Annotated in this window: 52 protein-coding genes (2 of these 52 only partly in view); 12 read left to right on the top strand and 40 right to left on the bottom strand. The window is 68.8% G+C overall.

Annotated features, from left to right (window positions below):
- The 3 genes from AABN02_RS13935 to AABN02_RS13925 form a co-directional block, all read right to left on the bottom strand.
- A protein-coding gene (locus AABN02_RS13935; protein ID WP_338415532.1) for a GNAT family protein crosses the window boundary here: on the bottom strand, positions 1-34 show its beginning. It extends 575 nt beyond the left edge of the window; the window shows 34 of its 609 coding nt (coding positions 1-34); its start codon is at positions 32-34; its stop codon lies off the left edge, out of view.
- A gap of 27 nt (positions 35-61) precedes the next feature.
- Complete coding sequence (gene secA, locus AABN02_RS13930) at positions 62-2,815, bottom strand: preprotein translocase subunit SecA (RefSeq protein WP_338415531.1); 2,754 nt, start codon at positions 2,813-2,815, stop codon at positions 62-64.
- Positions 2,816-2,968: 153 nt separating this feature from the next.
- Positions 2,969-4,000 carry a M23 family metallopeptidase gene (locus AABN02_RS13925; RefSeq protein ID WP_338415530.1) on the bottom strand — a complete coding sequence of 344 codons (1,032 nt, stop codon included), beginning with the start codon at positions 3,998-4,000 and terminating at the stop codon, positions 2,969-2,971.
- A 39-nt stretch (positions 4,001-4,039) separates the two neighbouring features.
- Here AABN02_RS13925 and AABN02_RS13920 point away from each other — a divergent pair, with 39 nt between their 5' ends.
- A complete protein-coding gene (locus AABN02_RS13920; RefSeq protein WP_338415529.1) occupies positions 4,040-4,342 on the top strand; it encodes a DciA family protein in 303 nt (100 codons plus the stop codon).
- A gap of 95 nt (positions 4,343-4,437) precedes the next feature.
- On the opposite strand, the gene gpmA is transcribed toward AABN02_RS13920, so the two are convergent.
- Positions 4,438-5,181, bottom strand: a complete 744-nt coding sequence (gene gpmA, locus AABN02_RS13915) for a 2,3-diphosphoglycerate-dependent phosphoglycerate mutase (protein WP_338415528.1) — start codon at positions 5,179-5,181, stop codon at positions 4,438-4,440.
- Between the two features lie 110 nt (positions 5,182-5,291).
- Here gpmA and AABN02_RS13910 point away from each other — a divergent pair, with 110 nt between their 5' ends.
- The 3 genes from AABN02_RS13910 (at position 5,292) to AABN02_RS13900 (ending at position 8,009) form a co-directional block, all read left to right on the top strand.
- Positions 5,292-5,702 carry a rhodanese-like domain-containing protein gene (locus AABN02_RS13910; protein ID WP_338415527.1) on the top strand — a complete coding sequence of 137 codons (411 nt, stop codon included), beginning with the start codon at positions 5,292-5,294 and terminating at the stop codon, positions 5,700-5,702.
- An 11-nt stretch (positions 5,703-5,713) separates the two neighbouring features.
- Complete coding sequence (gene grxC / locus AABN02_RS13905; RefSeq protein ID WP_338415526.1) at positions 5,714-5,971, top strand: glutaredoxin 3; 258 nt, start codon at positions 5,714-5,716, stop codon at positions 5,969-5,971.
- Between the two features lie 151 nt (positions 5,972-6,122).
- Positions 6,123-8,009, top strand: a complete 1,887-nt coding sequence (locus tag AABN02_RS13900) for a potassium transporter Kup (RefSeq protein ID WP_338415525.1) — start codon at positions 6,123-6,125, stop codon at positions 8,007-8,009.
- Here the strand turns inward: AABN02_RS13900 and rrtA are convergent.
- Both rrtA and glnE read right to left on the bottom strand, forming a co-directional pair.
- Positions 7,957-8,574, bottom strand: coding sequence for a rhombosortase (gene rrtA, locus AABN02_RS13895; protein WP_338415524.1), 618 nt, complete (start codon positions 8,572-8,574; stop codon positions 7,957-7,959). The genes AABN02_RS13900 and rrtA overlap by 53 nt on opposite strands.
- Positions 8,574-11,396, bottom strand: a complete 2,823-nt coding sequence (glnE, locus tag AABN02_RS13890) for a bifunctional [glutamate--ammonia ligase]-adenylyl-L-tyrosine phosphorylase/[glutamate--ammonia-ligase] adenylyltransferase (RefSeq protein ID WP_338415523.1) — start codon at positions 11,394-11,396, stop codon at positions 8,574-8,576. The genes rrtA and glnE overlap by 1 nt, the downstream gene beginning before the upstream one ends.
- On the opposite strand from glnE, the gene AABN02_RS13885 reads away from it, so the two are divergent.
- The gene (locus AABN02_RS13885; RefSeq protein WP_338415522.1) at positions 11,395-15,663 is read left to right on the top strand and encodes a YhdP family protein; all 4,269 of its coding nucleotides are present in this window, start codon (positions 11,395-11,397) and stop codon (positions 15,661-15,663) included. The two genes, glnE and AABN02_RS13885, sit on opposite strands and share 2 nt — an antisense overlap.
- Positions 15,660-16,478, top strand: a complete 819-nt coding sequence (locus AABN02_RS13880; protein ID WP_338415521.1) for a carbon-nitrogen hydrolase family protein — start codon at positions 15,660-15,662, stop codon at positions 16,476-16,478. Before AABN02_RS13885 ends, AABN02_RS13880 begins: the two co-directional genes overlap by 4 nt.
- Positions 16,479-16,499: 21 nt before the next feature.
- Here AABN02_RS13880 and AABN02_RS13875 read toward each other — a convergent pair whose 3' ends face one another.
- The 8 genes from AABN02_RS13875 to AABN02_RS13840 all read right to left on the bottom strand — a co-directional run bounded on the left by AABN02_RS13875 (position 16,500) and on the right by AABN02_RS13840 (position 26,163).
- The gene (locus AABN02_RS13875) at positions 16,500-17,759 is read right to left on the bottom strand and encodes a hypothetical protein (RefSeq protein WP_338415520.1); all 1,260 of its coding nucleotides are present in this window, start codon (positions 17,757-17,759) and stop codon (positions 16,500-16,502) included.
- A 162-nt stretch (positions 17,760-17,921) separates the two neighbouring features.
- Positions 17,922-19,190 (bottom strand): FAD-dependent monooxygenase, encoded by a 1,269-nt coding sequence (locus tag AABN02_RS13870; protein ID WP_338415519.1) that lies wholly within the window; start codon positions 19,188-19,190, stop codon positions 17,922-17,924.
- Positions 19,191-19,206: 16 nt separating this feature from the next.
- Entirely contained in the window at positions 19,207-20,439 is a 1,233-nt protein-coding gene (locus tag AABN02_RS13865) for an ATP-grasp domain-containing protein (RefSeq protein WP_338415518.1), read from the bottom strand.
- Positions 20,440-20,513: 74 nt separating this feature from the next.
- Positions 20,514-21,641 carry a GNAT family N-acetyltransferase gene (locus AABN02_RS13860; protein WP_338415517.1) on the bottom strand — a complete coding sequence of 376 codons (1,128 nt, stop codon included), beginning with the start codon at positions 21,639-21,641 and terminating at the stop codon, positions 20,514-20,516.
- 213 nt (positions 21,642-21,854) lie between these two features.
- Complete coding sequence (locus tag AABN02_RS13855) at positions 21,855-23,990, bottom strand: primosomal protein N' (protein ID WP_338415516.1); 2,136 nt, start codon at positions 23,988-23,990, stop codon at positions 21,855-21,857.
- 104 nt (positions 23,991-24,094) lie between these two features.
- The gene (hemE, locus tag AABN02_RS13850; protein ID WP_338415515.1) at positions 24,095-25,180 is read right to left on the bottom strand and encodes a uroporphyrinogen decarboxylase; all 1,086 of its coding nucleotides are present in this window, start codon (positions 25,178-25,180) and stop codon (positions 24,095-24,097) included.
- Between the two features lie 21 nt (positions 25,181-25,201).
- Positions 25,202-25,705, bottom strand: a complete 504-nt coding sequence (locus AABN02_RS13845) for an RES family NAD+ phosphorylase (protein WP_338415514.1) — start codon at positions 25,703-25,705, stop codon at positions 25,202-25,204.
- The gene (locus AABN02_RS13840) at positions 25,702-26,163 is read right to left on the bottom strand and encodes an antitoxin Xre-like helix-turn-helix domain-containing protein (protein ID WP_338415513.1); all 462 of its coding nucleotides are present in this window, start codon (positions 26,161-26,163) and stop codon (positions 25,702-25,704) included. Before AABN02_RS13840 ends, AABN02_RS13845 begins: the two co-directional genes overlap by 4 nt.
- 260 nt (positions 26,164-26,423) lie before the next feature.
- Between AABN02_RS13840 and AABN02_RS13835 the strand changes: the two genes are divergently transcribed.
- Genes AABN02_RS13835 through AABN02_RS13825 form a run of 3 tightly spaced genes read left to right on the top strand, consistent with a single transcriptional unit; the run spans position 26,424 to position 28,530 of the window.
- Positions 26,424-27,017, top strand: coding sequence for a LemA family protein (locus AABN02_RS13835; RefSeq protein ID WP_338415512.1), 594 nt, complete (start codon positions 26,424-26,426; stop codon positions 27,015-27,017).
- A 21-nt stretch (positions 27,018-27,038) separates the two neighbouring features.
- Positions 27,039-27,956: a TPM domain-containing protein gene (locus AABN02_RS13830; protein WP_338415511.1), complete on the top strand. Its 918-nt coding sequence runs from the start codon at positions 27,039-27,041 to the stop codon at positions 27,954-27,956.
- 7 nt (positions 27,957-27,963) lie between these two features.
- The gene (locus AABN02_RS13825; RefSeq protein WP_338415510.1) at positions 27,964-28,530 is read left to right on the top strand and encodes a TPM domain-containing protein; all 567 of its coding nucleotides are present in this window, start codon (positions 27,964-27,966) and stop codon (positions 28,528-28,530) included.
- A 106-nt stretch (positions 28,531-28,636) separates the two neighbouring features.
- On the opposite strand, the gene AABN02_RS13820 is transcribed toward AABN02_RS13825, so the two are convergent.
- From AABN02_RS13820 to AABN02_RS13765, 12 genes are all read right to left on the bottom strand, one after another.
- Complete coding sequence (locus tag AABN02_RS13820) at positions 28,637-29,053, bottom strand: F0F1 ATP synthase subunit epsilon (protein WP_338415509.1); 417 nt, start codon at positions 29,051-29,053, stop codon at positions 28,637-28,639.
- Positions 29,054-29,131: 78 nt separating this feature from the next.
- On the bottom strand, positions 29,132-30,556 hold the full coding sequence (gene atpD, locus AABN02_RS13815; RefSeq protein WP_338415508.1) for a F0F1 ATP synthase subunit beta: 1,425 nt from the start codon (positions 30,554-30,556) through the stop codon (positions 29,132-29,134).
- Between the two features lie 51 nt (positions 30,557-30,607).
- Positions 30,608-31,489: a F0F1 ATP synthase subunit gamma gene (atpG, locus tag AABN02_RS13810; RefSeq protein ID WP_338415507.1), complete on the bottom strand. Its 882-nt coding sequence runs from the start codon at positions 31,487-31,489 to the stop codon at positions 30,608-30,610.
- Between the two features lie 15 nt (positions 31,490-31,504).
- On the bottom strand, positions 31,505-33,043 hold the full coding sequence (atpA, locus tag AABN02_RS13805; RefSeq protein WP_338415506.1) for a F0F1 ATP synthase subunit alpha: 1,539 nt from the start codon (positions 33,041-33,043) through the stop codon (positions 31,505-31,507).
- A gap of 97 nt (positions 33,044-33,140) precedes the next feature.
- Positions 33,141-33,674, bottom strand: a complete 534-nt coding sequence (locus AABN02_RS13800) for a F0F1 ATP synthase subunit delta (protein ID WP_338415505.1) — start codon at positions 33,672-33,674, stop codon at positions 33,141-33,143.
- 2 nt (positions 33,675-33,676) lie between these two features.
- Positions 33,677-34,147, bottom strand: a complete 471-nt coding sequence (locus tag AABN02_RS13795) for a F0F1 ATP synthase subunit B (protein WP_338415504.1) — start codon at positions 34,145-34,147, stop codon at positions 33,677-33,679.
- Between the two features lie 50 nt (positions 34,148-34,197).
- Positions 34,198-34,446, bottom strand: a complete 249-nt coding sequence (gene atpE, locus AABN02_RS13790) for a F0F1 ATP synthase subunit C (protein WP_012348532.1) — start codon at positions 34,444-34,446, stop codon at positions 34,198-34,200.
- A gap of 128 nt (positions 34,447-34,574) precedes the next feature.
- Positions 34,575-35,471, bottom strand: coding sequence for a F0F1 ATP synthase subunit A (atpB, locus tag AABN02_RS13785; RefSeq protein WP_338415503.1), 897 nt, complete (start codon positions 35,469-35,471; stop codon positions 34,575-34,577).
- 27 nt (positions 35,472-35,498) lie between these two features.
- The gene (locus tag AABN02_RS13780; RefSeq protein ID WP_338415502.1) at positions 35,499-35,993 is read right to left on the bottom strand and encodes an ATP synthase subunit I; all 495 of its coding nucleotides are present in this window, start codon (positions 35,991-35,993) and stop codon (positions 35,499-35,501) included.
- A 260-nt stretch (positions 35,994-36,253) separates the two neighbouring features.
- The gene (locus AABN02_RS13775) at positions 36,254-37,153 is read right to left on the bottom strand and encodes an SMP-30/gluconolactonase/LRE family protein (RefSeq protein WP_338415501.1); all 900 of its coding nucleotides are present in this window, start codon (positions 37,151-37,153) and stop codon (positions 36,254-36,256) included.
- Between the two features lie 92 nt (positions 37,154-37,245).
- Complete coding sequence (locus AABN02_RS13770; RefSeq protein WP_338415500.1) at positions 37,246-37,755, bottom strand: GNAT family N-acetyltransferase; 510 nt, start codon at positions 37,753-37,755, stop codon at positions 37,246-37,248.
- A gap of 9 nt (positions 37,756-37,764) precedes the next feature.
- Positions 37,765-38,466 carry a cytochrome b/b6 domain-containing protein gene (locus AABN02_RS13765; protein ID WP_338415499.1) on the bottom strand — a complete coding sequence of 234 codons (702 nt, stop codon included), beginning with the start codon at positions 38,464-38,466 and terminating at the stop codon, positions 37,765-37,767.
- A 93-nt stretch (positions 38,467-38,559) separates the two neighbouring features.
- Here AABN02_RS13765 and AABN02_RS13760 point away from each other — a divergent pair, with 93 nt between their 5' ends.
- Positions 38,560-39,012 (top strand): cytochrome c, encoded by a 453-nt coding sequence (locus tag AABN02_RS13760; protein ID WP_338415498.1) that lies wholly within the window; start codon positions 38,560-38,562, stop codon positions 39,010-39,012.
- Between the two features lies 1 nt (position 39,013).
- Here AABN02_RS13760 and AABN02_RS13755 read toward each other — a convergent pair whose 3' ends face one another.
- The 4 genes from AABN02_RS13755 to AABN02_RS13740 are packed head-to-tail and all read right to left on the bottom strand — an operon-like array spanning position 39,014 to position 42,607.
- Positions 39,014-39,883, bottom strand: a complete 870-nt coding sequence (locus AABN02_RS13755) for a PhzF family phenazine biosynthesis protein (protein ID WP_338415497.1) — start codon at positions 39,881-39,883, stop codon at positions 39,014-39,016.
- The gene (locus AABN02_RS13750; RefSeq protein ID WP_338415496.1) at positions 39,880-41,100 is read right to left on the bottom strand and encodes a PLP-dependent aminotransferase family protein; all 1,221 of its coding nucleotides are present in this window, start codon (positions 41,098-41,100) and stop codon (positions 39,880-39,882) included. The genes AABN02_RS13755 and AABN02_RS13750 overlap by 4 nt, the downstream gene beginning before the upstream one ends.
- Positions 41,097-42,014, bottom strand: coding sequence for a DMT family transporter (locus AABN02_RS13745; protein ID WP_338415495.1), 918 nt, complete (start codon positions 42,012-42,014; stop codon positions 41,097-41,099). The genes AABN02_RS13750 and AABN02_RS13745 overlap by 4 nt, the downstream gene beginning before the upstream one ends.
- Positions 42,011-42,607 (bottom strand): LysE family translocator, encoded by a 597-nt coding sequence (locus AABN02_RS13740; RefSeq protein WP_338415537.1) that lies wholly within the window; start codon positions 42,605-42,607, stop codon positions 42,011-42,013. Before AABN02_RS13740 ends, AABN02_RS13745 begins: the two co-directional genes overlap by 4 nt.
- A 133-nt stretch (positions 42,608-42,740) precedes the next feature.
- On the opposite strand from AABN02_RS13740, the gene AABN02_RS13735 reads away from it, so the two are divergent.
- Positions 42,741-44,168, top strand: a complete 1,428-nt coding sequence (locus AABN02_RS13735) for a PLP-dependent aminotransferase family protein (RefSeq protein WP_338415494.1) — start codon at positions 42,741-42,743, stop codon at positions 44,166-44,168.
- A gap of 2 nt (positions 44,169-44,170) precedes the next feature.
- Here AABN02_RS13735 and rpoH read toward each other — a convergent pair whose 3' ends face one another.
- A complete protein-coding gene (gene rpoH / locus AABN02_RS13730) occupies positions 44,171-45,106 on the bottom strand; it encodes an RNA polymerase sigma factor RpoH (RefSeq protein ID WP_338415493.1) in 936 nt (311 codons plus the stop codon).
- A 141-nt stretch (positions 45,107-45,247) separates the two neighbouring features.
- On the opposite strand from rpoH, the gene AABN02_RS13725 reads away from it, so the two are divergent.
- Positions 45,248-47,248 (top strand): YhgE/Pip domain-containing protein, encoded by a 2,001-nt coding sequence (locus tag AABN02_RS13725; protein WP_338415492.1) that lies wholly within the window; start codon positions 45,248-45,250, stop codon positions 47,246-47,248.
- 15 nt (positions 47,249-47,263) lie between these two features.
- On the opposite strand, the gene AABN02_RS13720 is transcribed toward AABN02_RS13725, so the two are convergent.
- From AABN02_RS13720 to AABN02_RS13680, 9 genes are all read right to left on the bottom strand, one after another.
- Positions 47,264-48,007, bottom strand: a complete 744-nt coding sequence (locus tag AABN02_RS13720; protein WP_338415491.1) for a Crp/Fnr family transcriptional regulator — start codon at positions 48,005-48,007, stop codon at positions 47,264-47,266.
- Positions 48,008-48,118: 111 nt separating this feature from the next.
- Positions 48,119-49,639, bottom strand: coding sequence for a nitrogen regulation protein NR(I) (ntrC, locus tag AABN02_RS13715; RefSeq protein ID WP_338415490.1), 1,521 nt, complete (start codon positions 49,637-49,639; stop codon positions 48,119-48,121).
- Positions 49,640-49,708: 69 nt separating this feature from the next.
- Entirely contained in the window at positions 49,709-50,794 is a 1,086-nt protein-coding gene (glnL, locus tag AABN02_RS13710) for a nitrogen regulation protein NR(II) (RefSeq protein ID WP_338415489.1), read from the bottom strand.
- Positions 50,791-51,369 (bottom strand): hypothetical protein, encoded by a 579-nt coding sequence (locus AABN02_RS13705; RefSeq protein ID WP_338415488.1) that lies wholly within the window; start codon positions 51,367-51,369, stop codon positions 50,791-50,793. The genes glnL and AABN02_RS13705 overlap by 4 nt, the downstream gene beginning before the upstream one ends.
- Positions 51,370-51,456: 87 nt before the next feature.
- Entirely contained in the window at positions 51,457-52,872 is a 1,416-nt protein-coding gene (glnA, locus tag AABN02_RS13700; RefSeq protein ID WP_338415487.1) for a type I glutamate--ammonia ligase, read from the bottom strand.
- 223 nt (positions 52,873-53,095) lie between these two features.
- Entirely contained in the window at positions 53,096-53,893 is a 798-nt protein-coding gene (locus AABN02_RS13695) for a molybdopterin-binding protein (RefSeq protein WP_338415486.1), read from the bottom strand.
- On the bottom strand, positions 53,890-54,798 hold the full coding sequence (locus AABN02_RS13690; RefSeq protein WP_338415485.1) for an EI24 domain-containing protein: 909 nt from the start codon (positions 54,796-54,798) through the stop codon (positions 53,890-53,892). Before AABN02_RS13690 ends, AABN02_RS13695 begins: the two co-directional genes overlap by 4 nt.
- A gap of 68 nt (positions 54,799-54,866) precedes the next feature.
- On the bottom strand, positions 54,867-55,847 hold the full coding sequence (locus AABN02_RS13685) for a sterol desaturase family protein (RefSeq protein ID WP_338415536.1): 981 nt from the start codon (positions 55,845-55,847) through the stop codon (positions 54,867-54,869).
- Positions 55,847-56,519: the 3' portion of a polysaccharide deacetylase family protein gene (locus AABN02_RS13680; protein WP_338415484.1), read on the bottom strand. It continues 122 nt past the right edge of the window; the window shows 673 of its 795 coding nt (coding positions 123-795); its start codon lies off the right edge, out of view; its stop codon occupies positions 55,847-55,849. The genes AABN02_RS13685 and AABN02_RS13680 overlap by 1 nt, the downstream gene beginning before the upstream one ends.

Below are 56,519 nucleotides of genomic sequence, written 5' to 3'. Positions count from 1 at the left end.
TTTCCGGGCTGCGGCGAAAGGTATCAGGTGTCATGGGCATCTCGGCGCGGATGACCGAGGATCAGGTCAGTTTGCCGTGGCAGAGCTTGAACTTCTTGCCGCTGCCGCAGGGGCAGGGATCGTTGCGGCCCGTGCGCTGCATCTGCGTTTCCGACAGTTCCCCCGAAGCGGCCTCGGTGTCCTGCGACACGCTGCCATCCTCGTTCGGGTGGGTGTAGGTGACGTTGGCAAGATGCTCCGCACGCTCCTCGATGGCCACCGCCGCCTGCGCCACTTCTTCCGGATTCTGGATGCGCACCGTCATCAGCAGGCGCGTCACCTCCATCTTCACCACGTCCAGCAGCTGGCTGAACAGCTCGAAGGCCTCGCGCTTGTACTCCTGCTTCGGGTTCTTCTGGGCGTAGCCGCGCAGGTGGATGCCCTGGCGCAGGTAGTCCAGCGCCGACAGGTGGTCGCGCCAGTGCGTGTCGATCGCCTGCAGCAGCACCATGCGGCCGAAGTTGCCGAACTGCGTGGCACCGACCTGCTCCACCTTGGCGTTGTAGGACGCATCCGCCGCCCCGCACACCGCCTCGACGATGTCCTCGTCGGTGGCTTCCTGGCTGGCTTCGACCTGCGCCTTGAGCGGCACGTCGAGCTGCCATTCCTCGCGCAGCGTCTTCTCCAGCCCGTCCAGGTCCCACTGTTCCTCAACGCTCTCGGCGGGCACGAAGGTGCGCGCCACGTCGGTCATCGCGCCGCGGCGCAGGTGCGTGAGCTGTGCCTCGATGTCGGTCTGCTCCAGCAGCTCGTTGCGCTGCTGGTAGATGACCTTGCGCTGGTCGTTGGAGACGTCGTCGTACTCCAGCAGCTGCTTGCGCATGTCGAAGTTGCGCGCCTCGACCTTGCGCTGCGCGCTCTCGATCGAGCGGCTGACGATGCCGGCCTCGATCGCCTCGCCGTCGGGCATCTTGAGCCGGTCCATGATCGCCTTGACGCGGTCGCCCGCGAAAATGCGCATCAGCGGATCGTCCAGCGACAGGTAGAAGCGCGAGGAACCCGGATCGCCCTGGCGACCGGCACGGCCGCGCAGCTGGTTGTCGATGCGGCGGCTCTCGTGGCGCTCGGTGGCGATGATGCGCAGGCCGCCCAGCGACTTGACCTGGTCGTGCAGACCCTGCCACTCGCGCTTGAGCTGCTCGACGCGCACGGCCTTGTCGGCGTCGGACAGGTCCGGCTCGGCCTCGACCAGCTGCACCTGTTTCTCGACGTTGCCGCCCAGCACGATGTCGGTGCCGCGGCCCGCCATGTTGGTGGCGATCGTCACCATCTTCGGGCTGCCGGCCTGGGCGATGATGGTCGCTTCACGGGCGTGCTGCTTGGCGTTGAGCACCTGGTGCGGCAGCCCAGCCTTGTTCAGCATCTCGGAGACGAGTTCGGAGTTCTCGATCGAGGTCGTGCCCACCAGCACCGGCTGGCCGCGGCCGTAGCACTCCTGGATGTCCTTGACCACGGCCTCGTACTTCTCGCGGCTGGTCTTGTAGACGAGGTCCAGTTCGTCCTTGCGCACCATCGGCCGGTTCGGCGGGATCACGACCGTCTCCAGACCGTAGATCTCCTGGAACTCGTAGGCTTCGGTGTCGGCCGTGCCGGTCATGCCGCCGAGCTTGGCGTACATGCGGAAGTAGTTCTGGAAGGTGATCGAGGCGAGCGTCTGGTTCTCGGCCTGGATCTTCACACCTTCCTTGGCCTCCACTGCCTGGTGCAGGCCGTCCGACCAGCGGCGACCGGTCATCAGGCGCCCGGTGAACTCGTCGACGATGGTGATCTCGCCGTTCTGCGAGACGTAGTGCTGGTCGCGGTGGAACAGGTGGTGCGCGCGCAGCGAGGCGTAGAGGTGGTGCACCAGCGTGATGTTGGCCGCGTCGTAGAGCGAAGCGCCCGGCACCAGCAGCCCGGCCTGGGCCAGCAGCGCCTCGGCCTTCTCGTGGCCGTCTTCCGTCAGGAAGACTTGGTGGCTCTTCTCGTCGGCGGTGAAGTCACCCGGCTCGATCACGCCTTCGCCGGTGCGCGGGTCCGCTTCGCCGATCTGCTTCTTGAGGTGCGGCACGACGGCGTTGATGCGCACGTACATGTCGGTGTGGTCGTCGGCCTGGCCCGAGATGATCAGCGGGGTGCGGGCCTCGTCGATCAGGATCGAGTCCACCTCGTCGACGATGGCGAAGTTCAGCGCGCGCTGCACGCGGTCCGCCACCTCGTAGACCATGTTGTCGCGCAGGTAGTCGAAACCGAACTCGTTGTTCGTGCCGTAGGTGATGTCGGCGGCGTAGGCGGCCTGCTTGTCCTCGCGGGACATGTTCGGCAGGTTCACGCCCACCGCCATGCCGAGGTAGTTGTAGAGCCCGCCCATGGTTTCGGCGTCGCGTGCGGCGAGGTAGTCGTTGACCGTCACCACGTGCACGCCCTTGCCGGCGAGTGCATTGAGGTAGACGGGCAGCGTCGCCATCAGCGTCTTGCCTTCGCCGGTGCGCATTTCGGCGATCTTGCCGTTGTGCAGGGCCATGCCACCGATGATCTGCACGTCGAAGTGGCGCATCCGCATGAAGCGCTTGCCGGCCTCGCGGACCACGGCGAAGGCTTCGGGCAGCAGGTCGTCCAGCGAGGTGCCGGCGGCCACGCGCTGGCGGAATTCGGCGGTCTTGCCGCGCAGCTCGTCTTCGGAGAGCTTTTCGAACTGCACCTCCAGCGCGGTCACGCGCTCGACGACACGCCGGTACTGCTTGAGCAGGCGGTCATTGCGGCTGCCGAAAATCTGGGTGAGGAGCTTGGGCAACATGAAGTGGACGCAGGTGCAGCAAACCCGCGGCGGTTCAGCCCATGTCGCGGGTGGGGGATCGGAAGGAGATGAGGTGCGGCCGGGTGAACAGCAGCGTCGGCAGGCCAGGCCGGCACGCGGTTCAGGCGTGCCCTCGGACAGCTTTTGAGTTTATCACCGGGACTTGCGGCGGCTGACCGCTGGGGTCACCGCGGCCGAGGCGCGCTCGGCGGCATCGAGACTTTCACCTCGGGCGAGGAACTTTGCGGGATCCTGGGGCACATCTTCCAGCAACACCTCGAAATGCAGGTGGGGTCCGGTCGAGCGACCCGTGCTGCCGACGAGCGCCACTTCCTGGCCCCGGCGCACCAGATCACCGGGCTTCACCAGAATCTGCGAGGTGTGGCCGTAGCGGGTCACCAGGCCGTTGCCATGGTCGATCTGCAGCGCCAGGCCATAGGCGCCGTCTTGCTCGGCCTCGATCACGCGGCCGCCGGCGGCGGCATGGATCGGCGTGCCGATGGGCGCCGGAAAGTCCAGCCCGGTGTGCAGCGCTGCATGGCGGTTGAACGGATCGATGCGGAACCCGAAGCCGGAGCCCACCGTGCCGTCCACGGGCGCGATGCTGGGCACCATGAGCATCTCGAGGCGTTTGGTCAGCAGCCGGGATTCGACCAGCACGAACACATCGCCAGACCGGTCCGCCTGGCTGTCGAGTTGCGACATCAGCTGGTTGATCTGTTCGCCAGGCTGGCCCTTCGCTGGCACGAACGGGCCACCACGTCCATCCACGGCGGCGGGTGCCGTCGCGGGCGCCGGCGCACTCGAGGTGGGCGCCTTGCCGGCGTCATCGAGCGCCCGCAATTCTTCCGGCTTGATGCCCGCCAGCCCGGCCACCCGGTCACCGACCGCCTCCAGCTTGAGCAGCTTGGCCTGCAACTCGCCGACCTTCTGGGCCATCGCGTCCAGATTCTCGCGGGTAAAACGCTCGCGCTGGACCGCGTCCCGGCCCAGCACCGGCCCGACGATCTGGCTCACCACCGGCCAGCCATCGCGCACGGCCTTGAGAAAGACGAAGTGGTAGACGGTGCCCGACAGCAGCAACATCGCCACCACGAGCGCCGACAGGATCAGCCACAATTGCGTCGGCCGCACATGCATGGAGCGCGTGCGCGCCAAGCCGCCATGGGTGATCAGGATATCCATCGTCGCTTCATTCCTCTGCCGAAACCGGCTGCCACTGCAGTGCCGGACGCTGTGCCACTGGGTCAGGTACTGGACCGCTGCGAACCCCTGCTGCGTCTGCAGCAGCGGCTGGCCGCGGCCAATGCCCACATGGACGCCGTGCGTCCGCTCCTTCCGCCCGCGCTGTCGAAGCACGTGCGGTCAGGTCCGACCGATGCGGAAGGCTGGACCCTGCTGGTGGCCAATCCGGCCGTCGCCGCCAAGCTGAGGCAGCTCCTGCCCCGGCTGGAGGCCGCACTGCGCCAGAAAGGCTGCGCCACCAGCCGGATCCGGATCCGGGTCCAGGCCCCGTCGATCACCTGATTCCGCCACACGAACCGGGGATGCCGAAGCACCCCCGGTTGTGACATTTTGCATGCAATCGTGGGCGAAGCCTTTCAAGGTCCTGAGTAAACAACTCAGGCTTTGCCCTGATTGGCCACCGCTGCAGCCGCCTTGGCCGCAGCTTCGGCGTCGCCAAGGTAGTAGCTGCGAATCGGCTTGAGGTCGGCGTCCAGCTCGTACACGAGCGGAATGCCGTTGGGGATGTTGACGCCGACGATGGCGTCGTCGCCGATGTTGTCGAGGTACTTCACCAGTGCGCGGATCGAGTTGCCGTGGGCGGCAATGACGATGCGCTTGCCGGCCTTGATCGCGGGCGCGACCGCGTCGTTCCAGAACGGCATCACGCGGGCGACCGTGTCCTTCAGGCACTCGGTCAGCGGGATCTGGTCCGGCTGGAGCTTGCTGTAGCGCACGTCCTGGCGCTGGCCGCGCGGATCCTCGGCGTCGAGTGCCGGCGGCGGCGTGTCGTAGCTGCGGCGCCAGACCAGCACCTGCGCGTCGCCGTACTCCTTGGCCATGTCGGCCTTGTTCAGACCTTGCAGGGCACCGTAGTGGCGCTCGTTGAGGCGCCAGCTGTGCACGACCGGCAGCCAGGTGCGGTCCATCTGGTCCAGCGCGTGCCACAGCGTCCAGACAGCGCGCTTGAGGACCGAGGTGTAGGCCACGTCGAAGTCATAGCCGGCCTCCTTGAGCAGGCGGCCGGCCTGCTTGGCCTGATCGACCCCGGTGGGGGTGAGTTCGACATCGGTCCAGCCGGTGAAACGGTTCTCGAGATTCCAGGTCGATTCACCGTGGCGGATCAGCACGAGCTTGTACATGGCAGGCAGCAATTGGGTTGGTTGACAGGACAACAGGTTGAAAACTAGCGCGAATTCTATAATCGAGACCCTGTCCAACCTTGGCCGGCGGCCCGCCGGCGCCCACACCTGTGAACTTCCTCCTCGACAACTGGATCTGGCTGCTGACGGCCGCGGCCTCGGGTGGCGCGCTGCTGTTGCCCATGCTGGGCAAGGGGGCTGGCGCAGATGCCATCTCGCCGGCCGAAGCCGTGCAGATGATCAACCGCGAGAAGGCCGTCGTGATCGACGTCTGCGAAAGCGCCGAATTCAGCGCCGGGCATGTGGTCGGCGCCCGCAGCGTCCCGCTGGCGACGCTGGAAGGCAGCAAGGGTCTGCCCACCAACAAGACCCTGCCGGTGGTGCTGGTCTGTGCGTCCGGTGCCCGTGCGCGCCGCGCCGCCGCTACCGTGCGTGGATTGGGGCACCAGCGCGTGCACGTGCTGCAAGGCGGAATGGCCGGCTGGCGCGCCGCCGGGCTTCCGATCGAAAAGTCTGCCTGACAGGAACCGCCATGAAGCCCGTGAAGATGTACACCACGCAGGTCTGCCCCTACTGCGTGCGCGCCAAGATGCTGCTCAAGCAACGCGGTGTGGCCGAGATCGACGAGATCCGCATCGACCTGCACCCCGACCAGCGCGAACACATGATGAACGTGACCGGCCGGCGCTCGGTGCCGCAGATCTTCATCGGCGACACCCACGTCGGCGGCTGCGACGACCTGATGGCGCTCGACAGCGCCGGTGGCCTCTTGCCACTTTTGCAGGATTGAGGGCCACCCGCTCGGCGCAGGAAACCCGCACTGAGGGCCGTCGGCAACACCCGCCAGCGGCCTTCAGCACGAGATGCGGAGAAAATTGGGTGTCCGGGCGCACAATCTGCGGTTTTGGCTCAAGACGAATCTCACGATTTGTCCCCATCCGGTGACCACCGCACACTCGCAGCGTGCCACGCCACGCGAAATCGCTGCACTGACTCTCGGTGCCTTGGGCGTCGTCTACGGCGACATCGGCACCAGCCCGCTGTACGCGCTCAAGGAAGTCTTCCACGGGGGCCACGTCGCGCCCACCGCCGACAACATCCTCGGCGTCCTCTCCCTGATCTTCTGGACGATGACGGTCATCGTCTCGCTGAAGTACGTGCTGCTCATCCTGCGCGCGGACAACAACGGCGAAGGCGGCCTGATCGCCATGCTCGCGCTGGCGACCCACGCGGTACGTGACCGGCCACAGCTCTACCAGACGCTGATGGCCGTGGGCATGTTCGGCACCGCGATCTTCTACGGCGACGGTGTCATCACCCCGGCCATCTCGGTGCTCTCGGCCGTCGAGGGCCTGGAGATCGCGTCGCCCAGCCTGCACCCCTTCATCCTGCCGCTGACGCTGATCGTGCTGACGGGGCTGTTCGCCGTGCAGCGCTTCGGCACCGGGGGCATCGGCAAGGCCTTCGGGCCGGTCACGCTGGTCTGGTTCGGCGTGCTGGTGGCGCTCGGCCTGCCGCATGTGATCGACAACCCCGGCGTGCTGGTGGCGCTGAATCCGCTCTACGCGTTCAATTTCTTCGCTGCACAGCCCATGGTCGCCTTCATCGGCCTGGGTGCGGTGGTGCTCTGCGTGACCGGCGGCGAGGCGCTCTACGCCGACATGGGCCACTTCGGCAAGCAGCCCATCCGCATCGCCTGGTACGCCTTCGTGATGCCGGCGCTGGTGGTCAACTACTTTGGTCAGGGCGCGATGCTGCTCAAGAACCCGGCGGCCATCGAGAACCCGTTTTTCCTGATGGCGCCGAAGTGGGCCGCGCTGCCGCTGGTGTTCCTGGCGACGGCGGCCACCGTGATCGCCTCGCAGGCGCTGATCACCGCCGCCTTCTCGGTGACCCGCCAGGCGGTGCAGCTCGGCCTGCTGCCGCGCATGCGCATCGTCCACACCTCCGTGCGCGACCTGGGCCAGATCTACGTGCCCTTCGTCAACTGGGGCCTGTACGCCTTCATCGTGCTGGCGGTGGCACTGTTCAAGACCTCGACCAACCTGGCCTCGGCCTACGGCATCGCGGTGACGCTGGACATGACGATCACCACGATCATGACCTTCTACGTCATCCGCCACGGCTGGAAGTACCCGCTGTGGTTGAGCCTGATGTCCACCGGCTTCTTCTTCGTCATCGACATCGCCTTCTTCTCGTCGAACATGCTCAAGCTGTTCGGTGGCGGCTGGTTCCCGCTGGTGATCGGCATCGCGATGTTCACGCTGATGCTGACCTGGAAACAGGGCCGCGCCATGATGAGCCACCGGCTGCGCGACGAGGCCATCGACCTGACCTCCTTCCTCCAGGCCATCTTCGTCAACCCGCCGGTGCGCGTGGCGGGCACGGCGGTGTTCCTGTCGGCCGAGGCGGGCCTGACGCCGAACGCGCTGATGCACAACCTCAAGCACAACAAGGTGCTGCACGAGCACAACCTGTTCGTGACGGTGCGCCACCACGACATCCCGTGGGTCGGCTTCGACCAGCGCATCAGCATGGAGTCGCTCGGACACGACTGCTGGCAGGTGACGCTGAACTTCGGTTTCAAGAACGAGCCGGACGTGCCGCAGGCGCTGCAACTGCTCGCCGGGCGTGGTGTGCCGCTCGACGAGATGGACACCAGCTACTTCCTGTCGCGCGACATCGTGATGCCCACCATCGGCGACGGCATGGCGCTGTGGCGCGAGAAGCTGTTCGCCAACATGCACCGCAACGCGGCGGCGGCGGCGGACTTCCTCAACCTGCCGACGAACCGGGTGGTGGAGCTGGGCTCCAAGGTCGAGATCTGACCAGCAGGAGTGCGGCCAGCGCGCCGCAGACGGTGCCGCTGGCGTGTGCGAGCGGTGCCACCGCAATGTCCCAGCCGGGCGGCGTGACCAGCGTGTGTGCCCAGGCCCGCTCGCCCAGCACCTTCGCGCACAGCCCCGCCAGCAGCAGCGCACCGAGCACCCGGTCGCGGCGCAGCGCAGCTTCCCGCACCAGAGCCACCGCGGCCACCGCCACCCCGGCGTGCAGCACGCCGGACAGCCCGCCATAACGCAGCAGGTCCGGCGCCAGCAGCAAGCCCAGGTGCGTCAGCGGCCAGGCCAGCGCCCAGGCCCAGGCGGCCTCGCGCGGCAGCCGTGCCACCCAGCCCAGCAGCAGCACCAACGCACCACCGGCCAGATTGGCCAGCAGGTGCCGCGTGCTCAGATGCACCCAAGCGGCGCTCCACCAGCGCCACGGCTCGCTCCACACCAGCGCCGGCACCCACGCCAGTGCCAGCCGCGCCAGCCCGGGTTGCGGCGCGATCAGCACACTCGGCACCACCAGCAACAGCCCCACGCCCAGCCAGGCGTGGTGGCGGCGCAGCATCAGCCGAACACCGCGCGCCACAGCGCCAGCACGGCGTCGCGGTGGGCCTTCAGCGGACCGAGTTCGGCCATCTCCACCTGCGTGGGCGCTTCGTCGAGCCGCGCCCGGTGCTGCACGCGGCGCTGCTCCCGGTAGGCATCGGCGGCCGCGAAGCCGACCCCCGCAGGCAGCAGCCCCGCCTGCTCGGCACGCTGCAGCAGCGCGATGTTGCCGGCGTTGTCCTGCAGGGCCGGGTGCGCGGCGCTGTGCGCCAGCACCAGCCACTGCACGGCGAACTCCGCGTCCATCATCCCGCCGCGGCTGTGCTTGACGTCGAAGCGGGTCGGCCGCACCGGGTGGGCTTCGCGCACCCGCTCACGCATGGTGGCGATCTCGCGCTTCAGGGCCTCCAGATCGCGCGGCGCGGTCAGCACGGCGCGGCGTGTGGCCTCGAAGCGCTCAGCCAGCGCGGGTGAGCCGGCGCACCAGCGGGCACGGGTGATCGCCTGGTGCTCCCAAGTCCACGCCGTGTTGCTGCCGCGGCCCTGCTGGTAGCGCTCGAAGGCGGCGATCGAGGTCACCAGCAGCCCGGAATTCCCGTTCGGGCGCAGCGCGGTGTCGATCTCGTAGAGCGCGCCCGCCGCGGTGCGCAGCGACAGCCAGGTGATGAGCTTGCGCGCGAAGGCCGCGTAGACCTCGCCAGCGCGTTCGTCCTCGTCGTCGTAGAGGAAGACGATGTCCAGATCGCTGCCGTAGCCCAGCTCCTTGCCGCCGAGCTTGCCGTAGGCGATCACGGCAAAACTGGGCGCCTCGCGGTGGCGCGTGCGCAGGTGGCGCCAGGCCCAGTGCAGCGCGCGCTCCAGCGTGGCGTCGGCCAGCGCGGAGAGGTCGTCGGCGACCTGCTCGACGGTGATCTCGGCCTCGACGTCGCGCACCAGCGTGCGGAAGGTCTCGGACTGGTGAGCGCGGCGCAGGGTGTCGAGCAGTTCGCCTTCGTCGGCCTCGCCGGAGCGGATCCAGGCCTGGTGGCGGTCCTCCAGATCCCGGGCGTAGGCGACGGCATCGAAGCGCTCGTGCATCAGCCGGGCGTCCGCCAGTTCGTCGATCACGCCTGGGTGCTGCATCAGGTAGCGCATCGGCCAGCGGGCCAGCGCCAGCAGGTGCAGCAGGCGTCCCAGCACCTCGCCGCGCTCGGCGAGCAGCGCCAGGTAGCTGTCGCGGCGCAGCAGCGGCTCCAGCCAGTCCACGAAGCGCAGCAGCGCGGTTTCGCCGATCTCCGGCTCGTCCTGCGTCAGGCGACGGGCGCGCACCAGCAGCCGCGCCAGCCGCGCCCGGCCCTCGTCGCGCAGCAAGGCCACCCGCGGCGAGGCCACCAGCAGCCGCAGCCGCTCGGCCAGCGGCGCGGACAGGCCTTCGCTCTGCGGCAGCTGTTCCAGCGTCGGCGGCGTGCCGTTGCAGCGGCTGCAACTGCCCGGACCGCCGCGCACCGGCGCACTGCGGCCGTCGTGCAGCAGCGCATCGAACTCGGTGGCGACCAGCTCGCGGTGGGTGCACAGCGTGTCCAGCAGCTCGCAGGCATCGACCGTGCACGCCAGGCGCATCGAGCCGGCGATCCAGCGCAGATCAGCGTCCACCGTCGGCAGCAGGTGGGTCTGCTGGTCGTCGAGGTACTGGATGCGGTGCTCGACCCGGCGCAGGAAGATGTAGGCGGCGGCCAGCTTGTCGGCCGTCTCCTGCGGAAGCAGGCCGACGCTGGCCAGCCGCTGCAGGGCCTTCAGCGTCGGGCGGGTGCGGATCTCGGGGAACTGCCCGCCGCGCACCACCTGCAGCAGCTGCACGGTGAACTCGATCTCGCGGATCCCGCCACGCGAGAGCTTGACGTCGTTGGCGCGCTCGGGGCGGCCAGCGGCGCGGCGGTTGGCCTCGTCGCGCACCTTCCGGTGCAGCTGGCGCAGGCCCTCGAACACGCCGTAGTCGAGGTAACGGCGGTACACGAAGGGCGTCACCACGTCACGCAGCGCCTTCGCCCGGCCGGACACGACCGCGTCCCGTGGGGCCACGACCCGGCTCTTCAGCCAGGCGAAACGTTCCCACTCGCGGCCCTGCACCAGGAAATACTCCTCCAGCATCGCCAGGCTCACCACCGGCGGGCCGGAATTGCCGTTCGGACGCAGCGCCAGGTCGACACGGAAGACGAAGCCGTCCTCGGTCACGTCGCCGATCAGCGCCCGCAGCGTGCGCGCCACCAGCGAGAAGTACTCGTGCGCCGAGATGGCGCCCGCGCCGCTGGCATTGCCGGCGGTCTGCCCGTCTTCCTCGTAGACGTAGACGAGGTCGATGTCGGAGGACACGTTCAGCTCGCGCGAACCGAGCTTGCCCATGCCGATGATCCAGAAGTCGATCGGCGCGCCCTCGGCGGTGTGCGGCGCGCCGTGCAGCGCGTCCTGTTCGGAGCGGGCGGCGGCCAGCGCGGCTTCGAGCGTCACCTCGGCCAGCTCGGTCATCGCGCGGGTGACGACCTCGACATCGGCCTGCGCCTCGACGTCGAGCACCACCAGCCGCTCCATCACCAGCTGCCGCGTCAGGCGCAGCGCCGACGCCAGACTGCGGCCCCGCGCCAGCCAGGCGTCCAGCGTGGCCTGCATCGAGGCGCGTGTCGGCTCCCCTCCGGCCAGCAGCGCCAGATCACCGCCACGCACCCGGCGGATCCGCTGCACATACCGGCTGTGGTCGGCCGTGACGTGGGTCACTCCGGTCTCGGACGAGGTCTGCATGGCATTCTTTCGGGTCTGTGCTAGCTTCTCTGTGTTCAATTCACCGGCACCTGATTCGGCTGCATTCATGCCTGTGGTTCCCTGGTCATCCGATCTGCTGCACCTGTGCCGACGCGCTGGCCGCACGGTGCTGCGCGTCGCATTCTGGAGCATTGCTGCTGTGGCCGCGCTGACGCTGGCCGCGTGGCTGATCCTGCAGTGGGGGATATTGCCGCGACTGGACACCTGGCGACCCGAGCTGGAAACCTGGGCCAGCCGTGCGCTCGGCCTCGAGGTCCGCATCGGTACCCTGCGGGTCACGGGCGACGCCTGGGCCCCGGTGGTGACGCTGGGCGACCTGCGCATGGTCGATCCGCACGGCAACGAGGCCTTGCGCCTGGCCCGGGTCGAGGCGGTCCTCACCCCGGGTTCGCTGCTGCCCCGCTCGCCCACCCGCTGGTGGCCGCACGTGCAGCGGCTGGAGCTGGACGCCCTGCACCTGGCGCTGCGCCGGGACCGGCGCGGGCAGGTCTTCCTGGCCGGACTGCCGCTGGAGCGCACCGACGCCGCCGACGAGGACGGGCGCGTGGCCGACTGGCTGTTCAGCCAGTCCGAGATCCGGCTGCGCGGGGCCAGCCTCTCCTGGCACGACGAACAGCGCGCCGCTGACCCGCTGGTGCTCACCGGCGTCGATCTGGACCTGCGCAACCCGGTCGGCCGGCACGTGCTGCGCCTGAGCGCCACGCCGCCCGAGGGCTGGGGCAGCCGCTTCTTCGCCAGCGCCGAGATGGCGCGGCCGCTGCGCTCGCTGCTGTCGCTGGCCGGCCTGCAGCACCCGGGCGACTGGCACCAGTGGGCCGGCGTCGTGCAGGCCGAGTGGCCGCTGGTGGATGTCAGCCAGTTGCGCCGGCATGTCGATCTGCCCTTCGACCTGCTGGAGGGGCGTGGCCGGCTCGCCACCCGCATCGACGTGGACAAGGGCCGGCTGACCGGCGCCACCGCGGACCTGCAGCTGCAGGCGGTCACGCTGCGCCTGGCCAGAACGCTGCCGCCCGTGGCGCTGCGCCGCATCGCCGGCCAGCTGGAAGTGCGCCACAGCGACACGGGCAGCGTGGTCCGGGCGCGCCAGCTGTCCTTCCAGTCGCAGCCGCCCGCCGACGCCACCGCCAGCTCGACCACCCCCGACCCGAGCCTCTGGCCTGCCACCGATCTGGAGCTGACGCTGAACGGCCCGGCCGGCGCCTGGACGGGCGGCGCCTTCAAGGCCTCGCTGGTCGACCTCGGTCTGCTGGCGCAGTCGGCCGCCCATGTGCCGCTGTCCGGGCCGATGCGGCGCCTGCTGGACGCCACCCGCCCGCGCGGCCAGCTGCGGCAGTTCGCCTTCGACTGGACCGGCGACCCGGAACGCCCCACCCACTGGCGGGCGCGCGGCGAGGCCGATGCGCTGCAGCTCGCCGCCGCGCCGGCCACCGCCGCCCTCACCGCGACCGCCACCCCCGGGCGACCGGGCCTGCGCGGCGGCCACGTGCGCTTCGACGCCACGGACCTCGGCGGCCAGGCCGATCTGCGCCTCGCCCAGGGGGAGCTGGAGTTTCCGGGCGTGTTCGAGCAGCCCCGCGTGGCCCTCGACCGCCTGCAGGCCGACGTGCGCTGGACGCTGAAGCGCCCCGCCGCCGCCCCGCCCGGCACCCGCCCGGCGATCGAGGTCCAGGTCCGGCACGCGGTCTTCGACACCGCGGACGGGGCTGGCGAGTTCTCCGGGCGCTGGCACTCCGGCCCGACCACCGGCCCGGTCTTTGGCGCTGCGGGCTGGCTGCCCGGGCACATCAACCTCGACGCCACCATCCACCAGCTCCGCGCCGACCGCGTCCACCGCTATCTGCCGCTGGGCATTGCCGCGCCGGTGCGCGACTACCTGCGTGCGGCGCTCGTGGCCGGAACGGCGCGCGAGGTGCATGCCCGGGTGCGCGGCCCCCTGCTCGACTTCCCCTACACCCAGCCCGGACAGGGGGAGTTCGCCATCGCCGGCCACTTCGAGCAGGTCACCTTCGACTCCGTGCCCGGCAGCCGCTGGCCGCGCTACACCGATGGCGCCGGCCAGCTCACCGTCCGTGGCCAGCAGTTGCGGCTGCTGCAGACCAGCGCCCGGCTCGGCCAGACCGGCAGCGGCCAGTACGCGCTGGAGGAAATCGAGGGCGGCATCGACCACCTCGCCCACGACCCGGTGCTGCGCCTGACCGGCCAGGGCCACGGCAGCACCGCCGACACGCTGCAGTTCCTGCGCGAGAGCCCGCTCGATGGCTGGCTGGACCACGCGTTTGTCGCTGCCCGCGGCAACGGCCAGACCCGGCTCGCGCTGCAGATCGCCGTGCCGCTGCAGCACGCCCGGGACACGACGGTGCAGGGCCGGGTCGATCTGGCCGACACGCAGCTGCAGATGCGGCCGGACGTGCCCACGCTCGACGCGGTGCAGGCGCGCCTGGACTTCACCGAACGCCAGTTCCACCTGACGCAGGGCAGCGCGCAGGTCGCAGGGGGCCGGCTCGCCTTCGACGGCCACCTCGACGACGCTGGCGTGCTGCGCTTCGCCGGCCAGGGCCGCGCCACGGCGCAGGGCCTGCGCAGCCTCGACACCATCGACCCGCTCGCCCGGATCGCACACCAGTTCGACGGCCAGACGGACTACCGCCTGCAACTCGCCCTGACACCGGGCGGTCCGACCATCCAGGTGGACAGCGATCTGGTCGGACTGGCCAGCCGCCTGCCGGCGCCGCTGAACAAGACCGCCACGCAGCCGGTCGTGCTGAGCGTCCACCTCCAGCCACAGACGCCCGCCCAGGGCGCCGCAACCCTGCTGGAAATCGACGCCCGCACGGCCGCCGCACCACTCCTGTCCAGCCGGCTGCTGCTCGAAGGCGACGCCGCAGGCGGTGGGCTGCGCGGGCAGCTGCAGCTCGGCAGCGCCGAACGGGGCCGCTGGCCGGACCAGGGCATCGACGTCGGCATCGCGCTGCCGCGGCTGTCGCTGGACGACTGGCAGGCCTGGCTGCAGCGGGCGAGGCAGGCCGGCCACCTGCCCGCGGTGGGCCGCCCCGGCCAGCCGGACGAGGCGCCGGACGGCCTGCTGCACCAGGTCCGGCTGCAGGTCGCCGACCTCACCGCCCACGGCCGCCGCCTGACCGGCGTCCACGCCACGCTGCAGCCGGCCGGCCCGCCCGCCCGCACCTGGTCCGGCACGATCGAGGCCGACCAGCTGGCGGGCCGGATCACGCTGCGCACAGCGGCACCGCAGGCGCCCGCCACCGTGCAGGCGCGGCTCGGCCGTCTCGCCCTGCCTTGGCCGGCGGTGCCGCTCGCCGAGTCCGTCGCCCAGCCCGCATCCGGTTCGGAGCCGCTGCCGGCGCTGGATGTGGTGGTGGACGATCTGGTGTTCAGCGGCCGGCACCTCGGCCGGCTCGAATTGCAGGGCGAACCGAACCCGGCCTCCCGCCTGCCCGCCGCCGTCAACGGCGAATGGCGCCTGAACCGGCTGTCCCTGGTGCGGCCCGAGGCCCGCCTGAGCGCCGTGGGGCAGTGGGATCCGGCGGACCGGGACGCACCGGCCGGGACGGGCACCAGCCGCCTGACCTTCCGGCTGGACGTGGACGATGGCGGCCGCTGGCTCGACCAGCTGGGCTGGCCGGGCGCGCTGGAGGGCGGCCGCGGCCACCTCGGCGGCCAGTTGCGCTGGCCCGGCCCACCGACTGCGCTGGCGCTGGACCAGCTCGGCGGCACGCTGCGCCTGGACTTCGACAGCGGCCAGCTCCTGCAGGCCGAACCCGGCGCCGGGCGGCTGCTGGGCGTGCTGAACCTGCAGTCGCTGCCGCGGCGCCTGTCGCTCGATTTCCGCGACCTGTACCAGAAAGGCTTCAGCTTCGACCACATCGACGGCGACGTGCAGATCCGCCACGGGGTTGCCAGCACACGCAACCTGCGCGTGCGCGGCGTGCAGGCCATGGTGCTGGCCGAAGGCAGCGCCAGCCTGACGACTGCCACCCAGGATCTGCGGGTCTGGATCGTGCCGGACCTGAACGCGGGCGCCGCCTCCCTGGCCTACGCCGTGATCAACCCCGCCGTGGGCCTGGGCACGCTGGTGACGCAGTGGCTGCTGCTGCGCCCGCTGACCGAGGCCGCCACGCGCGAATACCGTGTCACCGGTCCCTGGAGCGCACCGCAGCTCACGCCGGTCGACCGCACCCGCGATGCCCACCCGCTGCCCGGCAGCGACGCGGCGGTAGCCGCCGAAGCGGCTGTCGCCGCCTCCGAAAACCGCACAGGCTCCCCCCTCCCCTTGCCCAGAAAGGACCGTTCCCCATGAAGATGGCCGCTCTCCAGATGGTGTCGACGCCCCGGGTCGAGGACAACCTCGCCCGCGCCGCGGAACTGGTCGCCCAGGCGGCCGAGCAGGGGGCAGAGCTGGTCGTGCTGCCCGAATACTTCTGCCTGATGGGGCTGCAGGACCGCGACAAGCTCGCGGTCGCAGAGCCGCCCGGCCACGGCCCGATCCAGGCACTGCTGTCCGGCCTGGCCCGCCAGCACCGGCTGTGGCTGGTCGGCGGCACGCTGCCGATGGCGCTGGACGGCGACCCCGACCACGCCTCGAACACCTCGCTCGTCTACGGGCCGGACGGCGCGCTCGCGGCCCGTTACGACAAGATCCACCTGTTCCGCTACGACGACGGCGAGCGCCGCTACGACGAGGCCGCCACGCTGCGCCCCGGCGAACAGCCGGTGGCCTTCGACGCCACCGCCCGGGACGGGGCCGTGCACCGGGTGGGACTGTCGGTGTGCTACGACCTGCGCTTCCCGGAGCTGTACCGGCGCCTGATGCAGCCGCCCTGCAGCGTGCTGGTGGTGCCGGCCGCCTTCACCTGGCCGACCGGACAGGCGCACTGGGAACTGCTGCTGCGCGCCCGGGCGGTGGAAAACCAGTGTTACGTCATCGCCAGCGCCCAGGGCGGCCGGCACGAGAACGGCCGGCGCACCTGGGGACACTCGATGGTGGTCGATCCCTGGGGAACGGTGCTGGCAGTGCAGGACGAAGGCGACGGGGTCGTGCTCGCCGATCTGGACCCGGTGCAGCTGGCCCGCGTCCGGACCCAGTTGCCGGCGCTGCAGCACCGCCGGCTCTGAACCGGCCCGCGCAGGCCGCGCTCAGGCGGCGTTCAGACCGAGCCGGCTGCGCACCCAGCGGCCGCTACCCCGGCACTTGAGCGCCAGCCAGTCGACGGTCATCTGCACCGGCGGCCCCATGTCGCTCAGGTCGAGCGCGCGGTAGACCATGCCCGGGCGCAGCACCGAGCGCAGGTACTCCATCCAGCCCATGCGGCCTTCGCGGGCCAGTACCCGGAAGGCCCGGAAATCGGCCTTGGCGCTCAGGTACCAGGTCCCGACGCGCCACTCGGCCGGTGCCGCGACCGGCTGGCCGCACACCTCGCTGTAGACCAGCCACGGCAGGTTGAAGCCGGCCCGGGTCAGCAGCAGGCTGTTGCAGGTCAGCCGGGGATTGACCTCCAGCAGCATGAACTGCCCGGTGCGCGCGTCGCGCTTGAAGTTCATCACCACCATGCCGCGCAGTTTCAGCAGCGCGAGGATGTCGCTGGCCTCGGCCTCCAGGTCCGGCACCGAGACGGTCTCGACCAGACAACCCGTGCCGACCTGGACCGGGAAGGTGCGCCACTTGCGGGTCGTCGCCACACGCTCGACCTGGCCGCCACGGCCAATCCACGCGTGCACGCTGTAGTGCAGGTCGTCGCTGCCGGCCACGTAGTCCTGGAGCAGCACGTCCAGCCCGTGCGGTGCGATGCGGCAGCACACCCGCATCAGCTCCGTCGGTTCGTCGATCACCAGGGCCTTGGCCCGCGCGATCTCGGGGTCCATGCCCGGGCGCATCCAGGCCGTCGGTTGCGCCGGCTTGAGCACGACCGGATAGTCGATCACCCGGCTGAGCGCTTCGACTTCTTCGAGGGTGCGCGGCGCGTGCGTCACCGGCACCGGCAGGCGCAGCGCCTGGGCCAGTGCGGCGAAGCGGCGCTTGTCCATCATGCGGTTCACCGTGTCGGGCGAGGCCGAGACCCACAGCGCCGTGCCGACCAGATCGGCATGCAGCGAGGCCAGCGCACGCAGGTCGGTGTCGGCGGTCGGGAACACCGGCAGGGCCTGGCCGTGCCGCACGCGCAGCTCGCGCAGCACGCGCAGCAGCTGTTCCGGACGGCGTGTGAAGTGGTGGGCGCAGATGTACTCGATGCAGTGGCGCGAGTAGCCGGACGGCGGAAACTCGTATTCGCCGATGACGATCACCGGCACCCCCTGCTCGCCCAGCGAGCGCACCATGTTCAGGTCAGCCCCTTGTGCGCCCAGGCAGGCGAGCACGACCGCAGGACGTCGGGACGGGGTTTGGTTGGCAAGAGTCATGGTGGGGAAAGATCCGCTCTGAAGGCGTTGGCCGGAGATACAGGGAACACGGCCACGTTTTTACCGGATCGGGCTGCCTGGCGGCGGCGACGCACTCCCCGTCAACAGGGGGGCTGCGCACCGGCGCGCCCAATCTGCACGGTCATCTGTCGCACGGCCCGCTCAGCGCCCACCAAACATCATCCGGCGCGCCAGCAGCGACTTCAGCGGCCCCACCTGCCCCAGCACTGCCAGCCCGGCGCCGCGCAGCGTGCTCAGTCCCGGCCACGGCCAGGTGAAGCTGCGGGCGAGGAAATCGGTGGCGGCGATCATCGCCCAGCGGTCCGGCGCCCGCTGCCATTCGACCCGGCGCAGCGCGTGGTCGACATCGCCGTCACGGGCCAGCCGGGAAACGAGTTCATGCGCGTCGCGCAGGCCCAGGTTCAGGCCCTGGCCGGCGACCGGATGCAGCGTCTGCGCCGCATTGCCGATGCGCACGGTGCGGCCCTGCACCAGCGTGCGCTCGGCGTTGAGGCCCAGCGCGAAGCCCTTGAGCGGACTGATCGACACCAGCCGCCCCACCCGCGCCGGCAGCAGGTGGGTCAGCACGGCCAGCCGCTGCGCTTCGGTCAGTTCGGCCACCGCGTCGTCCGCCCGGTCGACGCACCAGACCAGCGCCGCACGGCGCCGCACGGTGCGCCCGTCTTCGGCCAGCGTCGTGCCGGGCAGCGGCAGCAGCGCGACCGGCCCCTCGGGCGTGAAGCGTTCGTGGGCCACGCCGACTTCGCCGCCCTCCAGCCCGACCGTGCCGACCCAGGCGGTCTGGCCATAGTCGCGGGCGATGGCCTTGCGGGCCTGCTCGGCGAACACACCCCCTTCGGCGATCACCGCCAGATGGTGCGATTCGACCAGCGCCCCTCCGGCCCCGGACGCTGCCCCGACATCGATCTCCACCCCGCCAGGCACCGTGCGCACGCCACTCACCGCGCTGCCCCAGCGCACGGACAGCCGCCCCGGCTCGCGTGCGCAGGCCGCCAGCCACGCGGCCCGCATCGGCGCGGCCAGTGCGCCATAGGGGATCACGGCGCCCAGTTGTGGCACCCGCGCGTCCTCCGCGCGGATCAGCAGCTCCGGCGCGGGCACCTTGCCCAGCAGGTCCAGCAACCCCGGCTGCTGCTGCGACACGTGCACCGCCAGGATGGGTTCAGCGCGCTCGGCCATGTCCGCCCAGATGCCCAGCCGCTGCAGCTCCAGCACGCTGCCCTGCGACAGCGCCAGCGTGCGCGGATCGCCGCTGACATCGTGCTCGACGGGCAGGCGGTCGTAGACACAGACCTGCGCGGACGGCAGGCGGCGTGCGGCCGACAGCGCCAGCGCCAGCCCGACCGGGCCAGCACCGATCACGGCCAGTTGCAGCACCGGGGCGGGGGTGTTCGACAGAACAGCGGACATCTCGACTCCTGAGCGGTCAGGAGGGTGACCGCAGCCGCATTTTCTCCGCAATCCAGTGCAGGGTGAGTTGTCGGGCGGGGCCGGGATCCCGCAGGCTCAGCACCTGAAAGACCATCGGGCGCTTCAGCAGCGAGCGCAGGTAGCCGCCCCAGGTCCACAGTCCCTCGCGCACATAGCCGCGGACCGCCCGGAAATCGCTCTTGCCACTGACGTACCACAGCCCGGACTGGCGCGGCGGCGGCGCCTCCTGCGGCAGACCGCAGGCATCGCGGTAGGCCATCCACGGCAGGTTGACCCCGGAGCGGGTGGTGAGGATGGTCCACTGGCTCACGCGGGCGTTGATCTCGAGCAGCTTGAACTCGCCCGTGCGGCCGTGGCGCTTGAAGTTGAGGTTGGCGATGCCGCGGTAGCCGATCCGCCCCAGGAGGTCCGCGACCATCGCCTCCAGCGCCGGCTCGTGCTGGCTCTCGACATAGCAGCCGCTGCCCACATGCGGTGGATGGATGCGCCACTTGCGGCCGCAGAACGTGGCGCGGGCCACGCCCTGCTGGTCGACGAAGGCGTGCACGTCGAAGTGCTCGGCATCGTCGCCCGGCACGTATTCCTGCAGGATCAGCGACAGCCCCCAGGGCGCCACCGTGCGGCAGATGTCCAGCAGCTCGTCGCGGGACTCCACCACGATGGCCTTGGCCTGGCGGATCGCGCGGGGCAACTCCGGGTGCTTCCAGGACGTCGGCAGCGAGGGCTTGACGATGGCCGGGTAGGTCAGCACGTCCGCCGTCTGCTCGACCTCGTCGAGCGTGTGCGGTGTGAAGGTGCGGGGCACCGGCAACCCGGCGCGGACGGCCAGTGCACTGAAGGCGCGCTTGTCCATCAGCGTCAGCACCAGCGCTGGATCGGCCATCGTCGAGCGCACGTACGGACGGGCGCGCTCACCGAGCCGGCACAGCACCTCCAGATCCGGATCGGCCGACGGGAACACCGGCAGCGGCCCGCCATGGCGCCGCGACAGATCCGCGAGTGCGTCCAGCAAGGCCTCCGGATCTCCACAGAAATCAGGCACCTGCACGAACTCGATGCAGTAACGCGAATAGCGGGCAGGCGGATCGGCGTATTCACCGATGACGATCACCGGCACGCCCAGTTCGCCCAGCGAGCGCACGACGTTCAGATCCCCTTCCGGGGCGCCGGCGCACGAGAGAACGACGGCGGGCAGACAAGCTGCCGCCGGAGATATTTTGTTGTGCATGCAGATAGGCGGGACAGGAGGACCGGGTCGGTCTCCACCAGAGACCGCGTTCCGGACCAGATCCAGCGGTGGAATCAGGCTTCGACTTGCCGGATTATTGCGTCAATTTCCGGGTTCACCTGCCGAGCCTGCCGGGAATCTCGCAGACGCTGGGTCACCGTCAGGGCACAGGAGGCCAAGCGGCTGGACGGCATCAGCAGCAGTCCCAGCGAGCGCCGGTCCGGCCAGAGCCGGTTGATGAACGAATCGGCCGAGGCGCCGCTGTCGAAGGACACCAGTTCCGGGCAATGGGTGCGGATCTGCCGGATGAACTCGACCTCGTTGAGCATGCCGGGGCCGAGTTTGCGCAGTTCCGGGTCCCAGCCCACCTTGAAAGCGAAGCCCATCGCCCCTGACACAAAGTTGCAAGTGGAGGCCACCGCGCGGCCATCGACCCGCAATTCCGTGAACAGCGCACGGCCGTCCCGGTCGAAGCGCGCCACCATGTCACGGAAGAAGGCCTCGCCCGACGGGGTCGCGCGCATCGAGGTGCCGGACTCGCCTTTCCAGCCCAGATGCTCCAGACGCAGGAAGTCCTCGATCGACGCCTCGGGAATGTCCTTGCGCAGGCAATGCCAGCGGACCTCGCCCTGCTCGGCCAACCGGCGCATGCAGCGGTTGATCTCGTTGAGCTTCTTGCCAAGGGATTCGCGCAGCAGGTCCTCGCCGCAGTGGGCCACCGTCAGCATCGAGCGCTCCTGCGGCCCCAGCAACTGCGCCGGCAGCTGGTTCTGCTGGGAGAGCTGCTGGACCACCTCGGCCAGCGGGCCGCTGGTGTCGACCTTGGGCAGCTCCAGCCCCTTCCAGAAACAGCCCGGCCGGGCCAGGAATTCGCGGATCGATTCGACCACCGGACGGACCGATTCGCCATCGACCAGCAAGCCACCCAGATAGGTGTGTTCGGATTGGTACGCCGACAGATGCGGCCATGGGAACACCCGGCTCGCCACACACCGCCGGAACACGCCCACCGCGGCCAGCTGCTTCAAGCCCCCCGCGGCACGCTCGATCCACATCAGCACGGCCGAGGTCCCGGCGTCCAGGTGCGCCAGTGCTGGCAGCACGAAGTGCGGCGACATGAACGCATTCGGCTCGGCCGCCCTGGCCTCGAGCGCCGCCCAGGCCTGTCGATCCTTGTCCGTCAGTTCTGTCGGATGACGCAACCTGACTTCCCACTGTGGAACCACCACGATCGTTTCTCCCAATGCGCCGTTGATCCAAGAGTCTGTTCCTGCGGCTGAAAACAGCCATCAGAGCCCCGGCGCTTCATTCGCGACGCCGGGTTTTACAGCAATCCTGACCAAAATCGTGCCGGACGAAAACCCCCGCGGCAACCAAATGTGACAGCAGAACACGGGGATCGAATATTGATTGTTCTATATCGAGAGCGGATCAACGTCCAGTGCCCATCGAAGAACACGCGTCGCCGGTGCGGAGGCCAGGCCCTGCAATCCGGGCAGCCACTGCCCGAGCAAGCGGTGCAGTGCGACCCGGCTGGCCGCCTCGATCAGCATCTGCGCCCGCTCGACATCGGCCACCCGGTGGATCGGCGCGGGCACCGGCGGGTAGACGAGCACCTCCTGCGCACCCGGCAGATCCTGTGCCTGCAGCGCCGCCGCGTCCAGAAAGGCCATTGCGGCTTCGGGTGTACGCGCATCGGCCCGCAGCAGGGCCTGGAAGGAAAACGGCGGCATCCCCGCGGACTCGCGCTCGGCCAGTTGCGACGCGGCGAAGGCCTCGTAGTCGTGCCGGCGCAGCGCCGCATAGAGCGCGTGCTCGGGGTGCCAGGTCTGGATCCACACCTCGCTGCGCCCGGCCAGCGCCGCATCCCGCCCCGCGCGCCCGCCCGCCTGCATCAGCAGCGAGAACAGCCGCTCCGGCGCCCGGAAGTCGCTGGAGAACAACGCGGCGTCCGCCTGCACCGCCGCCACCAGCGTCATGCGGCGGAAGTCGTGGCCCTTGGCGACCATCTGCGTGCCGACCAGCACGTCGACCTCGCCGGCGTGCACGCTGGCCAGCTGCTGCTCCAGGCTGCCCTTGCCGCGGGTGCTGTCGGCGTCGATGCGGCCGACACGGGCGCCGGGCAGCAGGTCGGCGATCTGCTCCTCCAGCCGCTCGGTGCCGCGGCCCATGGGCTGGATGTCCGGATCGCCGCAGTCCGGGCAGGCGCGCGGCACCCGCTCGGTGATACCGCAGTGGTGGCAGCGCAGCGTGCGGTCGAGCTTGTGGAAGACGCGCCAGGCGCTGCAGTGCGGGCAGGCGCTTTTCCAGCCGCAGTTCGTGCAGTGCAGCACCGGCGCATAGCCGCGGCGGTTGAGCAGCACGAGGCTCTGCTCGCCACGGTCGAGCCGCTCGCGCAGCGCGTCCAGCAGCGGCGGCGCCAGCGGGTGCGCACGCAAGGCCTGCTTGCCGAACTGCGCGGCGATGCGGGCCAGGTCCACCACGCGCACGGCCGGCAAGGCGCCACCGCCGATGCGGCTCGGCATCACCAGCCGGCGGTAGCGCCCGCCCCCTGCATCGGCCGGGCCGGCGTTGTACCAGCTCTCCAGCGACGGCGTGGCCGAGCCCAGCAGCACCGGCACCTGTTCATGGCGGCCCCGCCAGACCGCCAGATCGCGCGCCGAGTAACGCGCCCCCTCCTGCTGCTTGTAGGACGGGTCGTGCTCCTCGTCGACCACGATCAGCCCGAGTCGCGGCATGGACGCGAACACCGCCATGCGCGTGCCGAGCACCAGATCAGCGCGGCCCAGGTGCGCCGACAGCCAGTGCTGCAGGCGCTGCGCCGGGGTCAGACCGCTGTGCAGCGAGACGATGCAGCGGTCGGGGAAGCGCTCGGCGAAGCGGGCTTCGAGCTGTGGCGTCAGGTTGATCTCGGGCACCAGCACCAGCGCCTGCCGTCCGGCGGCGAGCGCCCGCTCGGCCTCGCGCAGATAGACCTCGGTCTTGCCGCTGCCGGTGGCGCCGAACAGCAGGCTGGGCTGTGGCGGGCCGTCCGCCAGCACGTCGAGCACCTGCTGCTGCTCGGGCGAGAGCGCGGGGCGTTCGGGCGTGCCCGCCTGCGCGGCGGCCTTGGCTGCCGAAGCCAGCGCCTTGTCCAGCCGCTTGAGCCGGCGGGCCAGTTGCACCGCATCCAGATCCCGCAGATCGGGAGGCAAGGCACTCAGGGCCACCTCGCCCGGACTGCGCTGGTAATAGGACGCTGCAAACGCCACCAGCCGCAGCCAGGCGTGGGTGAATGGGGGCAGATCGGTCAGCGCCTGCACCACGCTGCGCAGGACCGGGGCCTCGCCGTCTGCCTCGGCAGGGTCCGGCGTCTCGACCAAGCCCCAGACGATGCCGCAGACCTCGCGCTTGCCCAGCGGCACCCGCACCAGCGTGCCGGCCGGCCACGGCGCGGGGGCCAGGTAGTCCAGCACCGCGTCCAACCGGCTGTGCCGCGGCAGATCGACCAGCACGCGCAGCCGGCAGGCGGCGGCCGTGGTGGCCGGGGCCGGGATCGCAGGGATGTCCACCGATCCTGTGGATAAGGTTGTGGGCAAGCTGGTCAGAGCACTGTCAAGTGCCTGTCACACAAGGAAATTTCCTAGATTGCCTCAAAAACAGGCAACCTGGGATTTCAAGCCGCACCGGCCGCTGCCGCCGCACGGATCGCGCGGGAATGGCGGTGCACCGCCTCGACCAGCACGGTGACCGCTTCAGGCGGGGTGTACTGGCTGATGCCGTGGCCGAGGTTGAAGATGTGGCCGGGGTGGGCACCGAAGCGGTCGAGCACGCGGCAGGCTTGGGCGTCGATCTGTTCGGGACTGGCGAACAGCACGTTCGGGTCCAGATTGCCCTGCAGCGCGACCTTGTGGCCGACGCGCTCGCGGGCCTTGCCGAGGTCCATCGTCCAGTCGAGGCCGATGCCGTCGGTGTCCAGCTCGGCGATCTCGTCGAGCCAGAGGCCGCCGCCCTTGGTGAAGACGATGCGCGGGATCTGCACGCCATCGTGTTCGCGCTTCAGTTGCGCCAGCACGCGGCGGGTGTAGGCGAGGCTGAATTCCTGGAAGGCGCCGTCGGCCAGCACGCCACCCCAGCTGTCGAACACCATCACGGCCTGGGCACCGGCGTCGATCTGGGCGTTCAGGTAGGCCGCCACCGAGTCGGCGTTGATGGCCAGGATGCGGTGCATGAGGTCCGGGCGGCTGTACATCAGCGACTTGACGCGCCGGTAGTCGTCGCTGCCGCCGCCTTCGACCATGTAGCAGGCCAGCGTCCACGGGCTGCCCGAGAAGCCGATCAGTGGCACACGGCCGTTCAGGGCCTTGCGGATGGAGGTCACCGCGTCGAAGACGTAGCGCAGCTTGTCCATGTCCGGCACGGCGAGTTCCGCCACCGCCGCCTCGTCACGCACCACCTTGGCGAACTTCGGCCCCTCGCCCAGCGCGAAGCTCAGGCCCAGGCCCATCGCGTCCGGCACGGTGAGGATGTCCGAGAACAGGATCGCGGCGTCGAGCGGGTAACGCGCCAGCGGCTGCAGCGTGACCTCGGTGGCGTAGTCCACATTGGTCGCCAGCCCCATGAAGCTGCCGGCCTTCGCGCGCGTGGCGCAGTACTCGGGCAGGTAGCGACCGGCCTGGCGCATCAGCCAGACGGGGGTGTGGTCGGTGGGCTGGCGGCGCAGGGCACGCAGGAAGGTGTCGTTTTGGAGGGGGGCAAACATGAGCGCGATTGTAGGAGGCGCTCACCGGCCGCTGCGCCCTCGTGCATCGAAGAACCAGGGCCGCACCTTGACCGCGCGCAATCGGGCGGCGTCGGGGTGGCGCGGATTGATCAGCAGGTTGTATTCCTCCGGCACGATCACCGACGGCACGGCCAGCAGCGCCGACGCTCCACCGGCGAGCCACGCATCACCGATGTCCAGCGACACCTTCCCTTCCGGCCGCGCCGTCCACCCGACCGGCAAGCCTGCCGCATCGCACACGACGCGCGCGGCCCACAGGTCCGCCGGCACCTCGATGCAGACGACAAACCGGTTCAGCGGCAGATCATCGGTGTTCAGGTGGACCGTGGTTTCCAGCGCGGCCAGCGCGATCGTGCTGGCGCCGTAGACCACCGGCCGGCCCTTGCGGTTCCAGCGACCGCCGCTGACCTCGGCGCCCTTGCCGCTGAGGTCGTGGGCCTCCCAATCCGGCGTGTCGGCTGCGATGCGCCACAGCCGCACCGACACGGCCGCACCCGCGCTCATGCGTAGGCGCCAGTCTGGGCGCGGCTGAGCAGGTTGGCGACGAGTTGCTGGCCCTCGCTGGTGTCCATGAGCGTGGCCGGCGCCAGCCCATCGAGCGCGGGCAGTGGCCGCTCCAGCCAGCGGGCCACCCAGCCGGCGGCATCGAACCCCTCGGCCTGCCCCGAGGCCTCGACCATGCGTTGCACCTGCCCGATCAAGCGGCTGATGCCGAGCACGCGCGCGCTCTCGTCCGGCGACAGCAACTGCGCATGGCTGGCCTTGCGCTCGACCGTGGCACGGGGCAGGCCGAGCGTGGCGTACAGCCGCTCCTTGCTCATGCCCATGCGCCGGGCCATCACGCCAGGGACGGTGGCCGGCGCGCCCTGCTTGATGAGCCGCACGCGCTCGATCGGGTCGAGGTCGAAGGTGCTGGTGAAGTTCCAGGCGGTCGGCAAGTTGTCGGCGGGAAGGATGGGCATGGGCTAAACCTACTCAAATGAGCATCCATGATAGGCCAAATGAGCACCCCGGATCAGATTTCCAGTCCGAGCACGCTTCAACTCCCCATCCTGGAGCACTGGTCTCCCTTGATGGCACTGAGGTAAGCTCACCACTGTGTGCAACGCCGTGAAATACGACACAGTTCAGTGCCTACACACACGCACCACACACCGCATCACCACCCCATCACTGTCTAGGAGGCGCACGCATCATGGCGTTGGAACAATTTGGTACTTGGATGCGCCGACTCGCCGGCGTGCTGGCCCTCGTGGCGCTGACCGGCTGCGGCTACAACGATTTCCAGAAGCTGGACGAGGATGTGAAGGGCAGCTGGTCCGAGGTGCTGAACCAGTACCAGCGCCGTGCCGACCTCGTGCCCAACCTCGTCGCCACCGTCAAGGGCGAAGCCGGCTTCGAGCAGGACACCCTCACCAAGGTCGTCGAGGCCCGTGCCAAGGCGACCAGCATCCAGGCCACGCCGGAGCTGATCAACAACCCCGAGGCGTTCAAGAAGTTCCAGGCCGCGCAGGGTGAACTGAGTGGCGCGCTGAGCCGCTTGCTGGTCGTGACCGAGAACTACCCCAACCTGAAGGCCAACCAGGGCTTCCAGGACCTGCGTGTGCAGCTCGAAGGCACCGAGAACCGCATCACCGTGGCGCGCAACCGCTACATCAAGACGGTGCAGGAATACAACGTGCTGGCCCGCAGCTTCCCGACCAACCTGACGGCGATGGTCTTCCACTACGAGGTCAAGCCGAATCTGGCCGTGGCCAACGAGGCGCAGATCAGCCTGCCGCCCGCCGTGAGCTTCGACAAGCCCGCGGCCAAGTAAGCCAAACCTTTGTCGCACGCCATGACTGCCTTGCTGCGAGGTCTGTTCGCGTTCGGACTGTGGCTGCTGCTGGCCTTTGGCAGCCATGCCCAGGACATCCAGCCCGTGCCCGCCCTCACCGACCGGGTGATCGACCAGACCGGCACGCTCCAGCCCGAGCAGCGCCAGGCCCTGGTGGCCCAGCTGGCCGCGCTGGAGCGGGAAGCGGGCTCGCAGGTGGTGGTCCTGCTCGTGCGCAGCACGCAGCCCGAGGACATCGCCGCCTATGCGCAGCGCGTGGGCGACACCTGGAAGATCGGTCGCCGCACGGTGGGCGACGGACTGCTGATCGTCGTGGCCACGCAGGACCGCAAGGTGCGCATCGAGGTGGCCAAGACACTCGAAGGCGCCATCCCGGACCTGATGGCCAAGCGGGTCATCAACGAGCAGATCACGCCGGCCTTCCGCCAGGGCGACTACGCGGGCGGCCTGTCGTCGGCGGTGCGCGTGCTGGGGGGATTGATCAAGGGCGAAGGGCTGCCCGCACCATCGGCCTCCGACCAGGGCGGCAGCGCCCAGGACGGCCCGGACCCGATGATGTGGATCCTGCTGACGGTGGTCATGCTGCCGATGTTCGCGCGCGCGCTGGTCGGGATCTTCGGGCGCAAGCTCGGCCCGCTGCTGACCAGCGCCGGCGCGGGTGGCCTCACCTGGCTGATGACGACCAGTCTGGCGGTCGCCGGTCTGGCAGCGGTCGTCGGGCTGGTCGTCGCGCTGGTGTTGGGCGTGATGAGCTTCATCTCGCCGAGCGTCAGCCGTGGCCGGTCTCTGCCGATGCCTGGCGGCTGGGGCGGCGGCGGTGGGGGTGGCTGGGGCCGCGGTGGCGGCTCTGGTGGCGGCGGATTCTCGTCCGGTGGCGGGGGCGATTTTGGCGGCGGCGGTGCGTCCGGCGGCTGGTGAACGCTCCATGAACAAGACACGACAGGCCGCACACGACATGTCCACCGATCGATCCACCGTCCGATTTCACCGCCCCTGGCGCCAGTGGCTCCGGCACCTCTGGTCCGACCGCGCGGACATCACCCACGTGCTCGACGCCGAGGCCCTCGCCCGCCTCGAAGCACGCATCACCGCGAGCGAGCTGCACCACAGCGGCGAGATCCGGCTGTGCGTCGAGGCCGCGCTGCCGTGGCGCTACCTGCGCGAAGGCGCCAGTCCGCGGGAGCGGGCGCTGTCGATGTTCGGCAAGCTGCGGGTCTGGGACACGGAGCAGAACAACGGCGTGCTCGTCTATCTGCTGCTGGCCGACCGCGCGGTGGAGATCGTCGCCGACCGCGGGCTGCACCGGCACATCGACCCGGACCAGTGGCAGGCACTGATTGCCGCCATGGAGCCGCTGCTGCGCCAGGGCCAGCATGAAACCGCGCTGCAGCAGACCATCGCCGCACTCGACGAGGCGCTGCGCCACTGGTTTCCGGTGCGCGGCGACCAGCGCAATCCCAACGAACTGCCCAACCAGGTCGATCTGCGCTGAAACAGCGGACCGCCAAGCCGGCGCCCATCCAAGACCAGACGGACCAAACCCGCCTCAGGCGTGAACCTGGGCGGGCTTGGTGGTGCGCGTCGGGCAGCGGAGCTGCTTACTTGCGGCGGAACTTCTGGATCGCGGCGATCTGGGCAGCCATGGCAGCGAACTCGCCCTGGGCACGGGCCAGGTCGATGTCGCTCTTGGCGTTCTTCATCGCTTCCTCGGCGATGCGCTTGGCTTCGACAGCCTTGGCTTCGTCGAGGTCGTGACCGCGGATCGCGGTGTCGGCCAGCACGGTCACGCGGTCCGGCTGCACTTCGAGAATGCCGCCAGCCACGAACACGAACTCTTCTTCACCGTTGTCGGCGCGCTCGATGCGCACCGCACCGGGGCGGATGCGGGTGATCAGCGGCGTGTGGCGGGGCAGGATGCCCAGTTCGCCGTTCTCACCCGGCAGCGCGACGAACTTCGCTTCACCCGAGAAGATCGATTTTTCTGCCGAAACGACGTCAACGTGGATCGTTGCCATGTTCTTCCTTCTGAGGGGGTTGAAGAGGAGTCAGCAAACCAGGGGCGGAGCGCCTTGCGGTGCGCCGCCCACCGGGGTTCACTGCAGCTTCTTCGCCTTTTCGAAGGCTTCGTCGATGGTGCCGACCATGTAGAACGCCTGCTCCGGCAGGTGATCGCACTCGCCGGCGACGATCATCTTGAAGCCGCGGATGGTTTCCTTCAGCGGCACGTACTTGCCGGGCGAGCCGGTGAACACTTCAGCCACGTGGAAGGGCTGCGACAGGAAACGCTGGATCTTCCGTGCACGGGACACGGCCAGCTTGTCTTCCGGCGCGAGTTCGTCCATGCCCAGAATGGCGATGATGTCGCGCAGTTCCTTGTAGCGCTGCAGCACCTGCTGCACCGCACGGGTCGTGTTGTAGTGCTCTTCACCAACCACGTTCGGGTCCACCTGGCGGCTGTTCGAATCCAGCGGATCCACAGCCGGGTAGATACCGAGCGAGGCGATGTCACGCGACAGCACCACGGTGGCATCCAGGTGGGCGAAGGTCGTGGCAGGCGACGGGTCGGTCAAGTCATCGGCAGGGACGTAGACGGCCTGGATCGAGGTGATCGAGCCGACCTTGGTCGACGTGATCCGCTCTTGCAGACGGCCCATTTCCTCGGCCAGCGTCGGCTGGTAGCCCACGGCGGACGGCATGCGACCCAGCAGTGCGGACACTTCGGTACCGGCCAGCGTGTAGCGGTAGATGTTGTCCACGAAGAAGAGCACGTCCTTGCCTTCGTCGCGGAACGACTCGGCGATGGTCAGGCCGGTCAGGGCCACGCGCAGACGGTTGCCCGGCGGCTCGTTCATCTGGCCGTAGACCATGGCGACCTTGGACTTGCCCAGATCTTCCAGGTTCACGACGCCCGAATCGGCCATTTCGTGGTAGAAGTCGTTCCCTTCACGGGTCCGCTCGCCCACACCAGCGAACACCGACAGACCGCTGTGGGCCTTGGCGATGTTGTTGATGAGTTCCATCATGTTCACGGTCTTGCCCACGCCGGCGCCACCGAACAGACCCACCTTGCCGCCCTTGGCGAACGGGCAGATCAGGTCGATCACCTTGATGCCGGTTTCGAGCAGGTCTTGCGACGGGCTCAATTCGTCATAGGCCGGGGCCTTGCGGTGGATCGACGCCGTGTGCTCGGCATTGACCGGACCACGTTCGTCGATCGGGCTGCCCAGCACGTCCATGATCCGACCCAGGGTGGCCGGACCGACCGGCACCATGATCGGAGCGCGCGTGTTGCGCACTTCCAGACCGCGGCGCAGGCCGTCGGACGAGCCCAGCGCAATGGTACGCACCACGCCGTCGCCGAGCTGCTGCTGCACTTCGAGGGTCAGCGCGCTGCCATCCAGCTTCAGTGCGTCATAGATCTTCGGCATCTGGTTGCGGGGGAATTCCACGTCCACCACGGCGCCGATGCACTGAACGATCTTGCCTACTGCGCCAGTAGTGGCTTGAATGTTCGCCATTTTTCGTTCCTTCAATCTTGGTTCGTTGCGTCTCGTCGTCGCGTGGCTGGGTCAACCCACCGCCGCCGCACCGCTGACAATCTCGGAGAGTTCCTTGGTGATCGCGGCCTGACGGGTCTTGTTGTAGACCAGCTTCAGGTCGTTGATCAGCGTGCCGGCGTTGTCGGTCGCGGCCTTCATGGCCACCATGCGCGCCGATTGCTCGGACGCCATGTTCTCGGCCACCGCCTGGAACACCAGGGCCTCGGCGTAACGCACCATCAGGTCATCGATGACCGACTGGGCGTCCGGCTCGTAGAGGTAGTCCCAGCCGTGGGCCTGCTTCTCGCTCGCCGACTGCTCCAGACGCTCGGCCGCCAGGGGCAGCAACTGCTCGATCTGCGGTTCCTGCTTCATCGTGTTGAGGAAGCGGGTGTAGCAGAGGTAGACAGCGTCCAGCTTGCCTTCGGCGTACTGGTCGAGCAGCACCTTGACCGGACCGATCAGCTTGTCGAGGTGTGGCGTGTCACCGAGGTGGGTGACATGCGACACGACCTTGACGCCGACGCGGTTCAGGAAGGTGAACCCCTTGTTGCCGATCGCGACCGCCTGCACCTTGGTGCTGGCGCCTTCGAACTCACGCAGCTTGGTCGTCACCGCCCGCAGCACGTTGGTGTTCATCCCGCCGCACAAGCCCTTGTCGGTCGTGACGACGATGACGCCCACCGCACCCGTGCCGCTGTTCTTGACGACGAACGGATGGTGGTACTCCGGGGTCGCACGCGACAGGTTGGCCGTGATGTTGCGGATCTTGTCAGCGTACGGACGAGCCGCGCGCATGCGTTCCTGCGCCTTGCGCATCTTGGACGCGGCCACCATTTCCATGGCCTTGGTGATCTTCCTGGTGTTCTCCACCGATTTGATCTTGCCGCGTATTTCCTTGCCTGCCGCCATGACGATGCTCCTGGCTTAGGCGAAGGACTTCTTGAACGCAGCGATCGCGCCTTGCAGCTCGGCTTCCGCGTCCTTGTCCATGGCCTTGTTGTCTTCGAGCTTCTTCAGCAGCGCGCCGTGGCTGGTCTTCAGGTACTGGTGCAGGCCGCTTTCGAAGGCAAGAATCCTCTTGACTGCGATGTCGTCCATGAAGCCCTTGTTGACCGAGTACAGCGTGGCAGCCATGAGGCTGATCGGCTGGGGCGAGTACTGCGCCTGCTTGAGCAGTTCGGTGACGCGGGCGCCACGGTCGAGCTGCTTGCGGGTGGACTCGTCCAGGTCCGAAGCGAACTGCGCGAACGCGGCCAGCTCACGGTACTGCGCCAGGTCGGTACGGATACCGCCGGACAGGCCCTTGATCAGCTTGGTCTGTGCCGCCGAACCCACACGCGACACCGAGATACCGGCGTTGATGGCGGGGCGGATGCCGGCGTTGAACAGGCTGGTTTCCAGAAAGATCTGGCCGTCGGTGATCGAGATCACGTTGGTCGGAACGAAGGCGGACACGTCACCAGCTTGCGTTTCGATGATCGGCAGGGCCGTCAGCGAACCGGTCTTGCCCTTGACGGCACCCTTGGTGAACGCTTCGACGTAGTCGGCATTCACGCGGGCTGCGCGCTCGAGCAGGCGGCTGTGGAGATAGAACACGTCGCCGGGGAAGGCTTCGCGGCCCGGAGGACGGCGCAGCAGCAGCGACACCTGGCGGTAGGCCACAGCCTGCTTGGACAGGTCGTCATACACGATCAGGGCGTCTTCGCCACGGTCGCGGAAGTACTCGCCCATCGTGCAGCCGGTGTAGGCGGACACGTACTGCATGGCGGCCGATTCCGACGCCGACGCAGCGACGACGATGGTGTAGTCCATCGCGCCAGCGGCTTCCAGCGAGCGCACCACGTTCTTGATCGACGAAGCCTTCTGGCCGATCGCGACGTAGATGCAGGCCATGTTCTGGCCCTTCTGGTTGATGATCGCGTCGATGGCCACGGCGGTCTTGCCGGTCTGGCGGTCACCAATGATCAGCTCGCGCTGACCACGGCCGACCGGCACCATCGAGTCGATCGACTTCAGACCGGTCTGCACCGGCTGGTCGACCGACTTCCGGGCGATCACGCCCGGAGCGACCTTCTCGATGACGTCCGTCATCTTGGCGTTGATCGGGCCTTTGCCGTCGATCGGCTGACCGAGCGCGTTGACCACGCGGCCAAGCAGCTCCGGGCCGACGGGCACTTCCAGGATGCGGCCGGTGCACTTGACCGTGTCGCCCTCGGAGATGCCTTCGTACTCGCCCAGGATCACGGCGCCGACGGAGTCGCGCTCCAGGTTCAGGGCCAGACCGAAGACGTTGCCCGGGAACTCGAGCATTTCGCCTTGCATGGCATCGCTCAGGCCGTGGACGCGGACGATACCGTCCGTCACCGACACCACGGTACCCTGGTTGCGAATGTCTGCGGCGACGCCGAGGCCCTCGATACGGCTCTTGATCAGTTCGGAAATTTCTGCGGGATTCAGTTGCATTGCTTGCTCCCAGTCTGGTCAAGCGGCCTCTTTGCAGAGGGCAGACGTGACGCAGGGATGAATTCGATGCGTGTCGTCACGCGCCTGTACATAAGCCTCAAGCGCTCAGCGCCACCTTCATGCGTTCCAGTCGGGCCTTGACGGAGGTGTCGAGCACCTCGTCGCCCACCACCACGCGGATGCCGCCGATCAGCTCCGGCTCCAGCTTGACGCTGGCCGAAAGCTTTCGTCCGAAGCGCTTCTCCAGACTCGACACGACGTCTGCCAGCTGGGCCGGCTCGATCGGGTAGGGACTGTAGATCACGGCATCGGCGACGCCAGAGGAGGCGTTGACCAGCGCGTGGAACTGCTCGGCGATCGCCGGCAGTGCCACGAGGCGACCATTGGCCACCAGCGTGCGCAGAAAATTCTGCACACCGGCATCCAGCGGAAGCTGTGCAGCGGTGGTGACCAGATCGACCACCTGATCGTCCGACGCCTTGGGGCTGTCGGCGAACTGGCGCACTAGCTGGTTCTGAGCCACTTGGGACAGAGCCTCGATCTGCTTGCCCCAGGCCGCCACGTCGCCCTTGCGGGCCACTTGGTAGAGCGCTTCGGCGTAGGGGCGTGCGATGGTAGTGAGTTCGGCCATGGTTACAGCTCCGTCTTCAGGCGGGTCAGCAGGTCGGCGTGGACGCCGGCGTTGACTTCACGCTTGAGGATTTGCTCTGCACCCTTGACAGCCAGGACGGCGACCTGGTCGCGCAGGACTTCGCGGGCCTGGATGGCCTGCTGGTCTGCTTCAGCCTTGGCGGCGGCGACGATCTTGGCGCCCTCCTCCTCGGCACGACGCTTGGCTTCGTCGACGATGGCCTGGCCACGCTTTTCGGCGTCTGACAGCAGCTTGGCGGTCTCGTTGCGCGATTGAGCCAGCTGTTCCTCGACGCGCTTGTTAGCGCCTGCCAGTTCCAGCTTGGCCTTGTCGGCCGCAGCCAGACCGCTCGCGACCAGCTTGGCCCGATCGTCTAGCGCTTTCGTGATCGGTGGCCACACGAATTTCATCGTGAACCACCACAGGATCACGAAGACCACGATCTGCGCCAACAGTGTTGCGTTCAGATTCACGGCTTCGACCTTTCTCGTTTAGGGGGATGACGTACGACGAGAAAGACCGATTACTTCAGAACGAACGGGTTCGCGAAGGCGAACAGCATCGCGATACCAACGCCGATCAGGAAGGCAGCGTCGATCAGACCGGCCAGCAGGAACATCTTGGTCTGCAGTTCGTTCATCAGTTCCGGCTGGCGGGCCGAAGCTTCGAGGTACTTGCCACCCATCAGGGCGATACCGATACAGGCGCCGATAGCACCCAGGCCGATGATGATGCCGCAAGCCAGAGCGACGAGACCGAGGACGTTTTCCATGATTGCTCCTAAGAGAGGTTGTTGACGAACGGAAAGGGAAAAGGGAACGGGAAAGTGAACCGAGGGGCCGGCGCCAGTTGCACCGGCTCCGCGGAGCCGGCGAGACTGTGCCAGATTTCTCGACTGGATCAGTGCTTGTCGTGCGCCTGACCGACGTAGACCAGGGTCAGCATCATGAAGATGAAGGCCTGCAACGTGATGATCAGGATGTGGAAGATCGCCCAGGCAGTGCCCGCGATGATCTGCCCGAACCACAGTGCAATGCCACCGAACGAGCCGAAGCCCACGGCGCCCATCAGCGCGATCAGCATGAACACCAACTCGCCGGCAAACATGTTGCCGAACAGTCGCATGCCGTGCGAGATGGTCTTGGCTGCGAATTCGATGATCTGCAGCGTGAAATTGATCGGCGCCAGCAGGATCGCCGCCGGGCCGTGTGCATGGAACGGTGCAGAGAACAGCTCGGCGATCCAGCCGCCCAGGCCCTTGATCTTGATGCTGTAGTAGATGCAAGCCAGCAGCACGGTGAACGACATGCCCAGCGTCACCGACAGGTCGGCGGTCGGCACGATGCGCAGGTAGGCGTGGGCCGGGTCATGGCCCATGGCACCGTAGATCTTGGCCCACAGGGTCGGCAGCAGATCCAGGGGCAGCAGGTCCATCGCGTTCAGCAGGAAGATCCACACGAAGGAGGTCAGCGCGAGCGGCGCCACGACCTTGCGCGATTCTTCGTTGTGCACGATGCCCTTGGCCTGCGTGTCCACCATCTCGACCAGGAACTCGATGGCGGCCTGCATGCGACCCGGCACGCCGGAGGTCACGCGACGCGCCACGCTCCACAGCAGGAAGCAGCCCAGCACACCCAGGAGGATCGAGAAGAACAGCGAGTCCAGCTTCAGGACCGGATCGCTCAGCGAGAAATCCGCAATCCCGGTCTGGGCACGACTGGTCAGGTGGGTCAGGTGGTGGGAGATGTACTCCCCCGCGGTCGGTGCATGCTCTGCAACGTGTTCTTCGGCAGCCATCGTCTTCTCTCGAACGTGTGTCTTGTCTTAAGACCGAGTGGTTGTCACCCGACCCTGCCATAGCAGGGCCAGCCAATTCATCTTCATGCACACGACCAGCGTGACCAGCATGGCTGGCCAGTTCAGGTCCGGCACGACTTTTGCCGCGGCAGCCAGCATGACCACCGAGACACCAATTTTCAAGAACTCCCAGAACATGAAGTTGAATGCCGCAACATTCGCCTTCACCTCCGACAGCTGGCTCACCCGGGCCATGCCACGCGCCAGCAAGGCCGTTGGCACCACCACGGTGGCTGCGCCATACAACGCAGACCAAGCCGCCGCCCCCGTCCCGATGAAACCGCCGAAAACAGCGGCCATCACCAGACCGACTGCTGCTTGCGCAGCAACCACCCGCCACGGAGACACCAGCGGGAGTCGGGCTCGAAGGGCTTGCGCCTCTTCTCGCGTCAGACTCTTGAATTCTGTTTCGTCAGCCTCAGATGCACCGTCATCCGAATCAGTGCGCAAGCCGTTGTGCATGGGTGTGCGCTGATTCACGTTTGTTGACGAGCAGTTGCGGCAAAACCATCGAATTATACGTGGAAACCCCCACTGCTTTGCCCTTCGCCGACCAAACGATGCATTGGCGCGTCAGTGCACCCAAAACGTGCGTCCAAAGCAACACTCGACCGGACGTGCAAGCCATCACGCCACAGCGAACTGCATGACTGACCAGTGGCGGATTGTGCTCAAGTTCATTGACGCAGCGCTTGCACCGGTGGCGCACCGGCGTTGGGCATTCAGCCCCCGGACAGGTGCACCGGAAGACCGGGTACCTCCACCCGGAAGGCCAGCACGCACCCGGCCAGCGGCTCCAACGCCAGCTCTTCCGCCGGACGCTTCTCGCGCGCCGTGGTGACATAGAGCGTCTTCAGATCCGCGCCACCAAAACACGGCATCGTCGGGCAGCGCACCGGCAGACGCACCTCGCGCAACACCTCGCCTTGCGGCGACAGGCGCAACAGCCGCTGCCCCTCGAACATCGCCACCCAGTAGCAACCTTCGACATCGACCGCCGCGCCGTCCGGCCGTCCGCCATAGGTGTCCAGCGACTGCCCCGCCTCGCGCAGCGCAAAGGTCCTGAAGACGCGCCGCCCCGACAGTCCGCCATCCGCCGGGTCGAAATCGAAGGCGAACACCGTGTGCGCCTTGGTGTCGGACCAGTACATCGTCCGGCCATCCAGGCTCCAGGCGAGTCCGTTGGACACCGTGATGCCGTCCGCCCGGCGAACGAGCGCCCCCCGGTCCCAGCAGTACAGGGCCGCCAGCGGCGGATCGCGCGGCTCGTAGATGGTGCCGACCCAGAACCGTCCCTGCGGGTCGCACTTGCCATCGTTGAACCGCTCGGTCGCCGGGTCATAGGGCGGCCGGGCCAGCAGGCTGCGGGTACCGGAGGCCGGGTCGAAGCGCCACAGTCCGTCGCGCATCGCCAGCAGCAATCCGCCACCCAGAACGGGCGCACAGCTGGCCGGCTCGACGGGGAAGTCCCACTGCCGGGTCTCGCCCGAGGCCGGATCCAGTCGGTGCAGGCGGCGGCCGGGAATGTCGCACCAGTAGAGCGCCTGCTCCTGCGGGTGCCACATCGGCGATTCGCCCAGCAGGCAGGGGGGACTGACAGCGTGGATCAGGTCGGCATCCATGGCGGCTCGCTTGGTGGAAGTGGTCAAAATCGGGCCGCGATGCTAACGCCGTACCGCGCTGTAACCCGGCCGGCCGCGGGTGCGTTCAGCGTTCAGTAGCGGCTGTGTGCACCGTCGAGGTCGACGCAGAGGTAATGCGCACCGGGCAGCGGATTGAAGTAGAACGGCGGCACCTCCACGAAGCCCAGCGACGCATACAGCTCGCGCGCCGCCTCCATGTCGTCGAGCGTGTCGAGCAGCATCGACGAATAGCGGGCCCGGCGGGCATCGTCGATGAGCGCCTGCGCCACCTGCCGCCCCAGACCGAAGCGGCGGAAGGCCCGGCGCACGTAGAGCCGCTTCATCTCGCAGGCGTTCGGGTAATCGACGTCGGTGACGCGGCGGTAGGCGCCGCAACCAGCCACCGCGCCATCGACCAGCGCCAGCAGCAGGCAGCCGTTGGGCTCGGCGTACTCCCCTGGGAGGTCCCGCAATTCCTGGTCGAAACCCTGGAACGAGAGATCGACCGCCAGACTGGCGGCGTATTCGCGGAAGATGGCGCGCGTGGCCTCGATCAGCGCCGGGGTGTCCGGCACGATCAGGCGGGTCTCGGGGACGTGCATGGCCGCAGTCTAGCCGCCCTGCGCCTGCACCCACAACGCCAGTGCAACACCCAGTGACAAGGCGATCAGCGCCAGCACCCAGCGGCCAGCGTGGTCGGCCGACGCCGGCACGTCGGGCGGCAGCGGCTTGTCGCCCACCAGCATCGGCGTGACCAGATCGCGTCCGTACACCAGCTGGTAGACAGCGATCGCCGCCACATGCAGCAGCACCAGCCCCAGCAGCAGCCACTGGCCCCAGGACTTGTGCCACGAAGTCGCCGCCAGCGAGGTGGTCGACTCGACGAAGCGGATCAGCGGCCCGGTGCTGGCGATCTCGTCATCGGCCACCAGCCCGGTCGACACCTGGAGCGCCAGCAGCCCGAGCAGCGCGAACACCGACAGCGCCCCGGTGGGGCTGTGGCCGACGTCCAGCAGGTCCTGCGGCCCGGCCTGACCACGCACGTAACGCAGCAAGGTGCCCGGTGCATGGAGGAAGCTGGCGAACCGCGACCAGCGCCCGCCGACCACGCCCCAGATCAGGCGGAACACCAGCAGCGCCAGCACCGCCAGCCCGAGCCGGAAGTGCCACTCCATTGCATTGCCGCCCACCTTGGCGCTGACCACGGCCCCGACGACACACAGCGCCAGCCCCCAGTGGAACAGGCGTGTCGGCCAGTCCCAGACCCGCACCGGACGCAGTCCGTCGGCGACCTCGCTCCTAGTCGACCCCATCGCTTTACCTCGCATGAAAACCGGTCATGGACGCGAGGCTACACTGGTCCGGCGACCATGTGGCCGCGCCAGCCCCTACCCGGAGTTCTGCCAATGAAACGTCTGTGCATCGCCCTGTGCGCCACCGCCGGCCTGTTCGCGGCCCTGCCCGCCAGCGCCCAGTTCCAGAAGCCCGAAGATGCGATCAAGTACCGCAAGGCCGCCTTCACGGTGATGGCCAACCACTTCGGTCGCATCGGTGCGATGGTGAACAACAAGGCGCCCTTCGACGCCAAGGCTGCTGCCGAGAACGCCGAACTGCTGACCCACCTGTCCGCGCTGCCGGCGGCGGGCTTCATCGCCGGCACCGACAAGGGCGAGACCCGCGCCAAGCCGGAAATCTGGTCCGAAGCCGACAAGTTCAAGGGCGGCATGACCAAGATGCAGGAAGAGATGGGCAAGCTCAACGCCGCGGCCAAGACCGGCGATCTGGCGCAACTGAAGACCGCCTTCGGCGCCGCCGCGCAGACCTGCAAGGCCTGTCACGACAACTACCGCAAGGAGTGAATCACAACCGCAGCGTTCCGGCGATGCAGCGGGTCACGTCGCCGGCGATCCAGACGCCAGCCCAGTCGCCCTCGGCGATGTGCTCGACATGCACCCGGCCATCGCGCCCCAGCGCGTGGCCCTGCCCGGCGACATAACGCGCCGGCAACTGTCCGGCGCCGATCAGCCACTGCGCAAGCCCGGCGTTCAGGCTGCCCGTGACCGGGTCTTCCGGCACCCCGAGGTCCGGCACGAAGGCCCGCACCTCCACATCGACCGCCCCGCCCTCCGGCCACGCGCCGACCACGCCGACATTGAGCCCGCGCATCGCCACGTAATCCGGCACCAGCGCGCGCACGGCGGCAGCGTCGTGCAGACGCACACCGAGCCAGCCGGGACCGTTGTCGATCCACTCGACCTGCAGCACCGCGTCGGCGGACAGCCGCAGCGAACGCAGCACCTGCGCCACCACCTCAGGCTCGGCCGGACCACTGCGCCGCAGCGGTGGCGCGGCGAAGGCCAGGCGATTCGATCCACCGTCGACCTGCCGCACACGCACCAGCCCGACACCGCACTCCTGCACCACGACGCCCGCCTGCCGTGGCACGCCACCCGCATCCAGCCACGCCTGGCAGCTGCCCAGCGTCGGATGGCCCGCGAAGGGCAACTCGCCACCCGGCGTGAAGATGCGCACCCGGTAGTCCGCCCCCGGGTCGGTCGGCGGCAGCAGGAAGGTCGTTTCGGACAGATTGGTCCAGCGCGCGTACGCCGCCATCTGGTCATCGCTCAGCCCGTTGGCATCGACGACGACCGCCAGCGGATTGCCCTTCAGCGGCTCCGCGGTGAAGACATCGAGCACGGCGGTGCGGCGCTCGCGTGGGGTGCTGTTCACGGCGTCGGCTCCGGCTGGTCCTCGGTCAGGTGGCGTTTCAGCACCGCGCCGAAGATGGCCACAGCGGTGTGGATCTGGTCCGGCGTCAGCGTCACGAAGGACAGGCGCACCGTGCGCGGATCGGGCGCGTGGGCATAGAACGCCGCACCGGGCACGAAGGCCACGCCCTCGTCGACCGCCTTCGGCAGCAGCGCCACGGCGTCACAGCCCTCGGGCAGCCGCACCCAGCAGAACATGCCGCCGCTCGGCGACGTCCACTCGCTGCCGGCGGGCAGGTGCTGCAGCAGCGCCTCGCGCATCGCATCGCGCTGGGCCCGGTAGCGGTCGCGGATGGTGGGGACATGCTGGTCGAGGAAGCCGTCGCGGATCACCTCGTAGACCACGCGCTGGTTGAAGCCCGGCGTGTGCAGGTCGGCCGCCTGCTTGGCCTGCAGCAGCTTGGGGAAGAGTTCGCGCGGCGCCACCACATAGCCCAGGCGCAGGCCCGGTGCCAGCACCTTGGAGAACGAGCCCAGGTAGATCACGCCCTCGGGCCAGCGCGCGGCCAGCGTCTTGGGCGGCGGAGCGTCGTACCAGAGGTCGCCGTAGGGGTTGTCCTCGACCAGCGGCACGCGGGCCTGCTTCGCCGCGGCGATCAGCGCCTCGCGCCGCGCCTCGGGCATGACGCGGCCACTCGGGTTCTGGAAGTTGGGCAGCACATACATGAAGCGCGTGCCGGGCGCGTCGTGCGGCAGGGCGGCCACCGCCTCGGGCAGCGGGCCGTCCGCGTCGCTGGGGATGCTGGCGAAGATCGGCTCCATCGGCGCGAAGGCCTGCAGGGCGCCCAGATAGGTCGGCGCCTCGACCGCGACCGGCGCGCCGGCGTCGACCAGCACCTTGGCCACGAGGTCCAGGCCCTGCTGCGAGCCGGTGGTGATGAGGACCTGGTCGGCGTCGACGGTCATGCCCTGTCCGCGCAGGTGGCTGGCCACCCACTCGCGCAGCGGCATGAAGCCTTCGCTGGCGGCGTACTGCAGCGCTTCGCGCGGCGTCTCGCGCAGCACCTTGTCGCAGGCCACGCGCATCGCCTCGACCGGAAAGGTGTCCGGCGACGGCAGGCCGCCGGCCAGCGACAGGATGCCCGGCCGGTCGGTGACCTTGAGGATCTCGCGCAGGATGGACGGGTTCATCCGCGCCGCGCGGCGGGCGGGGTTCCAGAGGGGGAGTTCGAAAGTCATGCGCGTGGTTCCTTGTGGACTGCCATTCTCTTCCCGATGAACACCACCGCGACCACCGCGACGGCAAACACCAGCGTCGACATCTGCAAAGGCTCGCCCAGCACCGGCACCGCCAGCAGCAGCGCGAGGAAGGGTTGCACCATCTGCACCTGGCTGACCCGCACCATGCCGCCCAGCGCCAGCCCGCGGAACCAGGCGAAGAAGCCCAGCCACATCGAGAACACCGTGACATAGGCGAAGCCGCCCCAGGCCGCTGCAGAAATGTCGGCCGGCACGGCAGGCCGCACCCACCACGCCACCGGCAGCGTCAGCGGCAGGCTGATGACCAGCACCCACGAGATGACGTGCTCGGCCCGCCAGCGCGCCGAGAGCTGCGCCCCGGCGACATAGCCGATCGCGGCACTCAGCATCGCGCCCAGCAGCAGGCCGTCCGCCGCGACCAGATGCCCGCCGCCCTGCACCGCCGCAAAGCCCAGCACCAGCGCGCAGCCCAGCACGGCGCAGACCCAGAACCCGTTCGACGGCCGCTGGCGCAGGTGCCACGCCGCTACCGACGCCGTGAACAGCGGCAGCACGCCCGTGATCACCGCTGCGTGCATCGACGGCACCTGGCGCAGCGCCAGCGCGATGAACAGCGGAAAGCCGAGCACCGTGCCCAGCGCCGCCACCGCCAGCGGCAGCGCATCGCGCCGTGTCGGCCACGGGGCGCGGGTCAGCCAGAGGTAGACCGCGCTCAGCAGCGCCGCCCCCGCCGCCCGCCCAGCGGTGACAAACAGCGGCGGCAGCTGCGGCGCCTCGCCGGGGCCGACCGCCAGCCGCGTCATCGGCAGCGTCAGGGCGAAGATCACCACGCCCAGCAGCCCCAGCAGCAGACCGCGGTTCTCTGGCGAGAGATTCGATTGGTGCGTCGTCATGCCTGCCCCATCCACACGGCGGTCAGCACCAGTACGGCCGCCATGCCCCGGTTGAACCACGCCAGCCGCGCCCCTTGCGCCAGCCAGCCCCGCAGCAGTGCGCCGACCACGGCATACGTGAAGTTGCTCGCGAAGGCAAACGCCGCCATGGTCGGCAGCACCACCAGCAGCCGCTCGCCCACCGGCCCCGGCAGCACCCAGCCAGCGGTCACCGACAGCGCGAACATCCAGCCCTTGATGTTGACGAACTGCAGCGCCACGCCCTGCCAGAAACCGACCTGCAGGCGCGCAGCATCGACCTGCCCGAGTTGCGTCGTGCGCGTCAGTTTCCACGCCAGCCACAGCAGGTAGCTGAGGCCGACCACCTTGATGCCTATCCGCAGCACCGGCTGCGCCGCGATCGCCGCGCCCAGCCCGACGCTGCACAGCCCCAGCATCAGCGCCCAGCCCACCGGCACCGCCAGACAGAAGCGCATCGCCCGGCGCAGGCCGAGGTTGGCGGCCATCGCGGTGGACAGCGTCGTGTTGGGGCCGGGCGTGAAGGACATGGCCGTGCCCAGCGCCAGCAAGGCGAGGTAGTCGGAGGCGGTGATCGCGAGCATGGGCGCCAGTCTAGGGCGCTATAGCAGCACAGTACCAGTACACTTGACACCGATACTGTTCACCACTGTACTGGTCTCCGCAGCGACACATCCGACCGGACCCCATCCAGGCCGCATCGCCACCATGAACCCGCCCCAGCTCAGCCGCCGCAGCGACCAGACCCTGGCCGAACAGCTCGCGGCCCACTTCGCCCAGCACATCCGCCACCGCCTGCTCTCGCCCGGCGCCCGGCTGCCCTCGGTACGCGACTGCGCGCGGCGGCATGCGGTCAGCCCGCACACCGTCGTCGCGGCCTACGACCAGCTGCTCGCGCAGGGGCTGGTCGAGGCGCGCCGGCAGCGCGGCTTCTTCGTGCGCGAACTGCGGCGCGACCTGCCTGCGGCCAGCACCGCCCATCCCCCCGCCCCACCCACCGTGCCCTTCGACGCCAGCGCGCTCATCCGCGGGATGCTCGGTCGCAACAGCCAGCGCCCCGGCCCGGGCCTGGGCACGCTGCCGCCGAGCTGGCTCGACCTGCCGATGCTGCACGCCGCGCTGCGCAAGGTGCTCACCGAAGACCGCGGCCTCGGCGACGCCGCCGCCTCGCTGCAGTACGGCGAGCCGGCCGGTGATCCGCGCCTGCGCGCCGCGCTGTCCGACCGCATCGCCGACTTCGGCGTGCGCGCTGCGCCGTCGCAGATCATCACCGCCGTGGGCGCGACGCAGGCGCTCGATCTGGTGTCACGCACGCTGCTCACGCCCGGCGACGCGGTGCTGGTGGACGAGCCCGGATGGTCGGTCGAATACGCCCGGCTGACCCACCTCGGGATGCGCTTGCTGCCGGTGCCACGCGGCCCGGACGGTCCCGATCTGGCGGTGATGGACGCACTGGCGCGGGAACACCGCCCGCGGCTGTATGTCACTGTCTCGGTGCTGCACAACCCGACCGGCGGGATGCTGAGCCTGTCCACCGCGCACCGCCTGCTGCAGCTCGCGCAGGACCACGACCTGCAGATCCTGGAGGACGACACCTACGCCCACCTCGCCCCGGCACACGCCCCGCGCCTGTCCGCGCTCGATGGCCTGCGCCGCACCTTCTACGTCAGTGGCTTCTCGAAGATCCTGGCGCCGGGCTGGCGCGTCGGCTATGTGGCGGCGCCCGAATCGCAGGTGGAGCGGCTGATCGACGTGAAGCTGCTGTCGAGCCTGACGACGCCCGCGCTGCTGGAGCAGGCGGTGGCGGTCTGTCTGGAACAGGGGCAGCTGCGCCGCCACGCCGAGCGGGTCTGCGCCCGGCTGGACGCGGCGCGCAACCGCAGCGTGCAGCTGGCGCTCGGGGCGGGTTGCAGCTTTGTCTGTCCGCCACAGGGGCTGTTCGGCTGGGTCGAGACGGGTGTCGACACCGAGCAGCTCGCCCAGCGCCTGCTCGACGCCGACTGGCTGATGGCACCCGGCAGCCTCTTCCACGCGCGCCGCCAGCCGAGCACGCGGATGCGGATCAACTTCGCGACGGCGCAGGACGCGGGGTTCTGGCGGGCGTTCGCTGCAGCGCGCGATGCGCTGCGGCCATGAGATCAGGCGGTCTCGACCAGCGCCTTCTTCATCTTCTTCATCGCCGCGACCTCGATCTGGCGAATGCGCTCGGCGCTGACGCCGTACTCGGCGGCCAGATCGTGCAGCGTCAGGCCGCCGGAGCCGTCGTCGTTGACCTTGAGCCAGCGCTCCTCGACGATGCGGCGGCTGCGCGCATCCAGCGCATCCAGCGCCCGCAGCAGACCGGGGCCGGCGAGTTCGTCGCGGTGGCGGGCCTCGATCGCCTGCGTCGGCTCATGGCGGTCGTCAGCCAGGTAGGCGATCGGGGCGTAGGCGTTGTCGTCGTCGTCATCGCCGCTGGGGTCGAGTGCCACGTCGCCACCGGCGAAGCGGGTTTCCATCTCGATGACCTCTTCGCGCTTGACGTTCAGTTGCGCGGCGACCTTGTCGATCTCGGCCTCGGACAGGCCGGCGCGGTGCGTGTCGCCCTCGGCGGCTTCGCCCTTGAACTGGCGCTTCATCGAGCGCAGGTTGAAGAACAGCTTGCGCTGGGCCTTGGTCGTCGCGACCTTGACCATGCGCCAGTTCTTCAGGATGTATTCGTGGATCTCGGCCTTGATCCAGTGCAGCGCATAGCTGACCAGACGCACGCCCTGCTCCGGGTCGAAGCGCTTGACGGCCTTCATCAGGCCGACGTTGCCTTCCTGGATCAGGTCACCATGCGGCAGACCGTAGCCGAGGTACTGGCGCGCCACTGACACGACCAGCCGCAGGTGCGACAGCACCATCCGGCCGGCAGCGTCCAGATCTTGCTTGTCACGCAGCTTGCGCGCCAGACCCGACTCTTCCTCGGCCGTCAGCATCGGCAGCCGGTTGACGGCGCTGATGTAGGCGTCCAAATTGCCAAGCGAGGGCACCAAGGCCCACGGATCGCGCAAGGAAAGAGCAGTGGAAGATGACAGTTGCATGGTGGACATAGACTGTGCTTGCGTCCTGGAGTTCCCTTTCAGTTTAGCACTCGCTCTCAGCGAGTGCTAAAGCCAAGAAAGTACGCAAAGGCCAGACTTGTGAGAATGATCAATCAGAAACGAACCAAAACCATGGGCTGGTGGCGGGCGGTGGGACTGCTCGCCCGTGCGGACTGGACGCTGCTCGCGCAGGACCGCCGATTTGCACTGGTGGTGGCCGGCGCCCTGTTCATCCCGGCGCTCTACGCGCTGATCTACCTGTCCAGCATGTGGGACCCGAGCACACGCACCGGCGCCCTGCGGGCCGGTCTGGTCAATGCGGACACGGGGGTGGTCTTCCGCGGCCAGACCTCGCACATGGGCGAGGACGTCAGCCAGACGCTGCTGCGCCAGGGGCTGTTCCAGTGGCAGCGCTTCGACGATGCCGAGTCGGCCCGGCGGGCCGTGCGGCGGGGGGAGCTGAGCTTCGCCGTGCTGATTCCGCCCAACTTCAGCGAGCTGGCGGTGCCGGGGCGCGAAGCGGGCGCGGCCAAGCTGGTGATCTACACCTCCGAGGGCAACAGCTACAGCGGCGCCGGCTTTGCCAAGCGCTTTGCGCCGGAGCTGGCCCACCGGGTCAACGAGGCGCTCAACGAGCAGCGCTGGGACATGGTGCTGACCACGGCGCAAGGCTCGAAGCTGAATCTGGCCACCCTGCGCGACCGCGTCGGGCACCTGCATGCCGGCAGCCAGCTGCTGGCCGACGGCACCCACCAGGCACGGCAAGGCGCAGACGAGCTGGCTGTGGGGCTGGGCAAGGCGAGCGAGGCGGTGCAGCAGGTGCAGCGCGGCGCGACCCAGCTGGCCGACGCGAGCACCCAGTTCGCAGGCGGCTGGCGCCAGCTGTCCTCGGGCCTGCGCACGCTGGACAGCCACCGCCCGGCAGCGGCCGACCTCGATCCGCTGAAAACCGGCGCGCAGCGTCTGGTGCAGGGCCAGACCGAGCTGGGCAAGGGCCTGGAACAGCTTTACCAGGGCACCCGGCAGCTCAAGGCCGGCGCGCAGGCGCTGCAGCGCAGCACCCAGCCGATCCCGCTGATCGGCGACGGGCTGGCCGAGGGCGCCCAGGCGATCGACGACGGGGTCGAGCTGCTCGGCCTGGGTCTGACCCAGGCGCACGACAGCAACCAGCAGCTGATCGGCGGGATGCAGCAGCTGCAGACCGGCATCCAGAGCGTGTCGAGCAACTTCCTGCAGTTCAGCGGCGCCTTGCACCAGATCACCACCGCCCTGCCCGAGGACAGCCGCGTCGACGCCCTGCCGCACGGCGCGCAGCAGCTGGGCAGCGGCGCGCTGGCACTGGGCGACGGCCTGCGCAAGCTGCAGAGCGGACACGGTCAGCTGCACACCGGACTCGCCCGGCTGGAATCCGGCAGCGCCCAGCTGCGCGACGGACTGGCCCTGCTGGCCGATGCGCTGCCCGGCGACGTGCCCCTGCCCGAAGGCAGCGCCCGCGGGCTGGCCGATTCGGTCGAGCCCGCGATCGAGATCGTCGCCCCGGTGGGCAACGACGGCGCGGGCTTTGCACCGAACTTCGTGCCCATGTCGCTGTGGGTCGGGGCGGTGACCGCGGCACTGCTGTTCAACCTGCGCCGCCTGCCCGACACCGCGGTCGGGCTGCGCCGCTCCGCCCAGGTCATCGGCAAGCTGGTCTGGCCCTCGGCCGTGGTGCTGGGCCAGTCGGCGGTGATGGCGGCGATGATGATGGGCATCCTGAACATCCGCGTGCACGACCTCGGCCCCTTTGTCGTCACCGTGGCCGCGGCCTCACTGACCTTCCTGCTCATCCTGTTCGCGCTGGTCCGCTGGTTCGGCGAGCTGGGCAAGGTGATCGGGATCATCCTGCTGATCGTGCAGCTGTCGTCGGCCGGTGCGACCCTGCCGATCGAGCTGGCCACCCCCTTCTTCCAGGCGCTGCACCCCTATCTGCCCTTCACCTGGGTCGTGCGGGCCTTCCGGGCCAGCATGTTCGGCGCCTACGACGGCCAGTGGATGGCCCACTGGGCGGTGGTGGCCGGTTGCGGCGGCGCGGCGCTGCTGGGTGCGACCCTGGCGGGGCGCTGGAAGATCACCCCGGCCGCGGACTACCACCCCGGCATCGAGATCGATTGACCTGAACGCGCGGGTTCAGGCCACCGTGCCGGCCAGCGCCCGCAATTCGTCCACATCGCGGACCTGCACCTGGTAGCCGCGCACCGACAGCACCCCGCGCGACTCGAAGCTGCGCATCAGCCGCGACAGGGTCTCGGGCGACATGGCGAGCTGCTGGGCGATGTCGCGCTTGCGCTCCTGCAGGCGCAACTCGGCCTGACCGCTGCGCTGCGGCAGGCGCTGCAGCAGCCACTGCGCCAGCCGGGCCGGCGCGTCGTTGTGCAGCAGGTTGCGCGAGGCCATCGTCATCTGCTGCACCTGCTGCGCCAGCGTCTCGCAGAACTGCTGGGCCAGCGTCGGGTGGCTCGTCATCTGGTCGCGGACGGCCTCCAGCGGCAGATCGGCCACCACCACGTCCGACAGGGCCTGGGCCTCCATCGCATAGGGCTGGCCGAGCCAGGCTGCACTGACGTCCAGCCACGCCGGGCCGGTCACGCTGCGCTCGGTGCGCAGGCAACCATCCGCTGCGCGCGAACCCAGCACCACATCGCCGGACAGCAGCAGCACCAGCGCAATGGCTGGCGCGCTGCGGTCGAGCACCGCGTCGCCTGCGGCCACTGTGCGGCGGTGTGCCAGGTGCATCAACAGATCGACATCGGCGGATCCCAGCGTGGACGCAGACAGCACCCGCAGCCAAGGCGCCGGGTCGGCCGCAGCCGGTGGCGCACCGGCGAGGCGACGGCGGGGCCGGGGCCAAGGCCCCGCGAGAGGGGGGTACATCTCCATGGGCGGCAATCAGAGCAAGTCGAGGTGAGCAGAAGGGGAAGAACCTGCTTGCACTGTCTCCCAAGTCGCCCGCCCGACTGTTGAGGCAGGTCAAACCCGGCGGGCTCAATCCAGCCCGAGTTCCTGGATCTTGCGGGTGATCGTGTTGCGGCCGATGCCCAGCTTGTGCGCGGCCTCGATGCGCCGGCCCTTGGTGATGGCCAGCGCGGTCTGGATCAGGCGGCCCTCGAAGAGCCGGGTCAGGTCGTCCCAGACTTGCGGGTGGCCCTGCTCCAGCAGCACGCGGGCCTCGCGCTCCAGATCGTCAAGCCAGGCATCGACCGGCGCAGCCGACACCTCGCGGACCGGCGAGCCCCCCGTGGACAGACCGGCACCCACCAATGCCGTGGCCGGCACCGGTTGCCCGGCGGCGGCCGGCGGCGACACCGCAACGACCGGGGCGAGCGCAGGGCGCTGCCCAGCCATCGCCTGGACATGTTCCTGGATCTCGGGCGGCAGGTCCTTGGGATCGATGGTCTGGGCCGGCGCCATCACGGTCAGCCAGTGGCAGAGGTTCTCGAGCTGCCGCACATTGCCGGGGAAGTCGAACTGCGCGATCTGCTGCAACGCCAGATCCGAGATCCGCTTGGACTCGACGCCCAGTTCCTTGGCGCTGCGCTGCATGAAGTGGCGGGCCAGCGCGGGGATGTCCTCGCGCCGTTCGCGCAAGGCCGGCAGGCGCAGGCGGATCACGTTCAGGCGGTGGAACAGGTCCTCGCGGAAGGCGCCGTCGCGCACCCGCGTCTCCAGGTTCTGGTGGGTCGCGGCGATGACCCGCACGTTCGATTTCAGCGGCTGGTGGCCGCCAACGCGGTAGAACTGGCCGTCCGACAGCACCCGCAGCAGCCGGGTCTGCAGGTCGAAGGGCATGTCGCCGATCTCGTCGAGGAAGAGCGTGCCACCCTCGGCCTGCTCGAAGCGGCCGCGGCGGGTGGCCTGCGCGCCGGTGAAGGCGCCGCGCTCGTGGCCGAAGAGTTCGCTCTCCAGCAGGTCCTTCGGGATTGCCGCGGTGTTGATCGCGACAAACGGCCCGCCCGCACGCAGGCTGTGCTTGTGCAGCGCGCGCGCCACCAGCTCCTTGCCGGAACCGGATTCGCCCGTGATCAGCACCGTGACATTGCTCTGGCTGAGCCGGCCGATGGCGCGGAACACGTCCTGCATCGCCGGCGCCTGGCCGAGCATCTCGGGCACGTCGGCGGTGGCCTCGTCGACGCTTTCCTCGCGCAGGCTCTCGTCCACCGCGCGGCGGATCAGCGCCACGGCCTTGGGCAGATCGAAGGGCTTGGGCAGGTACTCGAAGGCGCCGCTCTGGAAGGCCGAGACGGCGCTGTCCAGATCCGAATAGGCCGTCATGATGATGACCGGCAGCCCCGGGTACCTGGCCTTGACCTTGGCGAGCAGGTCGATGCCGGTCCCGCCGGGCATGCGGATGTCGCTCACCAGCACCTGCGGGGCATCGTCTTCCAGCGCTGTCAGCACGTCGCGCGCGTTGGTGAAGCTGCGCACCGGCAGCTCCTCGCGGGCCAGCGCCTTCTCCAGCACGAAGCGGATGGATTGGTCGTCGTCAACGATCCAGATGGGTTTCATGCGATGCCTGTCAGCCTGTCAGCAGGTCGGTTCGGAGCCCGGACCCCACTGGCGCAGGCGCCACAGGGGTCAAGGCAGCGGAATCTGTATCTTGAACAGCGTGCACCCGGGTTCGCTCTCGCATTCGATCAGGCCATGGTGCTGCTGGATGAAGTCCTGTGCCAGCGTCAGTCCGAGGCCTGAACCACCGTCCCGGCCAGAAACCAGCGGGAAGAAGATGCGGTCACGGATCTCGGGCGGCACGCCGGGTCCGTTGTCTTCGATATGCAATTCCAGTGCCAGCCGGTAGCGCTGCCGTCCGATCGTCACCTGCCGCGCCGCGCGGGTGCGCAGCACGATGCGGGCATCGCCCTCCTCCTGACGCCGCGAGGTCAGCGCCTGCGCCGCGTTGTGGGCAATGTTGAGCACGGCCTGGATCAGCTGCTCGCCGTCGCCGCGGAACTCGGGCAGCGAGATGTCGTAGTCGCGCTGCACCGAAAGTCCCTTGGGGAATTCGGCCAGGATCAGCGCCCGCACCCGCTCCAGCACCTCGTGGATGTTGACGTCCGTGACCATGTGCGGCCGCCGGTGCGGCGCGAGCAGCCGGTCCACCAGCGCCTGCAGGCGGTCGGCCTCATGGATGATGACCTGGGTGTATTCGCGCAGGGCCTTGCTCTCCAGGTCCATCTCCAGCAGCTGTGCCGCGCCCCGGATGCCGCCCAGCGGGTTCTTGATCTCGTGGGCGAGGTTGCGGATGAGTTCCTTGGTGATGCGGGCCTGGTCGAGCGTGCGGGTCTCGCGGTCCTGGCGGGTCTGCTGCTCGATCTCGACCAGTTCCAGCAGCACCTGCTCGCCGTGGTCGATCTGGGTGACGATGGCGTGGACCGGCAGCGGCTCGGTCGACGCCGCGCCGGGCGGCCGCCGCAGCAGCGCTTCCAGCCGGGCGGTGGCAAATTCGTTGGCGACCACCGCATCGAAGGTGACCTTCAGCGTGGCGGGATCGACGAACCAGTCGAACACCCGCCCGCGCTGCAGCGCCCGCCGCGGCAGGCCGAGCACGCTCTCGAAGGCGGCATTCACGTAGACGCAGCGGCCGTCGCGGCGCAGCACGGCCACCATCGTGGCCAGGTGGTCGAACGCGTCGAAGGCGTTGGCGTGGGAGCGCGTCAGGTTCATGGGGCGGGCAGTTTGGCGAGTTCGCGCTTGAGGGCGGCGACGTCGGCTTCCTTGCGGGCGATGGAGGCCTTCATCTCGCCCACACGCTCCTGGTAACGCGCGAAGTTGCGTTCGTCACCGCGGCGCTCGGGCTCGCCCTGGTTGTAGTCCTTCTGCAGCGCGGCGAGGCGCTCCTCCTCCTTGCGCAGCTCGGCTTCGAGGATGCGCCGGGCGTCGCTGTCGCGGGCGCGCTGCTGGGCCGGGTCGACCCGCATCTCGCCACTGGCACGGGCCGCCGGCGCCGCGCCGCTGGCCGGGCGGGCGCCAGCACCCTCCCCGCCACCGCCACCGCCACCGCCACCGCCACCACTGCTGCTAGCGGGACGCCGCACGGGCGACTGCACCACCGACACCGGCGCGCCGTCCAGCGTCTTGCAGCCCAGTTCGGCCGCCTCCTTGGCGCTGTACTGGTCGGTGTAGAGGTTGCCGGGGCAGCGGTAAACCGGACGCTCCTGGGCGCCAGCCACAGTCGAACCAGCCACCAGGGCCATCGCCATCGTCGTGCGCAACATGCGCGGAAGAAAGGTCGTGCTCATCGCGCCGCAGTATGGACCATAAAAAAGGCGGCCCGCAGGCCGCCTTTCGTGTACTCCGGCCTGATCAGCGACCAGACCCTGGCAGCATCACAGCGTGTAGTACATGTCGAACTCGATCGGATGGGTCGTCATGCGCATGCGCTGGACTTCCTGCATCTTCAGATCGATGTACGCGTCGATGTACGAATCGGTGAACACGCCACCCTTGGTCAGGAACGAGCGGCCCTTGTCCAGATACTCCAGCGCCTGTTCGAGGCTCGAGCACACGGTCGGGATCAGCGCGTCTTCTTCCGGCGGCAGGTGGTACAGATCCTTCGTGGCGGCTTCGCCCGGGTGGATCTTGTTCTCGACGCCGTCCAGGCCGGCCATCAGCAGCGCGGCGAAACCCAGGTACGGGTTCATCAGGGGATCCGGGAAGCGGGCTTCCACGCGACGACCCTTCGGGTTCGCGACGTACGGAATGCGGATCGAGGCCGAGCGGTTCTTGGCCGAGTAGGCCAGCTTCACCGGGGCTTCGTAGCCCGGGACCAGGCGCTTGTAGCTGTTGGTGCCGGGGTTGGTGATCGCGTTCAGCGCACGGGCGTGCTTGATGATGCCGCCGATGTAGTACAGGGCGAAGTCGCTCAGGCCGGCATAGCCGTCACCGGCGAACAGGTTGACGCCATCCTTCCACACCGACTGGTGGACGTGCATGCCCGAACCGTTGTCGCCAACGATCGGCTTCGGCATGAACGTGGCGGTCTTGCCGTAGGCGCCCGCGACGTTGTGGATGATGTACTTCTGGAGCTGGACCCAGTCGGCGCGCTGGATCAGCGTGCTGAAACGGGTGCCGATTTCCATCTGGCCGGCGTTGGCCACTTCGTGGTGGTGCACTTCGACCGGGATGCCCATCGATTCGAGGATCAGGCACATCTCCGAGCGCATGTCCTGGCCCGAATCGACCGGCGGCACGGGGAAGTAACCACCCTTGACGGTCGGGCGGAAGCCCTTGTTGCCGTGCTCGTAGTCCTTGCCGGTGTTCCAGGCCGCTTCTTCCGACTCGATGGAGCAGAAGGAGCCGGACATGTCCGCACCCCAGCGCACGCTGTCGAACACGAAGAACTCGGGTTCCGGACCGAAGAAGGCGGTGTCACCCAGGCCGGTCGACTTCATGTAGGCCTCGGCGCGCTTGGCCAGCGAGCGCGGGTCGCGCTCGTAGGCCTTGCCGTCGGCCGGATCGATGACGTCGCAGGTCAGGATCAGCGTGGTCTCTTCGAAGAACGGGTCGATGTTGGCCGTGTTCGGGTCGGGCATGAGCTGCATGTCCGAGGCTTCAATGCCCTTCCAGCCGGCGATCGACGAGCCGTCGAATGCATGACCCGACGTGAACTTGTCTTCATCGAAGTGGGAAACGGGCACCGAGACGTGCTGTTCCTTGCCACGGGTGTCGGTGAAACGGAAGTCGACGAACTTGACTTCGTTTTCCTTCACCAGCTTCATCACGTCGGCGACGGTCTTGGCCATCAGAGGCTCCTAGCGAGATGGGAAATGAAATGAATGAGGGGGTATTTTCCGGGCGCTCAGCCGGGCTGAGAACCGCCAAGCAATGTAGCAGAATCCATGCCCGATCCCTTTGGCGGTGCAGTCACTTTGCAAGCTGTTGCCGACTCGGATTCATCTGGTGAAATTCGGCACTTCGGTGGCACCGCAGTGCAGCATATTCTGCCAAGTGCACCAATCACGTGCATCAACGCACCATTTCAGGGCCCAACAGAATGTCGGGCGACTGCAGCCCGTGCAGCAGGGCCGCATAGGCCTGTTGCAACGCCTCGCCGGGACGCCCCTTGACCCCGAGTTCGATGTGCCGGCCATGCACCGGGTGGTCCACGCTGGGCAGGCTGAAGACCTTGATGCCCTCGAAACGAGCCTCGATGTCGATCATCAGCGGCGTGAGGCTGGCCTCCATCGAGCCGTAGACGATGACCGAGCGCTCTTCCTGCACCCCGGCGCCATGCAGGTGGGCGTAGCGGCTGTCGAGCAGCGCCTCGATCATCGGATGCGCCATCACCGGGAAACCGGGGACGAAGTGCACATCGCCGACCGAGAAGCCGGGGATCTTGTTGTACGGGTTCGGGATGATCTGCGCGCCGACCGGGAACACGCCCATGTTCGTGCGGTGGACCGTGTCGGGGTGGCTCGGGTCGTCGCTCCAGCCCTTCTCGATCGCCATCTGGCGCACCCGCTCCATGATGAGTTCGTAGGCCTCGGGGTGCAGCGCCAGCGGCACGCCCAGCGCGGCCGCCGCGCACTGGCGCGTGTGGTCGTCCGGCGTCGCGCCGATGCCACCGCAGGAGAACACCACGTCGCCGCTGGCAAACGCCCCGCGCAGCGTGTCGGTGATGCGGCGCGGGTCGTCGCCGACGTAGGTGCTCCAGGCCAGTGACAACCCGCGGGCCGACAGCAGTTCGATGACCTTGGCGAGGTGCTTGTCCTGGCGTTTGCCCGAGAGGATCTCGTCGCCGATGATGATGAGGCCGAAGTTCATGGGAGGGCGATGGGTGGGAAGGAATCGGGGCCGGAGCCAGCGGTCGGGCTGCCCGGCAAGGCAGGAGCGGCGGGCGCAGGCGTCCCCACCGGCGGCAGCACCTCGACGGCCTGTTCACGGCGCAGCGCGTCCAGCGCCGCCAGGCTGTAATGCGTGAACCACAGCGCCGCCAGCACGAACACCAGCGTGTAGAGCCAGACGAACACCGGGATCAGCAGCGGCATCATCGGCAGCGCCAGCGCGCCCATCGCCCAGATCAGCGACGGTGCCGCGCCCAGGTAGCCCGAGACGATGCCAATCACCAGCAGCGGCGTGCGGTGGCGGCGCATGATGGCCAGGCGCTCCTCGTGGGTGGCGTGGTCGGCCAGCGCGTCGTAGACCATCACGCGGTAGGTCAGCCAGCCCCAGATCAGCGGCGGCACCAGCAGCGCCAGCGGCGGGATCACCCACAGCGGCAGGCTGACGACCATCACCACCAGCGCCAGCAGCGTCGAGCCCAGCGACCACCACAGCGCCTGCCACCAGCGCCCGCCGTGGCGGCGCTCCAGGGTCTCGAACCGGCGCTTGGCCACCAGCGTGACCACGGTCGCGCCCATGAAGGTCGACACCAGCAGCAGCGAGGCCACGATCAGCACCGGCACCGTCAGCGCCACCACGACCAGCGGCCCGATCACGCTGCGGAAGGCGCCGCCGGTGAACTTGTCGATCCAGGCGGTGACGGGGGACAGCATCGGCGTGTCCACCATGAACTGCCGAACGCCCTCGACCGCGGGATCCCAGAAGAACCACGCCAGGCCGAACGCGAGCCCGCCGAGCAGCAGCACCGGCAGCAGCGACAGGAAAATCACGCGCGGCAGCAGGCAATACGCCATCGCGCGCCAGAAGGCATCAAGGATTTTGGACATGGGCGCCAGCATAGCGACTCGGCGTCCGCAGCGCTGACACCCCTGGTACAGACCGGCTCAGGCCTGGGTCAGGCGCGCCCGACCAGCCGCAGCAGGCCCAGCCGCTGCTGCGCCCAGAAGCCGCGCCCGTAGTCGCGCCCGCCCTCTTCGGGCAGCTGGTCGCGGATGCCGGTGGCGGTGTCGCCAGGCCGGCCCTCGAAGCGCGCGGTGCCGAACAGCAGGTCCCACACCGGCAGCAGCACCGAGAAGTTGTGTCCGCCCAGCGTGCCCTTGCCGTCGGACTCGTGGCCGATGCCCAGACTGTGGTGGATGCGGTGGTAGTGCGGACTGACCAGCAGCCGCTCGCCCAGCCAGCCGAAACCCATGCGCACATTGGCGTGCGACAGGTTCTCGACGAGCTGCGACAGCGCCACCACGGCGACGAACTGCCCCGGCGCCACACCGATCGCGTGGCCGATCTGCACGAACAGCAGGTCGACGATCACCGAGTCGAGCAGGTGGTTGCGGTTGTCGGTCCACATCGTCATCTGGCGCTGGCTGTGGTGGACAGCGTGCAGCGCCCACCACCAGTCGAACGCGTGCTGCCCGCGGTGCAGCAGGTAGTTGGCCAGGTCGAACACCACGAGGTAGACCACGAAGGCCGCCAGCGCCGTGTCGCTCACACCCGGCCACAGCGGGGCGATCAGCGTGTCGAGCTGCCAGCCAGTGACGCCGTGCACCGCCAGCCAGCCCCACAGCGCATTCCACAGCGGATCGAAGGCGAAGAACATCGCCACCTGGAACAGCCCGAGCCGGTGGAGCAGCGTGTAGAGGATGTCGGTGCGGACAGCGGCGCGGTCCAGCATCGGCTGCAGCGGCCGCCAGCGCTGCAGCGGCCCGATCACCGCCAGCATCACCGCGATCTGCAGCAGCCCGACCAGCAGCCAGCCGGTCGCGTTGTAGGCATCCTCCAGGATCGAGCCGCCGCCCAGCGCGAACACCACTGGTTGCACGGCGGTCTCGTAGAGCCACTGCTGGGCCTGCCCGAAGACATCGACGAGCGTGTCGATCATGGCCGGGTCGGCGTCGCCTGCAGCGCGGCGCGGTAGGCCGGGTGCTCGGCCAGCGTCGCGAAGCAGTGGCCGCGCTGCTTGAGGCCGGTGAGCAGCGGCTCCAGCACGGCGGGCGCCCACGGATCCTGGCGCGACCAGATGCCCAGGTGTGCCAGCAGGATGTCGCCGGGGCGGATGTCGCGCAAGGCCTTCTGCAGCAAGGTAGCGTTGGGGAATTTCTCGCTCGACAGCTCGTCGCCGAGGAAGCCGGCCGGGCTCCACGGGACATGCTGCCAGCCGCACTGCGCAGCCGCCGCGAGCAGCGCGGGCGAGGTCTTGCCGCCCGGCGCGCGGAACAGCGGCGCCATGCGCTGGCCAGTCATCTCGGTGAAGCGGGTGGCGGAGCGCTGCAGCTCGGCACAGTAGGCCGCGGCGTCCATGCGGAGCGTGCGGTCGGCCTGCGGGCCGAAGGTCGGGCGCATGTCGAAGCTGCCGTCGCCCCGGTCGGCACGCCAGTAGACGTGGTCGAAGGTGTGCGAGCCGAACAGGTGGCCTTCCGCCACGCGGGCCTTCCACCACGGCGTCCACTCGGCGTCGAGGCTGCGGCCCTCGGTCTTCGTGCGCTCGTTGGCGAGGAAGAAGGTCGCCTTGACCTGCTGGCGCGCCAGCACCTCGGCCACCAGTGGCGCG

The organism is uncultured Sphaerotilus sp., from assembly GCF_963924895.1.
GTDB lineage: Bacteria > Pseudomonadota > Gammaproteobacteria > Burkholderiales > Burkholderiaceae_C > Sphaerotilus.
The sequence above is the reverse complement of the archived record's forward strand: the minus strand, read 5'-3'. Positions and strand labels throughout refer to the sequence as shown.

What these genes read in the sequence shown, in the direction of transcription:
- AABN02_RS13690 (WP_338415485.1), bottom strand. Translation starts at nt 54,798, where the DNA reads ATGTCCAAAATCCTTGATGCCTTCTGGCGCGCGATGGCGTATTGCCTG.
- AABN02_RS13760 (WP_338415498.1), top strand. Translation starts at nt 38,560, where the DNA reads ATGAAACGTCTGTGCATCGCCCTGTGCGCCACCGCCGGCCTGTTCGCG.
- AABN02_RS13775 (WP_338415501.1), bottom strand. Translation starts at nt 37,153, where the DNA reads ATGGATGCCGACCTGATCCACGCTGTCAGTCCCCCCTGCCTGCTGGGC.
- AABN02_RS13780 (WP_338415502.1), bottom strand. Translation starts at nt 35,993, where the DNA reads ATGCACAACGGCTTGCGCACTGATTCGGATGACGGTGCATCTGAGGCT.
- AABN02_RS13880 (WP_338415521.1), top strand. Translation starts at nt 15,660, where the DNA reads ATGAAGATGGCCGCTCTCCAGATGGTGTCGACGCCCCGGGTCGAGGAC.
- gpmA (WP_338415528.1), bottom strand. Translation starts at nt 5,181, where the DNA reads ATGTACAAGCTCGTGCTGATCCGCCACGGTGAATCGACCTGGAATCTC.
- atpB (WP_338415503.1), bottom strand. Translation starts at nt 35,471, where the DNA reads ATGGCTGCCGAAGAACACGTTGCAGAGCATGCACCGACCGCGGGGGAG.
- rrtA (WP_338415524.1), bottom strand. Translation starts at nt 8,574, where the DNA reads ATGCTGCGCCGCCACCACGCCTGGCTGGGCGTGGGGCTGTTGCTGGTG.
- AABN02_RS13745 (WP_338415495.1), bottom strand. Translation starts at nt 42,014, where the DNA reads ATGACGACGCACCAATCGAATCTCTCGCCAGAGAACCGCGGTCTGCTG.
- grxC (WP_338415526.1), top strand. Translation starts at nt 5,714, where the DNA reads ATGAAGCCCGTGAAGATGTACACCACGCAGGTCTGCCCCTACTGCGTG.
- atpD (WP_338415508.1), bottom strand. Translation starts at nt 30,556, where the DNA reads ATGGCGAACATTCAAGCCACTACTGGCGCAGTAGGCAAGATCGTTCAG.
- secA (WP_338415531.1), bottom strand. Translation starts at nt 2,815, where the DNA reads ATGTTGCCCAAGCTCCTCACCCAGATTTTCGGCAGCCGCAATGACCGC.
- AABN02_RS13840 (WP_338415513.1), bottom strand. Translation starts at nt 26,163, where the DNA reads ATGCCCATCCTTCCCGCCGACAACTTGCCGACCGCCTGGAACTTCACC.
- AABN02_RS13875 (WP_338415520.1), bottom strand. Translation starts at nt 17,759, where the DNA reads ATGACTCTTGCCAACCAAACCCCGTCCCGACGTCCTGCGGTCGTGCTC.
- AABN02_RS13770 (WP_338415500.1), bottom strand. Translation starts at nt 37,755, where the DNA reads ATGCACGTCCCCGAGACCCGCCTGATCGTGCCGGACACCCCGGCGCTG.
- AABN02_RS13835 (WP_338415512.1), top strand. Translation starts at nt 26,424, where the DNA reads ATGCGCCGACTCGCCGGCGTGCTGGCCCTCGTGGCGCTGACCGGCTGC.
- atpA (WP_338415506.1), bottom strand. Translation starts at nt 33,043, where the DNA reads ATGCAACTGAATCCCGCAGAAATTTCCGAACTGATCAAGAGCCGTATC.
- AABN02_RS13705 (WP_338415488.1), bottom strand. Translation starts at nt 51,369, where the DNA reads ATGAGCACGACCTTTCTTCCGCGCATGTTGCGCACGACGATGGCGATG.
- AABN02_RS13845 (WP_338415514.1), bottom strand. Translation starts at nt 25,705, where the DNA reads ATGAGCGCGGGTGCGGCCGTGTCGGTGCGGCTGTGGCGCATCGCAGCC.
- AABN02_RS13870 (WP_338415519.1), bottom strand. Translation starts at nt 19,190, where the DNA reads ATGTCCGCTGTTCTGTCGAACACCCCCGCCCCGGTGCTGCAACTGGCC.
- AABN02_RS13825 (WP_338415510.1), top strand. Translation starts at nt 27,964, where the DNA reads ATGAACAAGACACGACAGGCCGCACACGACATGTCCACCGATCGATCC.
- AABN02_RS13830 (WP_338415511.1), top strand. Translation starts at nt 27,039, where the DNA reads ATGACTGCCTTGCTGCGAGGTCTGTTCGCGTTCGGACTGTGGCTGCTG.
- AABN02_RS13885 (WP_338415522.1), top strand. Translation starts at nt 11,395, where the DNA reads ATGCCTGTGGTTCCCTGGTCATCCGATCTGCTGCACCTGTGCCGACGC.
- ntrC (WP_338415490.1), bottom strand. Translation starts at nt 49,639, where the DNA reads ATGAAACCCATCTGGATCGTTGACGACGACCAATCCATCCGCTTCGTG.
- AABN02_RS13735 (WP_338415494.1), top strand. Translation starts at nt 42,741, where the DNA reads ATGAACCCGCCCCAGCTCAGCCGCCGCAGCGACCAGACCCTGGCCGAA.
- AABN02_RS13800 (WP_338415505.1), bottom strand. Translation starts at nt 33,674, where the DNA reads ATGGCCGAACTCACTACCATCGCACGCCCCTACGCCGAAGCGCTCTAC.
- AABN02_RS13695 (WP_338415486.1), bottom strand. Translation starts at nt 53,893, where the DNA reads ATGAACTTCGGCCTCATCATCATCGGCGACGAGATCCTCTCGGGCAAA.
- glnL (WP_338415489.1), bottom strand. Translation starts at nt 50,794, where the DNA reads ATGAACCTGACGCGCTCCCACGCCAACGCCTTCGACGCGTTCGACCAC.
- AABN02_RS13720 (WP_338415491.1), bottom strand. Translation starts at nt 48,007, where the DNA reads ATGTACCCCCCTCTCGCGGGGCCTTGGCCCCGGCCCCGCCGTCGCCTC.
- AABN02_RS13765 (WP_338415499.1), bottom strand. Translation starts at nt 38,466, where the DNA reads ATGGGGTCGACTAGGAGCGAGGTCGCCGACGGACTGCGTCCGGTGCGG.
- AABN02_RS13865 (WP_338415518.1), bottom strand. Translation starts at nt 20,439, where the DNA reads ATGCACAACAAAATATCTCCGGCGGCAGCTTGTCTGCCCGCCGTCGTT.
- AABN02_RS13925 (WP_338415530.1), bottom strand. Translation starts at nt 4,000, where the DNA reads ATGGATATCCTGATCACCCATGGCGGCTTGGCGCGCACGCGCTCCATG.
- glnA (WP_338415487.1), bottom strand. Translation starts at nt 52,872, where the DNA reads ATGGCCAAGACCGTCGCCGACGTGATGAAGCTGGTGAAGGAAAACGAA.
- hemE (WP_338415515.1), bottom strand. Translation starts at nt 25,180, where the DNA reads ATGTTTGCCCCCCTCCAAAACGACACCTTCCTGCGTGCCCTGCGCCGC.
- AABN02_RS13820 (WP_338415509.1), bottom strand. Translation starts at nt 29,053, where the DNA reads ATGGCAACGATCCACGTTGACGTCGTTTCGGCAGAAAAATCGATCTTC.
- AABN02_RS13750 (WP_338415496.1), bottom strand. Translation starts at nt 41,100, where the DNA reads ATGACTTTCGAACTCCCCCTCTGGAACCCCGCCCGCCGCGCGGCGCGG.
- atpE (WP_012348532.1), bottom strand. Translation starts at nt 34,446, where the DNA reads ATGGAAAACGTCCTCGGTCTCGTCGCTCTGGCTTGCGGCATCATCATC.
- atpG (WP_338415507.1), bottom strand. Translation starts at nt 31,489, where the DNA reads ATGGCGGCAGGCAAGGAAATACGCGGCAAGATCAAATCGGTGGAGAAC.
- rpoH (WP_338415493.1), bottom strand. Translation starts at nt 45,106, where the DNA reads ATGTCCACCATGCAACTGTCATCTTCCACTGCTCTTTCCTTGCGCGAT.
- glnE (WP_338415523.1), bottom strand. Translation starts at nt 11,396, where the DNA reads ATGAATGCAGCCGAATCAGGTGCCGGTGAATTGAACACAGAGAAGCTA.